This window comes from Gilliamella sp. B2889 (genome assembly GCF_026536885.1).
GTDB lineage: Bacteria > Pseudomonadota > Gammaproteobacteria > Enterobacterales > Orbaceae > Gilliamella > Gilliamella apicola_E.
Genome location: NZ_JAFNNF010000002.1, coordinates 403,701 through 461,371, shown reverse-complemented (window position 1 = coordinate 461,371; position 57,671 = coordinate 403,701). Strand labels below are relative to the sequence as shown.

Annotated in this window: 52 protein-coding genes and 1 riboswitch (1 of these 53 only partly in view); of the genes, 17 read left to right on the top strand and 35 right to left on the bottom strand. The window is 33.3% G+C overall.

The features are described from left to right. The first annotated feature begins 14 nt into the window (after window positions 1-14). The 4 genes from yeiP (at window position 15) to J3U09_RS04940 (ending at window position 3,796) form a co-directional block, all read left to right on the top strand. Window positions 15-587, top strand: coding sequence for an elongation factor P-like protein YeiP (gene yeiP / locus J3U09_RS04955; protein WP_065562605.1), 573 nt, complete (start codon window positions 15-17; stop codon window positions 585-587). 14 nt (window positions 588-601) lie between these two features. After that, on the top strand, window positions 602-1,498 hold the full coding sequence (ttcA, locus tag J3U09_RS04950; RefSeq protein WP_267331651.1) for a tRNA 2-thiocytidine(32) synthetase TtcA: 897 nt from the start codon (window positions 602-604) through the stop codon (window positions 1,496-1,498). A gap of 230 nt (window positions 1,499-1,728) precedes the next feature. Then, window positions 1,729-2,556, top strand: a complete 828-nt coding sequence (locus J3U09_RS04945) for an MBL fold metallo-hydrolase (RefSeq protein WP_267357344.1) — start codon at window positions 1,729-1,731, stop codon at window positions 2,554-2,556. 13 nt (window positions 2,557-2,569) lie between these two features. Next, complete coding sequence (locus J3U09_RS04940) at window positions 2,570-3,796, top strand: MFS transporter (RefSeq protein WP_065562608.1); 1,227 nt, start codon at window positions 2,570-2,572, stop codon at window positions 3,794-3,796. 31 nt (window positions 3,797-3,827) lie between these two features. Here J3U09_RS04940 and J3U09_RS04935 read toward each other — a convergent pair whose 3' ends face one another. From J3U09_RS04935 to rplM, 8 genes are all read right to left on the bottom strand, one after another. Further along, complete coding sequence (locus tag J3U09_RS04935; protein ID WP_267357342.1) at window positions 3,828-5,996, bottom strand: extracellular solute-binding protein; 2,169 nt, start codon at window positions 5,994-5,996, stop codon at window positions 3,828-3,830. A 75-nt stretch (window positions 5,997-6,071) separates the two neighbouring features. After that, the gene (glnE, locus tag J3U09_RS04930; protein ID WP_267357340.1) at window positions 6,072-8,912 is read right to left on the bottom strand and encodes a bifunctional [glutamate--ammonia ligase]-adenylyl-L-tyrosine phosphorylase/[glutamate--ammonia-ligase] adenylyltransferase; all 2,841 of its coding nucleotides are present in this window, start codon (window positions 8,910-8,912) and stop codon (window positions 6,072-6,074) included. A 254-nt stretch (window positions 8,913-9,166) separates the two neighbouring features. Further along, complete coding sequence (locus J3U09_RS04925) at window positions 9,167-11,623, bottom strand: autotransporter outer membrane beta-barrel domain-containing protein (RefSeq protein WP_267357339.1); 2,457 nt, start codon at window positions 11,621-11,623, stop codon at window positions 9,167-9,169. Between the two features lie 1,359 nt (window positions 11,624-12,982). Then, on the bottom strand, window positions 12,983-13,900 hold the full coding sequence (locus J3U09_RS04920) for an inorganic triphosphatase (protein WP_267357337.1): 918 nt from the start codon (window positions 13,898-13,900) through the stop codon (window positions 12,983-12,985). Window positions 13,901-14,271: 371 nt separating this feature from the next. Further along, window positions 14,272-14,676, bottom strand: a complete 405-nt coding sequence (locus tag J3U09_RS04915; RefSeq protein ID WP_081299489.1) for a ClpXP protease specificity-enhancing factor — start codon at window positions 14,674-14,676, stop codon at window positions 14,272-14,274. Between the two features lie 48 nt (window positions 14,677-14,724). Continuing rightward, window positions 14,725-15,357, bottom strand: coding sequence for a glutathione S-transferase N-terminal domain-containing protein (locus J3U09_RS04910; RefSeq protein WP_065562614.1), 633 nt, complete (start codon window positions 15,355-15,357; stop codon window positions 14,725-14,727). A 301-nt stretch (window positions 15,358-15,658) separates the two neighbouring features. Then, entirely contained in the window at window positions 15,659-16,051 is a 393-nt protein-coding gene (gene rpsI / locus J3U09_RS04905) for a 30S ribosomal protein S9 (RefSeq protein ID WP_065561853.1), read from the bottom strand. 11 nt (window positions 16,052-16,062) lie between these two features. Beyond that, window positions 16,063-16,491 carry a 50S ribosomal protein L13 gene (gene rplM / locus J3U09_RS04900; RefSeq protein WP_034901369.1) on the bottom strand — a complete coding sequence of 143 codons (429 nt, stop codon included), beginning with the start codon at window positions 16,489-16,491 and terminating at the stop codon, window positions 16,063-16,065. Window positions 16,492-16,766: 275 nt separating this feature from the next. Here rplM and J3U09_RS04895 point away from each other — a divergent pair, with 275 nt between their 5' ends. Then, window positions 16,767-17,387, top strand: a complete 621-nt coding sequence (locus J3U09_RS04895) for a YrbL family protein (RefSeq protein ID WP_267357335.1) — start codon at window positions 16,767-16,769, stop codon at window positions 17,385-17,387. Here J3U09_RS04895 and pmrB read toward each other — a convergent pair. The 6 genes from pmrB to J3U09_RS04865 form a co-directional block, all read right to left on the bottom strand. Further along, the gene (gene pmrB, locus J3U09_RS04890; protein ID WP_065733864.1) at window positions 17,359-18,456 is read right to left on the bottom strand and encodes a two-component system sensor histidine kinase PmrB; all 1,098 of its coding nucleotides are present in this window, start codon (window positions 18,454-18,456) and stop codon (window positions 17,359-17,361) included. The genes J3U09_RS04895 and pmrB overlap by 29 nt on opposite strands. A 33-nt stretch (window positions 18,457-18,489) precedes the next feature. Next, entirely contained in the window at window positions 18,490-19,152 is a 663-nt protein-coding gene (gene pmrA / locus J3U09_RS04885; RefSeq protein WP_267357333.1) for a two-component system response regulator PmrA, read from the bottom strand. Window positions 19,153-19,274: 122 nt separating this feature from the next. After that, window positions 19,275-19,799, bottom strand: a complete 525-nt coding sequence (locus J3U09_RS04880) for a phosphatase PAP2 family protein (protein WP_267357331.1) — start codon at window positions 19,797-19,799, stop codon at window positions 19,275-19,277. Between the two features lie 105 nt (window positions 19,800-19,904). Then, complete coding sequence (locus J3U09_RS04875; protein WP_267357329.1) at window positions 19,905-20,597, bottom strand: amino acid ABC transporter permease; 693 nt, start codon at window positions 20,595-20,597, stop codon at window positions 19,905-19,907. 6 nt (window positions 20,598-20,603) lie between these two features. After that, the gene (locus J3U09_RS04870; RefSeq protein ID WP_065733860.1) at window positions 20,604-21,323 is read right to left on the bottom strand and encodes an amino acid ABC transporter permease; all 720 of its coding nucleotides are present in this window, start codon (window positions 21,321-21,323) and stop codon (window positions 20,604-20,606) included. A 3-nt stretch (window positions 21,324-21,326) separates the two neighbouring features. Further along, window positions 21,327-22,154: an ABC transporter substrate-binding protein gene (locus J3U09_RS04865; protein ID WP_065561860.1), complete on the bottom strand. Its 828-nt coding sequence runs from the start codon at window positions 22,152-22,154 to the stop codon at window positions 21,327-21,329. Between the two features lie 533 nt (window positions 22,155-22,687). Between J3U09_RS04865 and J3U09_RS04860 the strand changes: the two genes are divergently transcribed. Continuing rightward, window positions 22,688-23,278 (top strand): imm11 family protein, encoded by a 591-nt coding sequence (locus J3U09_RS04860; protein ID WP_065563112.1) that lies wholly within the window; start codon window positions 22,688-22,690, stop codon window positions 23,276-23,278. Between the two features lie 284 nt (window positions 23,279-23,562). Then, complete coding sequence (locus J3U09_RS04855) at window positions 23,563-24,108, top strand: imm11 family protein (protein ID WP_065563113.1); 546 nt, start codon at window positions 23,563-23,565, stop codon at window positions 24,106-24,108. A 378-nt stretch (window positions 24,109-24,486) separates the two neighbouring features. Here J3U09_RS04855 and pbpC read toward each other — a convergent pair whose 3' ends face one another. From pbpC to coaA, 7 genes are all read right to left on the bottom strand, one after another. Continuing rightward, window positions 24,487-26,784, bottom strand: coding sequence for a penicillin-binding protein 1C (pbpC, locus tag J3U09_RS04850; RefSeq protein WP_416380033.1), 2,298 nt, complete (start codon window positions 26,782-26,784; stop codon window positions 24,487-24,489). Between the two features lie 94 nt (window positions 26,785-26,878). Continuing rightward, on the bottom strand, window positions 26,879-31,969 hold the full coding sequence (locus J3U09_RS04845; protein WP_267331669.1) for an alpha-2-macroglobulin family protein: 5,091 nt from the start codon (window positions 31,967-31,969) through the stop codon (window positions 26,879-26,881). A 261-nt stretch (window positions 31,970-32,230) separates the two neighbouring features. Further along, on the bottom strand, window positions 32,231-32,902 hold the full coding sequence (locus J3U09_RS04840; protein ID WP_267357324.1) for a 7-cyano-7-deazaguanine/7-aminomethyl-7-deazaguanine transporter: 672 nt from the start codon (window positions 32,900-32,902) through the stop codon (window positions 32,231-32,233). Between the two features lie 38 nt (window positions 32,903-32,940). Further along, window positions 32,941-33,618, bottom strand: a complete 678-nt coding sequence (gene queC / locus J3U09_RS04835; protein WP_267357367.1) for a 7-cyano-7-deazaguanine synthase QueC — start codon at window positions 33,616-33,618, stop codon at window positions 32,941-32,943. A gap of 16 nt (window positions 33,619-33,634) precedes the next feature. Further along, the gene (gene queF / locus J3U09_RS04830) at window positions 33,635-34,108 is read right to left on the bottom strand and encodes a preQ(1) synthase (RefSeq protein WP_065563118.1); all 474 of its coding nucleotides are present in this window, start codon (window positions 34,106-34,108) and stop codon (window positions 33,635-33,637) included. A 4-nt stretch (window positions 34,109-34,112) separates the two neighbouring features. Further along, window positions 34,113-34,157, bottom strand: a riboswitch (PreQ1 riboswitch). A 146-nt stretch (window positions 34,158-34,303) separates the two neighbouring features. Further along, window positions 34,304-34,762, bottom strand: a complete 459-nt coding sequence (locus J3U09_RS04825; protein WP_267357322.1) for a DUF1090 domain-containing protein — start codon at window positions 34,760-34,762, stop codon at window positions 34,304-34,306. Window positions 34,763-34,778: 16 nt separating this feature from the next. Next, a complete protein-coding gene (gene coaA, locus J3U09_RS04820) occupies window positions 34,779-35,714 on the bottom strand; it encodes a type I pantothenate kinase (protein WP_065563120.1) in 936 nt (311 codons plus the stop codon). A 162-nt stretch (window positions 35,715-35,876) separates the two neighbouring features. Here coaA and yihI point away from each other — a divergent pair, with 162 nt between their 5' ends. Then, window positions 35,877-36,341, top strand: a complete 465-nt coding sequence (gene yihI, locus J3U09_RS04815) for a Der GTPase-activating protein YihI (RefSeq protein WP_267357320.1) — start codon at window positions 35,877-35,879, stop codon at window positions 36,339-36,341. Between the two features lie 243 nt (window positions 36,342-36,584). After that, the gene (gene hemN, locus J3U09_RS04810) at window positions 36,585-37,952 is read left to right on the top strand and encodes an oxygen-independent coproporphyrinogen III oxidase (protein ID WP_416380042.1); all 1,368 of its coding nucleotides are present in this window, start codon (window positions 36,585-36,587) and stop codon (window positions 37,950-37,952) included. Between the two features lie 41 nt (window positions 37,953-37,993). Here hemN and rsmC read toward each other — a convergent pair whose 3' ends face one another. Beyond that, window positions 37,994-39,028: a 16S rRNA (guanine(1207)-N(2))-methyltransferase RsmC gene (rsmC, locus tag J3U09_RS04805; protein WP_065563177.1), complete on the bottom strand. Its 1,035-nt coding sequence runs from the start codon at window positions 39,026-39,028 to the stop codon at window positions 37,994-37,996. A gap of 93 nt (window positions 39,029-39,121) precedes the next feature. Between rsmC and J3U09_RS04800 the strand changes: the two genes are divergently transcribed. The 6 genes from J3U09_RS04800 to cyaY all read left to right on the top strand — a co-directional run bounded on the left by J3U09_RS04800 (window position 39,122) and on the right by cyaY (window position 42,358). Beyond that, a complete protein-coding gene (locus J3U09_RS04800; protein ID WP_065563122.1) occupies window positions 39,122-39,523 on the top strand; it encodes a DNA polymerase III subunit psi in 402 nt (133 codons plus the stop codon). Continuing rightward, window positions 39,498-39,953 (top strand): ribosomal protein S18-alanine N-acetyltransferase, encoded by a 456-nt coding sequence (gene rimI, locus J3U09_RS04795; RefSeq protein WP_065563123.1) that lies wholly within the window; start codon window positions 39,498-39,500, stop codon window positions 39,951-39,953. Before J3U09_RS04800 ends, rimI begins: the two co-directional genes overlap by 26 nt. Before the next feature lie 21 nt (window positions 39,954-39,974). Next, entirely contained in the window at window positions 39,975-40,589 is a 615-nt protein-coding gene (locus J3U09_RS04790) for a thiamine diphosphokinase (protein WP_065563124.1), read from the top strand. A 79-nt stretch (window positions 40,590-40,668) separates the two neighbouring features. Next, entirely contained in the window at window positions 40,669-41,439 is a 771-nt protein-coding gene (locus J3U09_RS04785) for a hypothetical protein (RefSeq protein WP_065563125.1), read from the top strand. Next, the gene (locus J3U09_RS04780; protein WP_065563126.1) at window positions 41,440-41,958 is read left to right on the top strand and encodes a surface-adhesin E family protein; all 519 of its coding nucleotides are present in this window, start codon (window positions 41,440-41,442) and stop codon (window positions 41,956-41,958) included. Between the two features lie 91 nt (window positions 41,959-42,049). Next, window positions 42,050-42,358 carry an iron donor protein CyaY gene (gene cyaY / locus J3U09_RS04775; RefSeq protein ID WP_065563127.1) on the top strand — a complete coding sequence of 103 codons (309 nt, stop codon included), beginning with the start codon at window positions 42,050-42,052 and terminating at the stop codon, window positions 42,356-42,358. Between the two features lie 60 nt (window positions 42,359-42,418). Here cyaY and uvrD read toward each other — a convergent pair whose 3' ends face one another. From uvrD to J3U09_RS04720, 12 genes are all read right to left on the bottom strand, one after another. Further along, window positions 42,419-44,647, bottom strand: coding sequence for a DNA helicase II (uvrD, locus tag J3U09_RS04770; protein ID WP_065563128.1), 2,229 nt, complete (start codon window positions 44,645-44,647; stop codon window positions 42,419-42,421). A gap of 180 nt (window positions 44,648-44,827) precedes the next feature. Next, entirely contained in the window at window positions 44,828-45,541 is a 714-nt protein-coding gene (gene yigB / locus J3U09_RS04765; protein ID WP_065563129.1) for a 5-amino-6-(5-phospho-D-ribitylamino)uracil phosphatase YigB, read from the bottom strand. Continuing rightward, window positions 45,541-46,464 carry a tyrosine recombinase XerC gene (xerC, locus tag J3U09_RS04760; RefSeq protein WP_065563130.1) on the bottom strand — a complete coding sequence of 308 codons (924 nt, stop codon included), beginning with the start codon at window positions 46,462-46,464 and terminating at the stop codon, window positions 45,541-45,543. Before xerC ends, yigB begins: the two co-directional genes overlap by 1 nt. Before the next feature lie 9 nt (window positions 46,465-46,473). Beyond that, window positions 46,474-47,208: a DUF484 family protein gene (locus J3U09_RS04755; protein ID WP_065563131.1), complete on the bottom strand. Its 735-nt coding sequence runs from the start codon at window positions 47,206-47,208 to the stop codon at window positions 46,474-46,476. A gap of 48 nt (window positions 47,209-47,256) precedes the next feature. Further along, window positions 47,257-48,081, bottom strand: coding sequence for a diaminopimelate epimerase (gene dapF / locus J3U09_RS04750; protein ID WP_065563132.1), 825 nt, complete (start codon window positions 48,079-48,081; stop codon window positions 47,257-47,259). A gap of 106 nt (window positions 48,082-48,187) precedes the next feature. Continuing rightward, entirely contained in the window at window positions 48,188-49,441 is a 1,254-nt protein-coding gene (gene lysA / locus J3U09_RS04745; protein WP_065563133.1) for a diaminopimelate decarboxylase, read from the bottom strand. A gap of 12 nt (window positions 49,442-49,453) precedes the next feature. Next, on the bottom strand, window positions 49,454-49,585 hold the full coding sequence (gene lptM / locus J3U09_RS10990) for an LPS translocon maturation chaperone LptM (protein ID WP_370632603.1): 132 nt from the start codon (window positions 49,583-49,585) through the stop codon (window positions 49,454-49,456). A 256-nt stretch (window positions 49,586-49,841) separates the two neighbouring features. Beyond that, window positions 49,842-50,732 (bottom strand): L-ribulose-5-phosphate 3-epimerase, encoded by an 891-nt coding sequence (locus J3U09_RS04740; protein ID WP_267357312.1) that lies wholly within the window; start codon window positions 50,730-50,732, stop codon window positions 49,842-49,844. Window positions 50,733-50,797: 65 nt separating this feature from the next. Next, on the bottom strand, window positions 50,798-51,442 hold the full coding sequence (locus J3U09_RS04735) for a 3-keto-L-gulonate-6-phosphate decarboxylase UlaD (protein ID WP_065563135.1): 645 nt from the start codon (window positions 51,440-51,442) through the stop codon (window positions 50,798-50,800). 20 nt (window positions 51,443-51,462) lie between these two features. Beyond that, window positions 51,463-52,155: an L-ribulose-5-phosphate 4-epimerase gene (locus J3U09_RS04730; protein ID WP_065563136.1), complete on the bottom strand. Its 693-nt coding sequence runs from the start codon at window positions 52,153-52,155 to the stop codon at window positions 51,463-51,465. Between the two features lie 3 nt (window positions 52,156-52,158). Continuing rightward, window positions 52,159-52,632, bottom strand: a complete 474-nt coding sequence (locus tag J3U09_RS04725) for a PTS sugar transporter subunit IIA (RefSeq protein WP_065563137.1) — start codon at window positions 52,630-52,632, stop codon at window positions 52,159-52,161. Window positions 52,633-52,667: 35 nt separating this feature from the next. Continuing rightward, window positions 52,668-54,434, bottom strand: a complete 1,767-nt coding sequence (locus J3U09_RS04720) for a PTS ascorbate-specific subunit IIBC (protein ID WP_065733832.1) — start codon at window positions 54,432-54,434, stop codon at window positions 52,668-52,670. Window positions 54,435-54,873: 439 nt separating this feature from the next. Between J3U09_RS04720 and ulaR the strand changes: the two genes are divergently transcribed. Both ulaR and ulaG read left to right on the top strand, forming a co-directional pair. Then, window positions 54,874-55,635 carry an HTH-type transcriptional regulator UlaR gene (ulaR, locus tag J3U09_RS04715; protein ID WP_065563139.1) on the top strand — a complete coding sequence of 254 codons (762 nt, stop codon included), beginning with the start codon at window positions 54,874-54,876 and terminating at the stop codon, window positions 55,633-55,635. A gap of 27 nt (window positions 55,636-55,662) precedes the next feature. Then, window positions 55,663-56,730 (top strand): L-ascorbate 6-phosphate lactonase, encoded by a 1,068-nt coding sequence (gene ulaG, locus J3U09_RS04710; RefSeq protein ID WP_065733831.1) that lies wholly within the window; start codon window positions 55,663-55,665, stop codon window positions 56,728-56,730. A gap of 126 nt (window positions 56,731-56,856) precedes the next feature. On the opposite strand, the gene recG is transcribed toward ulaG, so the two are convergent. Next, on the bottom strand, window positions 56,857-57,671 hold the final stretch of the coding sequence (gene recG / locus J3U09_RS04705) for an ATP-dependent DNA helicase RecG (RefSeq protein WP_267337421.1). The gene runs 1,279 nt beyond the window's last position; only the last 815 of its 2,094 coding nucleotides appear in the window; the start codon falls outside the window, past its right edge; it ends in the stop codon at window positions 56,857-56,859.

Sequence of the window (57,671 nt, the reverse complement as noted above, 5' to 3'; positions counted from 1 at the left end):
ATGAAGAATCTATTATGGCTAAAGCTAATGAAATTAAACGTGGTGATGCTGTCACCTATAACGGTAAGTTGTTACTTGTAAAAGAAATTGATGTACAAAGCCCTAGTGCTCGTGGCGCAAGTACACTTTATAAAATGCGTTTTACTGATGTTAAATCTGGAGGTAAAGTTGAAGAACGTTTTAAGGGTGATGATGTTTTAGACACTATCGAACTATTTCGACGTCCTGTAAGCTTTTCTTATATTGATGGGGATGAATATGTATTCATGGATAATGAAGACTATACTCCGTTTATTTTTAAGAAAGATCAAATTGAAGAAGAACTTCTTTTTATCCCAGAAGGCGGTATGGATGGAATTCAAGTTTTGATGGCTGAAAATGAAGTTGTCGCTCTAGAATTACCACAAACAGTTGAACTTGAAATTATTGAAACCTCGCCAAGTATAAAAGGTGCTTCGGCAAGCGCACGTACTAAACCTGCAACATTGTCTACTGGCCTTGTTATTCAAGTACCTGAATATATTGATAACCACGAAAAAGTTAAAATTCATATTGCTGAACGCCGATATATGAGCCGAGCGGAATAATCTATTAAATCGTGATGAATACATACAATCAAAATAAATTACATAAACGATTGCGTCGCCTAACAGGCGAAGCAATCGCTGATTTCAATATGATTGAAGAAGGCGATCGTATAATGGTCTGTCTATCTGGCGGTAAAGATAGTTATACATTGCTAGACATTTTAATTAATTTAAAAATCAGTGCACCAGTGCAATTTGAATTAGTTGCAGTCAATTTAGATCAAAAGCAGCCAGGATTTCCTGAACATGTTTTACCTGAGTACCTCGAATCTTTAGGTATTGAGTATAAAATTGTTCAAGAAAATACCTATGGTATTGTTAAAGAAAAGATCCCTGAAGGCAAGACCACGTGTTCACTCTGCTCTAGGCTTCGACGAGGTATTTTATATCGCACAGCAACTGAGCTCGGCGCGACAAAAATTGCGCTTGGGCATCATCGTGATGATATTTTGGAAACATTATTTTTAAATATGTTTTATGGCGGAAAACTTAAAGCGATGCCTCCAAAATTAATGAATGATTCAGGTGAACATATTATTATTCGACCGCTTGCGTACTGCAAAGAAAAGGATATTGCAAAATATGCTGAAATTAAGCAATTCCCTATCATTCCATGTAATCTTTGTGGTTCACAACCTAATTTACAACGTCAAGTGATCAAAGAGATGTTAAATGATTGGGATAAGAAGTTTCCTGGTCGTATAGAAACTATGTTCAGAGCCACGCAGAATATTACCCTTTCTCATTTATGTGATACCAATTTATATGATTTCAAAGGTATTAAGAAAGGTGATATTGATGTTAATGGTGGTGATTTGGCATTTGATCATGAAGAGTTACCAGCTATGGTCGGATTTGATACATCGGAACTAGATGATAAAAATCTGATTCTTTGGAAAGAAGCCAACTAAAAAAACCCTTCAATTTAATTTCTTTTTTTATCGGCGATAATCTATATCGTCGATAATCCTTTCTGATATTAAAACAATAATCGATTGTATATAAACTTTGATCTAGCTCACGAATTGACAAAAAAAAATCCATTTTTATTGTGGTTCTAATGACATTAAAATAAAATTGAAACGTTCCAATTTTCATAAAATAACGATATATGAAAAATAAATAAACATAGGAGAACAATGTGAAAATACATTTTTTGGGTACTGCTGCATCAGAAGGTATCCCAAATCCTTTTTGTAAATGTCAGATTTGTGAAAAATCTCGTATTCAAAAAGGTAAAAATATAAGAACTCGAAGTTCGATTCTTATTGATGATATTGTGCAAATCGATTTTGCTCCGGAATATAGCTATCAAGCAATGAGAGAAAACATTGATGTTACTAAAATAAAGGACTTATTATTTACTCATACTCATCCTGACCATTTTAATGTGGGCGATCTATTTAGCCGTATGGTGGATTATGGTTTTAATATCGACCACCCTCTTTACGTTTATGGAAATGATATTGCCATAAATGGTTGTTTGAATGTAGTACCTGATTATAGTCCTGAACGTTTTGTATTTAATTTATTAGTTCCATTTCAAACTGTTGTAACCTCAGCTGGTTATACCGTTACAGCTTTGTTAGCTAATCATGCTAAATGGGAATTTTGCTTTATTTACTTGATTGAGAAAGATGGAAAAACGTTTCTACACGGACATGACTCTGGCTATTTTCCTGAACTCACATGGCAATGGCTAAAAGATAGTGGCAAAAAAATTGATATGGCTATTTTTGAGTGTACTTATGGATATAAACAAAATGATAAGACCAATAATCATATGAGTATTGAAACTGTTATCGCTACTCAAAAGCGCATGTTGGATGATGGTATTTTTAGCTCAAGCACTCAACTTATCACGTCTCACCACTCTCATAGCAGTGGTTTTATGCATGATGAATTAGTTGAAATATTCAAACCTTACAATATTGAAGTAGCCTATGATGGCTTGACGAAGACGATTTAATACGGAGCTTTATATGTTTAAAATACCACGTTTATTGGTAATGATGTTTTTACAATATTTTGTGCAAGGTGCATGGAATATGGTTATTGGGGCAGTACTTGCTGCTTATGGATTGAAAGAAATTGTTGGTTCGACTTATTCAGTTTTAGGAATCGCAACTATTATCTCTCCACTTTTCATTGGAATGATCGCTGATAGGTTCATTGCATCACAAAAAGTGATGGGCATATTACATATTCTCAATGCAGTTGTTTTATTTATCATTCCTAATTTTGTTGAAAGTGGCAATATTGCTGGCTTTTTAATCATGATTTTTATCGTTGGTTTATTATTTTATCCAACAACAGCATTAGCTAATAGCGTTAGTTTTAGGCATATAGATGGTGTGCGCTGGTTCCCAATTATTCGTGTATTTGGCACCATTGGTTTTATGATTGTAGGATTAATTCTTGGTTATACTGGTTTTTCTAGCTCCATTAACTCATTTTTACTTGCTTCTGGTGCATCTGTGGTTTATGGGATTTATTGTTTTACTTTACCTAACACACCACCTACAAGTCGAAATAAGAAATTCTCAATCCGTGATGCAATGTGTTTAGATGCATTATCACTTTTCAAAGATAAGTATTTCACTATTTTTATGCTATCTACTTTTGTCCTAATGATAACTAAAACTGCATATAGTGCTTATTTACCAGTATATTTACCTGTATTAGATTTAGAGCCTGCTTCAATGATGCAAATTGCTATCGCTACAGAAGTGTTATTTATGTTCCTTCTATCTTTCTTATTAGGTCGTTTTGGTTTCAAAAAAATCATTTTATTCGGCGCAATTTGTTGGGTAATTCGTAGCATGATGTTATCACTGGCCGCAACATCAGAAGATAATATGTTCTTCTATATTATTGGTACGCTATTGTTACAAGGTATTTGTTGGGACTTCTTCTTTACTGCTGGTGATATCTATGTTGATAAGAAAGCAGGTCCAGAAATTAAAGCGCAAGCTCAAGGGTTACGTTTTATTGTTTCTAATGGCTTTGGTGTATTTATGGCTGCGTCAGTATGTGGCTTTATCAATAACCGCGTTGTTACAGAGAAGACATTACCTAATGCTGGTCCACAATGGCAAGAGTTCTGGATCTATCCTGCGGTAGTTGCTGCAATTGTTGCTGTAGGTTTCTGGTATTTCTTTAAAGATAAAGATGTCATCATGGCACCTAAAAAAGTAGAATCAGATTAATTTTTTACTCTTACTTTAATATGGCTAATAATTATTTATTAGCCATACTTTTTTCTATCTCACTATTAATCATCTCTATGACTTGTTTTGAACTATATTGGTTAGTTATCCACTGTGTTAAATACTTTCCAATAATATTTTCAATCAGTCTTAAATTAATAGCACTACCTGTCATGCTATTTTCTCGAATGCCATTGGCATATTGTTGTTGCGCCACTGGTAACCATGGATAACTATTTATAATTCGATGATTTTGAAAAATAGTGTTTTGTGCGGTTGCTCCACCAAGTAATGCTATTTGTTCGCTGATTTCGTTGGAGTAAAGCCAATTAAAAAAGGTTTTTACTTGTTCATTTTTTTGACTATATTTTGACATACCAAGGGAACCTCCACCAAATAGTGATTTTTTTCCCGGTACTTTAGCGTATCCAACCAAAGGCAATATATTACGATGATTAATATAGCCAAATAAATTCATATAAACAATTAACATAGCTAGCTTGCCTTGTTCAAATAAATTTACTGATTCTTGCCACCAAGCTGATTGTATATTTTTGGCAACGCTAATGTATGATTGCAAATGATTTAAAGTAGTTCTAGCAATTGTGGTATTTAAACCAAATTTATTGCCATTAATTAGTTTTCCTCCTTGAGAATAATAGCGAACTAAAAATTCAGATGCGATAAGTTCATAATTACCGAGCGTAATACAACTACCGAACTCTACTGGGGATTCCGTATTTTGCTGTTGATTAAAAAAGGTCGCAATTTGATCGAACTCTTTGAAGTTTTTAGGGACATTAAGATGTTGTCGATATGCTTCAAAATAAGCACGCTTAATTAATGGATCATTAAATAAGTCTTTGCGATAAAAGAGCATTTGAACACTAGGATCAAAAGGAATAGCATAAGCAGAATTATCTACATAGCTAAAGCGTTCTACAATTTCTTGTGGATATTTTGCAAACAGTTGATTCAAGTTAATATTTAATTCTGATAAAGGTTTGAATATCGATGGTGCAAACCAAGGTAATCCAGCCATATCAATTCGTATAATATCAATTTGCTGATGTTGTTCAAATTGATTAAGAATATGATATATTTCGTCGAAAGGTTTTATAATTAAATTTACATCAATACCGCTCGTCTTTTGGAAATGTGGTAATAGTTTTTTTACCGCCTGCGTTGATGGGCTGGGTAAGATTAAAAAGTTAATAGTTTCTGAAGATTTAGTTATGTTTTCTGAATTCAAATCAGGCAATAATGAAAAACCTTTATTATCAAGATTGGTTGTGTTTTTGCCTTCTACTAGTTTGATAATTTGTTCACTTAATATGCCATAGTTCATATGGTATTGATAAATGTTATCTTCATAAAAAAAACTGTTATTGGTTAATGTATAAATGGGTGGGCAAGATTTTAAACTTCCAAAATAATTAGCATTACGAATAAAATGTGCTCGCTCCATATCCATGGTAATTAGCGCATCATAATTAACCTGTTCATCTTCAAAAAAACTAAAAGCTAAATTGTAGGTACCATTAGAAGGTTTAGATGCAATACTATTCAATGTCACATCATAATGATGCTTTTTGAACGTGCTAAGTAAACCTTTTTTGAAGTTTTTAGTATGAGTGTGATGCTCTGAATTACTAAATAAGCCAATTCTTCGATACGTTTTTTTGATTAATTCATTAGCAATATCTCGTCCAGCTTTCTCATAATCAAGAGATATGAATTGCAATGCTGAGATAGGCTTTCGATAGACAAAGATAATTTTTTCTTTTGGTAATTTAATTTTTTGGTAATAGGAGTTAGCATCTGATAATGAACTAACAACGATAACTGCATGATCACGTTTTACAGCTACCTTTTGGATTAATTGTAATTCCAGTTCTTTAGAGTCATAAGTTAAATAAAGCGAAAGCTCATAACCAAGTCGGTTGGCTTGACTAAACAGGCCATCATATAAATTAGTATATTGTTCGGAAGTGATATTTGGTAGTATAACCGAAATAGACTTATTTGAACCTTCTTTTAAAATTTTGGCAGATAAATTGATTTGATAACCTAATTGTTGAATCGCTTGTTCAACTAATTTGATTTTTTTTAAACTGACATTACCACGATCATTGAGTACATTTGAGACAGTACCATGAGATACACCAGCAAGTTTTGCTATGTCTTTGATCGTCGCCATTTGGTATTACACTCCATAAATTTTCACTTCAATCAAATCAACTTTATTAAACAATTATAAGTATATTAGAACTAATTAGTCTTTAAGCCATTTTAGCCAGCTTTGATTCACGATCTCTTTTTCTGATTTGAAACATGAGTCATCAACAATGCTCGGTAAGAGTTGCAACGATAATTGATGGATTTCATTTCGCATATCAATATAAGCTTTAGTGAGTTGCTGGGCTTCTAGGTTGTCCATAATTTGATAGTTAGCTGCAAGCTCCAAGATCCGTACGTTGTCACTCCATGTGGTCATTTTAGGATATTGATGTGCATAGTTTAGTACTAGATATTGTGATAAGAATTCAATATCACCAATACCTCCTGCATCTATTTTTAAATTAAATTGATGTGGCGCTGTTGTGCCTAAATGTGCCCGCATCTTTTCACGCATCTCTCGAACTTCAGTTTTTAATACTCTTTCTTCACGGTTTTTACATAAAACAGTATGCCTAATTTCGTTAAAGCGTTTAATAAGTTCAATCTCACCATAAACGGCTCTTGCTCTAACTAATGCTTGATGTTCCCAAGTCCATGCCTCATTCATTTGGTAGTCATAAAATGCACTCAAACTACAAGCTAATAGTCCTGCATCCCCTTGTGGACGTAAGCGAACATCAACTTCATAAAGAATACCAAAGCTAGTACGTACATTGAATAAATGAATTATTCGTTGTACCAGTCGTAAATAAAACTGGCGGCTATCAATTTGTTTATCACCATCGGTTATACTATCAACAGGGCAGTCATGAAGAAATACGAGATCTAAATCTGAACCATATCCCAATTCCCAACCACCTAATTTACCATAAGCAATAATAACTAACCCTTTTTGATTATCGGTTAAATGTGCCGGCTTTCCATAACGAGCAATCATCTGATTCCACGCCATTTGAACTACAAAATCGAGAAGCGATTCTGCAACATATGTTAAATGATCACTTACTTTCATGGTATTTAATACATGTTCAACATCAGCAGCGGCTATATGTAGGAGTTGCATTTGTTTGAATTGTCTTAATGCCTCAAGTTGTTGTTCTTCATCATCAACCTGAATTCGAAGTAAGTATTGATAAAGTTCACTTTTATATTCATTAGGGGCAACAGTTTGATAAAGTGAGTGAATATCAATAAGCTCATCTAATAAGATTGGATAATGTGCAAGTTGCTCACTAATCATTGGTGAGGCACTACATAATCGAATTAGTTGTTTTAATGCCGTTGGGTATTCAAGCAGTAACTCTAAATAAGTTGTTCGGCTAACAATATTGACTAGTAACGGTAAAATTCGTGATAGTATTATTAATGCATGCTCATCATTACAAATTAATTCTAATAATTTTGGCATTAGCTGATCGAGTATTTCACGCCCTCTAACACCAATGGTCCGTTTACTGATATCATCACGAAATTGACAAAGCATTTGATAAAGCTGTTTGGCATCATCAGGTGAATAGTTCAATAGTACTGAAGTAACATCACTTAATTGTAAATCAGGCACCCAAAGGTCATTATAGTGATCGTTGTTCGTATTTTGTGTTGATTCAGTTGATTCATCACCAATAAGTTGATTAAATATTTGCCGAGTAAATTGCATTCTTTTAGTAAGTTCAGATACAAATTCATTCCAGCTTCTAAAATTCATGCCTATTGCTATACGTATTTGGTCTAATTCATCTTCTGGTAGTGTTTGTGTTTGTTCATCATGTATAGCCTGTAATAGGTTCTCACAACGACGTAGGAAGAAGTAATTTTCACGTAGAGCATCTACTTCATTAGCATTAAGTAGGGATTCTTGTTCTATTACTTGTAAAGCAGTCAATAAGGAACGTGTTTGTAGGCCAATCACACGTCCACCACGTATAAGTTGAAATACTTGTACGATGAATTCTATTTCTCGAATACCACCTGCACCAAGTTTAATATTGTTGGTTAGACCTCGACGACGAACTTCACGTTCAATCATGCCTTTCATGTTTCGCAATGATTGTAAGACACTAAAATCAATATAACGGCGGTATACAAATGGTTTTAACATTTGGTAAAGCTCTTTAGTGTATAAATCTTGTTGATCACCGAGTATTTTCGCTTTTACCATGGCGTAACGTTCCCAGTCTCTTCCTTGCTCTTGGTAGTAGTCTTCCATCGCTGAAAAACTTAAAACAAGTGGACCGCCATCACCTAGAGGACGTAAACGCATGTCAACTCGGTAGACAAAACCATCTTCAGTAATTTGATCTAAAGCTTTAATTAAACGCTGTCCTAAACGTGTGAAAAAGACGGCATTATCTAATTCGCGACGACCACCTTGTGTTTGCCCATGTTCAGGATAAGTAAAAATAAGGTCAATATCAGATGAAAAATTAAGTTCTCCTCCACCGAGTTTCCCCATCCCTAGAATAAGTAAAGGTTGCGCCTCTCCTTGCAAATTACAAGGGGTTCCCCACTCTTTACAACTAAGCTCATATAGCCAATCTCGTGCAGTGACAATAATCACCTCAGCTAGCTCAGTAAGTTGTAATAAAATTTGTTCATCGCTACTTGTTTGCGTTAATTGTGACCATTCAAGCCTTACTAAAATGTAGCGTCTGAATAATCTTAAAGTTTTCATTAGTTCCAACTCATCAAATACCGATGCTAACTTTTCATTTAACCATTGTTGATAGTAACTTCTTTCATCAGCTTGAGGAGGATTGTTAATAATGTCTGTCAACCAATCTGGAAACCGATAAAAAGCATCAACAATAAAATCACTTTGTACCAAAATATCAAGATTATTTTGTACTGCAATTGAATCACATTGTGATAATTGCGATGTGATTTTCTGTTTTTGCTCTGCAATTAATGGTGAAACTAGCGATATAGGCTGAGACATAATAAGCACTCACTTAAACTTGTTGATAAAATCACCTAATTAACTATTATAAATGACTTTTTAACTTCACATATCTTTTTATTAAACAAATTGTAAAAAAGAATATTGATATCATTTCAATAGTTGGTTAGCTGATAATTAATGAAAACGATTTGAAAGACGAGTTGAGACTTGTTTATTGAATAAAGTGACTACGCAGGGTAGTCACTTTAAGTTAATGTCTATTTTTTAAATAAATAGATAGTCTCTAATTATTAGAAACTATAACGGTAACCTAAGTTAACTTGTTTTTGGTCAAATTTATTACCGAATGAATAAACAACATCTGTATAGATATGGTGTTGTTTGTTAAACTGTACATCTACACCAATACCGTTATCCCACCAATTGCCACCGAAATCATATTTTTCTTTTGCAACATGGTTAAAGACATAAGATGTTTCACCATCAAACTCTTTCACATAACCAGTTTTTAGGTATACATCAACTATATTATCATCTTGGGTAAAGCTGTTGCCTAGGACAACACTTGCTCTACCGAGTAATGAATTATAACTGTCCAATTTAGTTCTTAATCCATTGGTTGCATTGATGACTGCACTTCCTTGATGAGAATAAGTTAATTGAGCTTGAGGTTCAAAATACCAACCTTGATTTGGTAATGAATTGAAATAGAATCGTTGACCTAGTTCAGTCCCTATTGAAAAACCATTAGTATTACCATCACCTTTTACGAAATAACCCCCACCGGTACGAGTATTAAATTTATTCGACATTCTCATATATTTAATTAAACCGTCGATATAAAACCCTGATTGGTTTAGGTATGTGCCGTAAAGTGCTGCATAGTAGCCTTTAGTGTTTCCATCACCTACATGATGATCTATATTTCCTCGGCTTAAACCACCCATGATACCATAATAGATATCACCATTTGTATTTTCAACTTTTCGATCCACACCAAGTTGTAAGCCATAATAATCCATATCAAAATTCGATAAACGTTTATCGTTGAATGAACTTAATTTACCACCATAAATACGACCCCAAGCATCACCATCAGATGTTTCGCCTTGACGAAGTTTACCCATTCTTTGCATTAAAGTTTGTGTTTCAATGTAACTAATCAAGTAACTGGAGTTTAGAATATTTGCCGCATTTTGAGCTGTATTGGTTAAATTAGGCTTAGTTGGATTTACTGTTTTCTTTTGAGCTGATAATACCCAATCTTCTGAACCACTATTACGTTCATCAGTGACTTTAGTTAGAGTATTAAATTGGTATGCACCAATATCAACTGATGGTGAAGTCAAATTAAAAGTAGCACCACCACCTTCAGTTTCAACTAAAGTAAATTTTTCATTACCTGTAACTGTTGCTGAACCATTATTGTCATCTCTAATTGAGATATTGTGATTACCAGTTGCTTGTGAAGAGCCAGTAATTTTAAGTAAATCATTAGCAAAACCACTACCGATGGAAGTGCGCAATTCAAATAGCCCATTTCCAGATAATGAATTTGCCTTTAAAATCATGTTATTTGAACCATCAAGAATCGTATTTGATGTCGCATAATCATGACCAAAACTTACTTTGGCATAATTAGTTAACGTAAGGGAATCAACAGATGAACTATTAGTCATATTCCATTGGCTTTGACTACCATCTATCTTAACATTGATAGTACCTTTATTCGCAGATGAAGATGTATTATCAATTGAAGTTAATAATGTCGAGCCATCAGTTAAATCAAGATTAATCTGTCCTGAACTGGCTGCATAAATATCACCCTTAATATTCGATTTACCATTAACAGCTATTTCACCAGCAGTCGACTGTATTGCGTTATAATTGTTATAACTAGTTGAAACAATGTTATTAACATTTGAGCCACTATTAATGAATAATTTTCCTGCTTTTTGGTCCATGTAGACAGCGGTTCCATTAGCCGTTGTTACATCTAATCCATTATTAAATTTAATAACACTGTCTGCATTTGGGTTAGCACCAGCATATTCCTGGAACGCAACACCAGTCGAATTATTGCCACTCATATTAATCGTTACTTTTTCGTTAAAGTTTAGATTTATACCAAGTGAATCTGGTGCGTTATTCAGTAAGGATAAAATACCATAACTACCATTTCCTACTGACTGTATGTTAACTTCACCATTGAAGTTGCCTTCAGTTTTTGATGAATTTGAACCGTTATAAGCTCGAATTCCAATGAAACTGCCATTTGATGTACCGGTCCCTATTATAGTTACCTTTTTATCAAAATCAGCTTTCCCCCTATTAGCAAAATAAATACCGGTACCATCTTTAACATTTAGGCGAATGTCACTTAAAGCATTGACTTTCCCATTTGAAAGAACATGGATGTTACTTATTTTATTATAATTACCTGTTGCATTAGTTTGAATTACAAATTCATCCGTTCCGGTATCAATGGTTAAAGTTTTACCATTATATCCTGATTTAATACCGTAATCTTGGTTGCTAGTAATGTTGATATGAGGCGCAGCAACACCTGTTATATTTTGAATAATGATATCATCGGTTGAAGAAACGGCAATACCGCTATTAGTATGAGTTCCAATATTAGATGCATCAATAATAGTTAAAGCACTTGCAAGATGAGGTGTAACTAGACAAGTACCTAGTGTTAATTTGATCAAGAGATCAATTTTATTTAAATTACTTTTGAACACATAAACTCCATTTATTTGGTATTTACTAATCATTACATTGATTAACTTAAATCTTAACAAACCTAACAAAGGTTAACTTATTGTTATTATTTATAAAATTTACCTAAAATAACAAAGTATCAAAAAAAATAGTTAATGTCTATATCGGTTATTTAATGATTTAACTAAATGTTCTTTTATTGTCTGACAATAAAAATTGTCGAATATAAATTTTGATAAAGTGTTAGTTTTTTTACTTTGAAATGAGGAGTTTTTGATTTGAGTTTGAAAGGCATAGATCTTGAGTAAGTTTTCAAGATGATTATGTATTGGAAGCTAATTTATAAATCGCTTTACCAATACATATATACAACTTGTACTATTGTGTGATATTGATTCTATTTTTTTCTGAATAAAATAGCAGTTTGGTCATAATTCTAACCATTATAGAGCTTAGAATAAACACGATTCCTATAATGGTCCATGTATAACACAATGAAAAATTATTGGATAATCTATAATATATTTCTAAATATTCATGAAGAGAAACTGATACCATAATAATTATTGTTACCAATATGCAGTTGAAGATGAATATACTTATCGTACTAAATATAAGCTTTTTTGTGTTTAAAACTTCTGTTACACCTGTAAAACATTTTCTTAACAAAAAATAGCCGATCAAATTAGTAATTAATAAAAATATAGCTAATCCAACTATATTAATAATAATACCTGTGAAACTGAAATGTACACCATCAAACAAAATAATGGGAAAAAACAGGCTGTTAAAATAACAATTATAAAGCGAAATGAATACTCCAAGATGTAACCGCTGACTCTCTGATTGAGTTAATTCGTGATTGTCATGAATAAAATATCTATTCAACAATCTAATACTAAAATAAGTCCATAGTGTTACAAAAATATAAATAGTTATTATCTTAATAAAATTAATAAGCTCATTATGTAGAGAAAAATAACTATCCATGAAAAGGTAATTAATTTTAGATTCAACCCATGAATTAATACTGTTGTAAAGAAACCATCGCCCTGCAATATCCATTGATGTAATTAATATAGCAACAAGTAACGTATTAGTAATATTTCTCGAATTGACCTGATTAATTGAATATTTATAAAATAATACTATGGAAAATACAAATACAACAATTGAGCTTGGTATTTGGTAATAGAAGTTGATTAATACTTGCTTAGTTAAATTTTTAATAAGTTGATTACTTGTCATATTTGACAGTAAAAAATAATCATCAAATCCAGTAAAATAGACAACAATATATAAAATATTAAATAACCAATAAAATAAAACTAATAATAGTGGTAATTTAAAAAAAGTCCTTTCCAATTTCATTTTTATACCTATATTTTATTTATTTCTGAAATTAGCCTAAGTTTGAATTTTGTGTTTACCTCGCTATAAGCAAAATTTTTAATCGAGTTAATAAGCTGCATTGCCATTTGCCACTGCTGAAATTCTGGCTCAATTTCAAAATTCTTATTTATTAATATTTCATTTATTTGAATAAGTAGCTGTTTATAATAAGTTAAATCGTTATTTTCTAAAGCATATTCTTCATTTTGTTGCCAAAAGTTTAGTAGGCTTGGCAAATCCTGCTCTATTTGTGAAGAATAAACGCTAGGAGTAAGAGGTACATTGAGAAATAAGCGATATCCTCGCGAAGCCTTACTCTGAGAAAACAGATGTAAGCTAAAGCGACTTAATTCAATCGCAAAGTTAATCAAATCTTGTTTATTACCCTGTTTTATCTCGAGCTCAACTTCTTGTATTGGTTTAGATTGTCTGTTTGAGGTAATGCTGCCTATATCTAAAGCAACTTCTATTTCACTATTGGCAAATGATATCAACCAAGTTTGACGTTTAAAATTAGTCGTAAAAAGTGGATTTAACTGGATTAAACCATCAGGTAATGCCTCTTTGGGCAGCACACTTAAATCTAATTTGTCATTAGGTAAAGGCCGATTAATTTCAATTCGTTCGTGTAAGCCACTCACAGAATTACCCTTTGATTTCACGGTAATTTCATAACACTTATTTTGACCATCTTCAGTACTTCGAATACGCAAACCACAACCATTTTGTCTCAATAAATGATCTTCGGTATCATAATAAGTATTAGTTAATTTTAGTTGATTGGTTAAATTTTTTTGTAATGAAAATTCTGCTTCATCACAATAAACCCATTGATTTAAATAACTTTGTAAGTGTTCTATATCACTTTGATTGATTTGAAACTTTAATTCAATTTCGTTACTCATTTGTCTGTTTTCATTATTTATTTTGCCATATGATATACCGATTAGGCTAACAAATATAGGCTATCATCAACTATAATATGATTAAAGCTATAGCGACATTCAGGATGATAAATAAACAAGATAAAATAATTAATACTTTATAGGTAAAAGTGTATAGAAAAAGCGGTAGAAAAGTGAAATTATATAAGTTAATTAACTAAACACTTTTTTATAAAATTCATTTTTAATTTTGAACATTATAAGATAACAATCTTGTTTAAATTGTGTGATTTAGGTTAGCTAGTTTTAGCATGGGTATTCCAATAGGTAGTAAAATATCCTATTTATTAGTTAAATTTTAAATAGGATAATAAAAAAATAATTAAGGATAGCTATTTAACAACCCTAAAAGGATTTGCAGGTTTAACATTTTCGGATTGCTTAGTTGCACTTTGTCTTAAGGCTTTGTAGTGTGGTTCATCTTCAAACCCCATCCCTACTCCGTTTTCACGAGCATAAATAGCTTCAATAGCAGCCATTGGCACAACAATATGTTGAGGAACACCAGAAAATCTAGCATTGAATTCGATTTGATCATTATTGGCCAAATACTGTCCTACTGATTGGGGTGCAATATTGAGTACTATCTGATTATCCTTCACAAACTCTTGTGGAACTAATACACCATCAATAGACGTATTCACCACAACATAAGGAGTTAAATCATTATCTAAAATCCAGTCATAAAATGCCCTAAATATATAAGGGCGTCGAGGAGTCATGTCATCAAGTTCCATAACGGCTACCTTGTTTAATTGCTAATCTGTCATTAGATAAAATAAATTTTAAGCTCTAATCTTTCTTTCATCTTCAGTTAAAGAATTTATAAAAGCAGGTCGTTCAAATACACGTGCCATATAAGAAAGATAGTTTTTCTCTGCAACTTTTGGCAATTCAATACCAATCAATGGTAAACGCCATAGTAAAGGAGCAAAATAGCAATCACACAAAGTAAAATCATCACTCATAAAGTAATCTTTTTCTTTGAACATGACAGAAATAGAAACTAAGTCATCAAGTAAGTTTTTACGAGCCTCTTTAGCTTTACTACTATCAGGATCTTTTAAGATCGTTTCGTAGGCGCTATACCATTCTTTTTTAATGCGATACATTGTTAAGCGGGAATTAGCTCTAACAATTGGGTATACCGGCATTAATGGTGGGTGAGGAAAACGTTCATCTAAATACTCTAATGCAATATGTGTTTCATAAAGAGTTAGATCACGATCGATTAAGGTAGGAATTGAACCATACGGATTAAGATCCAATAATTCTTGAGGTAAAGTATTTGATGTAACAAACTCGATCTCAGCTGTTACCCCTTTTTCTGCCAGCACAAAACGAATCTGATGGCCGTAAATGTCAGTTGTATCACAAAATAATGTCATCACAGAACGTTTATTAACAGCAACAACCATGTTCACTCCAAATATGCGAAATTTCAATTAAGTTTAAATATGGTTACTATTCTAGCAAATTGGATAACAAATTTGTTAAAAAAATATATTTTCTTTTTGTTTTTTCGGCGAATAATCATTTTTGAACGTAAATTAATTTCAATAAAGTAAGAGAAAGATAACAAAGATTATTATTATCTATTTGAATAAATTATAATTTAATAAAAATAGAATAAATATTATTGCAGTTAGTTTAGAATTATATAGCGATAAAAAAAACCCAGCATAGGCTGGGTTTCGAAACAAATTTGTAACGTTGCAATTAACGTTTGCTGAATTGTGGACGACGACGTGCTTTGCGTAGACCCACTTTTTTACGTTCAACTTGACGTGCATCACGAGTAACAAAGCCCGCTTGACGTAATGAAGAGCGTAAAGTTTCATCATATTCCATTAATGCACGAGTAATACCGTGACGAATCGCACCCGCTTGACCTGAAATACCACCACCTTTAACTGTGATGTAAAGATCAAGTTTGTCAGTCATTTCAACTAACTCTAAAGGTTGCATAACAACCATACGAGCAGTATCACGACCAAAGTATTGCTCTAATGAACGTTTGTTAATAATGATATTTCCACTACCTGGTTTAATAAACACACGAGCAGCAGAACTTTTGCGGCGACCTGTACCGTAATATTGATTATCAGCCATCTTCTATCCCCTTAAATATCTAATACTTGCGGTTGTTGTGCCGCATGATTGTGCTCACTACCAGCATAAACTTTTAGTTTACGGTACATTGCACGACCAAGAGGACCTTTCGGTAACATGCCTTTTACAGCAATTTCGATGACTTGTTCAGGATGACGTTCAATCATTTCTTTAAAAGTCGCTTCTTTAAGTCCACCGATGTAACCAGTATGACGATAATAGATTTTATCAGTGCGTTTTTTGCCTGTTACAGCAACTTTTTCTGCATTGATAACGATAATATAGTCACCTGTATCAACATGTGGTGTATATTCTGCTTTGTGTTTACCACGCAAACGGCTTGCGATTTCAGTAGCTAAACGACCTAACGTTTTACCTGCTGCATCTACAACATACCAGTCGCGTTTAACTGTTTCTGGTTTAGCTGAAAAAGTACTCATTTGTATTTATCCAAATTTTAATTAATCTCACGTTAATAAATCATTTGATTTATTTACACTTTTTGATTGCAACTATTAACTAACTAACCCCTTCGAGTCGTTATACTAATACTGACAACCGAAAACAGCGTTGGGAAAAACACTGTTGTAACGTGGGTGGCAATATTATACAGAAATATTAAAAAAGCGCTAGGATTTATGATAAAAAAAGCGTAGCGAGAAAAAACAGTAACTGCTACACTTTTAACTAATATTAAATAACACGATAAAAATTGATGGAAAACTTAATTCAACTTGCTGAAAAAGATTATATAAGTAAAGGTTTACACCGCAAATGCTATCATCACCCCGATGATCCTAATAAATGTATCAAAGTCAATTATAATGAAGGAGCAGAAGAGGAAACAAACCGTGAAATTGCCTATTATAAGCACCTTATAAATCGCAATATCTCATGGGATGTGCTAGCAAAATATTATGGTCCTGTAATGACTAATTTTGGTCAAGGTCATGTTTTTGAACTTATTCGTGACTATGATGGAAAAATTTCTATTCCATTAGAAAAATATCTGTTCGACGAACAAGCAACTAATCAAAATTATGATGCGTTAGTTGTATCACTCAAAGCATTAAAAACAGCCTTGCTGAAAGATAGAATCATTACTATGACAATCAAGAGTAAAAATATTTTATTTCAGCATTTGTCACCAGAGGAAAATCACTTAATTATTATTGATAACATTGGTAATTCGACATTTATTCCTATCGCTAACTATGTAGGATTTTTTGCAAAAGCCAAAATTGAACGCACATGGCAACGATTTTTATTATCACTAATTCGAGAAAATAAGCATAATTCATTAATCACTAAGTTAATTGATGATGTGAATCATTAAGTCTGACTTCGGCAATCGTACCCTTTTGGTCTTGCCGATTTCTTAATGTAAATTGGCCATGATGTAATTTAGTAATACGATTAACTATACTCAAACCGAGCCCTATTCCATCATGTTTACGATCCATTCTGAAAAAAGCTTGGGTTAACTTTTCTGTTTTTGACTCATCAATACCGCTTCCTTCATCTTTAACGGCTATCACAATTTCTTCAGCATCTTTATAAAAACTAATAGTAATTTTACTTTCATTTGGACTATACCGATAACTGTTTTCAACCAAATTACGAATCAGTAAACGAATCAAAGTCGCATCACCATTAAAAATTATATTATTACCCGTAATTTCCCAATCAATACTTTGTTGTTTCTGTACTGTTAACTCTGTCAATTCATCAAAAAGGGGAATTTGAATATCATCTAGAAAATTAATTTTTTGATACTGACCTAGAGTAAATTTTTGACTTGCTCGAGCAAGCATCAACAGTTGTTCTACGGTATTTACTAAACGATCTATTCGTTCAATTAACTCATGGCAATCTATTTTATCTTTACTTTCTAATAATTCTAGATGTAATCGAATACCTGCTAAAGGTGTTCTCATCTCGTGAGCTACATCTGCTGTAAATAAACGTTCTTGAGATAATGTATTATTAAGCCTTTCAAATAAATTATTTAATACCGTAGTAATTGACTTAATTTCACGCATATTACTGATTGGTTTTATTGGCTTAAGATTATCTTCAGTTCTTTTATTTAAATCTTTTTCTAGTATCTCAAGGGGTTTAGTAATCCATTTAATCGCCTTATAGGCCAAAAATAAAGTTACAACCATCATGGAAAATGCTGAGCAAAATAATGCAAAAATTGCTTCTAATTCTTCATGTTCAACCACTTCATCTATTTTATTTTGACTTAACGTTAAGTTAACTAAAACATCAATTTGCTCTTTACTCTCATGCCATAACCAAAATACCGTAATAATTTGGCAAATTAACATTATTGCACCCAAAGTAAAAAATAGATTCCAACGGATACTATGTCGAATATTATTCAAAGACTGTTCAATCATAAATTTGCCATTCAATTAATTTTAAAATAATAACTAATTATTAATATTGAGTTGATAGCCATACCCACGCACAGTCTTAATTAAATCTTTTCCTAATTTATTCCTTAAGGCGTGAATATAAACTTCAAGCACATTTGAACTTGGATCACTCTGCCAATCATATAGATCATTTTGTAATAAACTTCGATGCACTTTTTCACCGGCTTTCAACATCAATCTAGATAGTAAAATAAATTCTTTTGCCGTCAATATCACTTCTTGATTATTTAAAGTAACTTTTTGAAGTTTAATATCTATTGAAATAGGACCATAGTTAACAATATTATCGGCAGTTCCTTGATTTCGACGAATTAACGCTCTTATTCTGGCTAGCAATTCGGTTAAGGCGAAGGGTTTTATTAAATAATCATCTGCACCAAGATCTAAACCTTCAACTCTATCTTCGATAGTATCGCGAGCGGTTAAAATTAGTACAGGAATATCGATATTTTTTTTGCGCCATCGGGTGAGTAACTCTAAGCCATCACAATCAGGCAAACCTAAATCAAGAATAATTAAACTAAACTGTGCAAACTCAATAAGATCCTCAGCTTGCTTACCATTAGATGCGACTTCACAAACATAGCCATTAGACGTTATCGCGTCATATAAACCTTTTTGTAATAAACTATCATCTTCTACTATAAGAATTTTCATTATAGTGTTACCTAATTTTGATTTAAGAAATGTAACATTTACAACTATTATACGCTTTACTATTTATTTCCCAATGCTTTAAAAATTTAAGTTCATTTTGATAGTTATAATTTAGCGAATAATTATTTAAAACTTTTTGAGCGTATAAACCATATCTTTTTGACTAAATAAACAGAGATAAAACTTAACAACATACCCACCAGAATATCCAATGGCCAATGAACACCTAAGTAGATTCGACTCCAACAAACAAGTAATGCAACAATCGTACATAGATAAGTTAATGCTTTAAATTGCTTTTTATAATTTAGATAAAGTGAGAAGCAAATAGTCCAAATAAAAACAGCGTGCTGACTAGGAAGAGAACTCGTTTTATCGTGATTCAAATAGTTCGTACCAATATTAAGAACAAATGGTCGTGGAGAATAAAATAGATGTCGAATAACAAAGGTTACAAACAAGGCTACAGCCAAACCTAAAGCAATTTTTATGATTAATTGTCTATAAACAGGTTTGAGTAAAAAACATATTCCCAATATGACTATAGGAACAAAGATTAAATAATTTGCACAAAATATGGCAAAAAGAATAAATAATTTGGAGGCTTGTTCTTGAGCATTAATTAATAAAAAAAGATGAGTGTTCATATCAAGCAACATACAACGACCTATAAAAACAATATTTAGTTGTAATTTAATCAATAAAGCTTAAAAGAACCTTAAAAAGGATTTTGAACATTTAATAAATGATATTTATCGTTTATTTTTTCGAGTAATCAAATGGTATTTCGGCAATAAAGTGACGGTAAAATCAAGTGCAGCGCAAATGATAAAATAAACAACAATCACAAACAAAAAGATTTCAGTAGGATAAACCATACTACGATTATTAATTTGGGTAGCAATGAATGTAAATTCCGCAACACCCACTATATAAGCTAAAGACGTATCTTTAATTAATGATACCCATTGATTAACAAATGAAGGCAGCATCATTTTTAATGCTTGAGGAAGAATAACAAAAATGATGACTTGTCTTTTATTTAAACCTAACGAAAAAGCAGCTTGCCACTGTTCTTTAGTAATAGCTACCATTCCCGCATAGACAGAATGACCAATATATGCGCCACCAATTAAAGATAAAGCAAAAATAACTGTTGTAATAGCTGGCACATCAACATTCAATAGCACTGGCAACAAAAAATAAGTCCAAAATATCAGCATAATAACGGGAATCGCTCTTAAAAATCCTAATACGACAACTAAAAGTTGACGTAAAAATCCTTTGCAAACAGTTAGACCAATACCAGCGAAAATACCAAAAATAGACGAAAAGATAATAGCAGCTAAGCTCATCAAAAGAGTCAACACAATACCGCCTGGGAAATTACCCCACATTAGGTAATCTAAATTATTCCAAATTACTTCAAAACCTTTAAAATCCATAAAAAATTAGACCCTGTTTAATCGCTTTGATTGATAAATATTGCCTAGTGTCCCAACAATAACAATGGCTAAAATATATAAAAATGTTGCTATCGCAAAATCCTGAAATGTTTTCAGCGATTCGGTTTCAACTTGACGTGAAACATAAGATAGTTCCAACACCCCAATAGCCATCGTTAGGGAGGAATTTTTGATGATATTCATATATTGACCAATTAATGGAGGAAATGCGATACGAATGCTTTGAGGTAAAATAATAAACCGCATACTTTGCCAACGAGTAAGACCTAAAGCTAATGATGCTTGTTCTTGACCGTTGCTTATTCCCAAAATTCCTGCTCGAAACTCTTCAGCGATAAAAGCGCTGGAGTAACATGTTAATCCAATTAAACCAATAATAAACTCAAAAGAAGGCATTTTTAAAGAGAAAAAAAACAGCTGGATTTGCGGTTCATCAAATAGCCACATTTTAAATTCTACTGGTAACAAATTACCTATACCAAAATACCAGAAAAAAAGCTGCGGTAACAATGGAGAATAACGAAAAATAGCGTTATAACTAATTACAACGCCTTTAATAATTTTGATATGACTTTGTTGAGCAATAACTAGTAAAAAACCAAATATTGTAGAGAGAATGATTGTTAAAACTGAAATAGCGATAGTGACTAAAAAACCATCCCACAACCACCATAAATAACGGGGTTCCAGTAATTGCTCATACATTATTTATTGACCTTTACCTATTTTGAAATCACCACGAGGCATGGCTGAATTTGTATCAGGTCCAAACCAACGGTTATAGATAGTTAACGCTTCACCATCATTTTCAAGCTTTAATAATATTTGGTCAACTTTTTCTTTCAAGCGGGTTTCCCCTTTTGGAATACCTACAGCTTGATATTCTTGAGTTATACTAAATGGAGATATTTCAAAAGCAGCTCGTTGTTCTTCTGGAACATTAGCAAGTAAACCTATTAACTTTGCGTCATCTTGAGTAATAGCTTGTACAACACCATTGCGTAATGCTGCAAAAGCAAAAGGTGTATCATCATATGAGATTACTTTAGCAGTTGGGTACTTCTCACGTAGAGTAATTTCCATCACTGTACCTTTATCGGCACCTATACGAAGATTTTTAAGATCTTCTGCTGTTTTTAGGAATCCTTTTTTAGCCACAAACTTCTGACCAGTAGCAAAATAAGGCAAACTAAAATCGACTGTTTTAGCTCGTTCATCAGTCACCGTAAAGTTTGCTACAATCAGATCTGCTTTTTGTGAGGTTAGCAAAGGAATACGGTTGGCTGGATTAGTTGGAACAAGTTCGACTTTTACATTCAATGCTTTAGCAATTTCATTAGCATAATCAACATCAAGCCCAGCAATTTTATTAGTTTTTTCATCAATAAATCCAAACGGAGGATTACTGTCAAATACCGCTATTTTGATCTGTCCGCGTTTTTCAATATCATCTAAGCGATCGGCGTAGGCTGAACTCGCAACGAATATTGAGCTGATTAAGGCAACCACCGTCAGTGATTTAGTTAAAAATTTCATTGTTATTATCCTCCATTGGACTTTGTATAGGGGTTAAGTCTATCAATAAAATATTCGGAGTAATAAATAACAATTATTTAGGTGCTTATAACTTAAAGTTATATTTAAAATAACCTGTAATTTATAAAGAGTATAGAATTGTAATATTAGCAATAAAATAACACGTGTTTTAGCATTTAATACCTGTACACATCATAAAATTAAGCTGAGTGTCTTTGCACTTTTGTGCCAGCTGGATTGTAGAAAGGTACCAGTCGAAGAATAATAAAAGGGATATACGTGTAAAATAGATAGTAAGCTAAAAATCATCTGAATTGATAAAAGCTCTCTCTTTACACTCACCACTAATGGATTTGATATTCAAAAAAATAAATAGGGTTATTGAGATCCAAATTCTCTGCCAACTAAAAGATTTAAAAGAAACTATTGAGTTAATTTAAAACTATAAAAAAATATGATATTGATTGAAAATTAGAATAAATTCAACAATAATCAATAGAATCCAATAACATTAAATAAAATGAATAAGAAACATGAATAGCACAAATGACGAGTTTGAATATTACATTATTGACCGAGCAGGAGATAAAGCCTATCCTTTAATTATGTGTGATCCTGATTCGGAACATACGGAAGAATATCTATATGATTACGAAAATGAAAAAATTCTCAAACCGAAAGTGATGGAATTTACATTTAGTGAACCCTATTTTGCCAGCCCAGTCATTGGTGATTATTTTTCCCAACCTGAATCAGTAATCTCAGATAAGTTAAAAAAAATATTGTCTTCACTCAATATATTTGGAATTCAACTAATTCCAGCTATGATTACAAGTAATAAAGGTGATATTTTTAAGGATTACTTTTATATACATATTTATAATATTATTAATGCAATGGATAAACTAAACTCTAAATTCGACGAAGGGGATGATTGCTATTTTATCGATAAATTTAAGCTTGATGAAAATATTTTAAAAAATATTCCGTTAGAAGAAAGATTAATTTTTAAATTAGGAGAAGATCACACAATAATGCTTTATCACCGATCTATAGTTGAAGCATTAATGACTGTTAAACCAACTGGTTTAAAATTTATTAAAGTAGAAGATTGGCATATTTAAGCCATTACTGAGCCAAATATTAGCCTATCATTTAGCGCAATTTAAACAGTTATATGACTAACAAATAGCGTTCATGAATATATCAACAGAGAGCATTTAGAAGGAGAATAAATCCAATCTTCTATCTATTTTGTTATTCAAAGCTTTGGAAAACATAATAGATAGGTAAAATAATTACAAAAATAAACGCTTCAGAAAACATACTTCATGCTACTATTTAACCAACAATCAGCAAATCTATTATATCCCCCCAAAAAATACAACCCTTTGAAGAGAAATAAAACATGGAAAATTATTATTTTATACAGAGAAAATCAGGCCAAGCCTATCCATTGATTCGAATAACCAATCGTGATGATCACTTAAACCCCACTTTAATAAATTTGGAATTTAATGGAACAATACCCTCTCAGCCCGTTATGTCTGATTTTTTGTCTGGCCCTGAGATTTTTATTACCGATAAAATTGCCAATGTCATTAAAAGCTTTAAGCCTAAAGGGATTAAAATTATTGACACTGAATTAACAACCCCACAAGGTAAACTCATTAAAGACTATTTTTGTCTACTTTCTGACAATATAATCGAGGCTTTAGATAAAGATAAATCCGATTATGAAAAGCCTAGAAGAACATATTTTATAAAAAAACTCATTTTGGACAGAAAAATTTTAAATGAAATTCCTTTAGAACAAAGATTAGTTTTTTTATTGAGAGAATCGCTTCATATCGTTTTTCATGAAACATTAGCCAAAGCCATAATGGCGGTAAACCCTACCGGTATGGAATTTATTAATATTGAAACCGATGGAAAACCGTTAGAAGTAAATTAATATTATTGACCATGGCTATATTTAAACTAAGTATTTAAAACATCCTTCCTAGATTTGAAAAAAGTGGGGTAAAACCCCGCTTTTTATCTATTTAGTTATTCTAGCATACTGAAAAAAACAATTATCTACTTGAATTAATACCAGAAAATACATTTAGAAGATGCATAATATTCTACTATTATAGTTAACAAACGGTGAAACGATTATATACTTTTGTTAAACCTATCTTTCAATCACATTGACGCTGACATATTGTATAAATGCTAATAGTTTCTGCCACGTTAGATATTTCTGTTAATCCCGATTAAAATAAACCTCAGATAGCAATCCATTACATATTTAATGGGTAATAAATTAACCACTGAGTTTGTTACTTAATTAATCTGACATAAACTTTAATCGAAATATTTGTCCGCTTTCATCTAATAATAGCAAACGATGAACACCTTTTTTAGCAATAGTTAAGGCCACTTTTTCATTATCTTTAGAATTAGCAACTAAGTTTCCATCTAAAAACCACCATTTTTCCCCATATCCACCCTCTGGAGTTAAATCAACTGTGACTTGATGACTTCCTGGTAATGCTCTAATCAATTGTTTATCACGTAAACCTACGATATTGAGTGAAGCAAAAACATCTTGTCCCATTACAGGGCAACTTGTATCAATTGGTGGTAATAGAGTCCGCCTTTTCTCTTTTGTTAACAGAAAGTTTTCTAATGATACTGGCCATAGGGCAAGTTGTTTTTTTTGTGCTCCGGGACAATCAGCAGCAACACGTTCACCTCGTTCATTTACCCAAATCGTTATCCACCCAGAACGATAGATATTATTTTTTAGTTCACCATAGGTACTTAGTGTTGGCGGTGTCATATTATTTAAAACCCATGCGGTCTTTTGACGGTGACAATTTACATCAGATTCCGGAAGAGGTTGCCCTAATGGCCAACAAATTTTCATAGAAGATACTGATGCTGGTTTTTCATAAGTAGTGAGTGGACGATTTAAACGATTTTCTCTATTTAATAAAATTGAATTAACATGTTGTAAAATTGGCATGGCAGACATTGAACCATATTGCCCAACAACGGGAGTGCCATCAGGACGCCCTACCCAAACACCAATTAAATATCTTGGATTGATACCAACTGCCCAAGCATCCCGATAGCCATAACTGGTTCCTGTTTTATAAGCTAATAGATTACTATTAATTAACATTTGTCTTGTTATCCAAGCACTACCATCTGAAATAAAGGGTTTATTAATCAATGGCTCTTTTTGAGTAAAGCGCAATGGACTCACTTCGCCATGCCTAGCAAATGCACTATATGCACTAACAAGATTATCCATCCTTAATGAAGCGCCACCTAATATATAGGAGATATTAGGCTCGTTGCCTATCGAAGATAAAGGTAACCCAATACCAGCCAATTTACCTGCAAATCGTTTGGGGCCATATAACTCAATTAATTGAACCGCAGGTAAATTTAATGATTTACTTAATGCGTCAGATACACTAACCGGCCCATAGAAACCATCATCGAAATTGGTTGGACGATAATCGGTAGTAATACGAGGAACATCTTGCAATAGCGATTCAGAATGAATCATACCTTCATCAAGAGCAAGAGCATAAATAAAAGGTTTTAGTGTAGAGCCAGGAGAACGTAACGCACTAATCATATCAACTTGGCCAAAGCGTTCATTGTCATTAAAATCAGCTGAACCGACATAGCCTTTTACTGTCATATCAGTATGATCGACTACTAAAATAGCCAATGATGTTTTAGGCGGTAGTTGTTTCACACGATTGATGGCTAAATCTTCTAAATTATATTGAATTGAAACATCAATAGTGGAATGAATAATATCCTCATTAGGGTATTTATTTTTTAAACGATAAGCCAGTAAGGGAGCCACTTGTGGTGCTTTTCGTGGATATACCCAAACCTCATCGCGTCGAACGGTTTCGATTAAATCATTTGACCATACTTTATATTCTGCCAATCGGTCTAATACTTTATCACGAGCTTGTTTGGCTCTTTCAGGAAATCGGTCGGGTCGTAACCGGCTTGGAGCTTGAGGTAACACAGCTAATAATACTGCCTCACTTCTTGTTAACTCTTTAGGCTGTTTACCAAAATAAGACCAACTTGCCGCCCCAATACCTTCTATTGTGCCGCCATAGGGTGCGTGGTTAATATATAAAGTTAAGATCTCATCTTTACTATAATGTAATTCAAGCTGGAGGGTTCGAAAGATCTGTTTTAGCTTACCCGTTAGCGTTCGATCGTGTGGATATAATAATCTTGCCACTTGCATAGATATAGTACTACCACCGGAAACGATTTTATCATTTGATATATTTTGCCAAGCTGCACGAAATAAAGAAATCGGATTAATACCAATATGTTCATAAAAATAGCGATCTTCATAATTTAATAAAACTTCAAGATAATAGTCTGGCACTTCATCAAGACTGACCGAATAACGCCAAACACCATTTTGATCAGCAAATCGCCATAATGGAGTTTCATCTGCTGCAACAACGGTTTGGGTAGTTTTATTTTGTGAGATAGATAAAGGAAAAAGAGAGTCAGCAATAAAAAAACTACTGCTCAATAAAACTAATAATATCAAAAAAAATTTAAATATTTTATAAAAGCATTTTTTCATTATCTTTATTATGTGACCCAGCCAAATGTATTTATAAATAAAAATTCCGCCAAATATATTGGCGGAATAATTAGTAACGTATATTAATATCTAATTAATTTTCTTCCTGCTTAGGATTTGAAATAGTCATGAAATCAGGTGATTGTCCTATAGCAAAACGGTCTGGACGATACATAGATTCTACATAAGGATAAGGAATCATGTAATCGCCAGTAGTTACTGCTCTAACTAAATACACTAAACGTTTTCGATATTTATTATTGCGCCCCACATAATTATTAATATTAACAGCGGCAACATATCTATCATCTCTATATTCTTGATATTTAATATTACTAGCATCATCATCTCCCATTAATTTAGCTATACTAGGAATTGATGATAAATTCACACTACTATTAGAAAGGTTTTGATTTTCAAGCTCTAGACCAGCTGGTAAGAAATCAACAACCAACGCATCATGAACTTGTTCTTTAGCTATTACATCTAAAACCACAACCATCATAGAACCTACATCTAAATCTGCTGGTGATATTTTATTACCCTGCAAATCATAATACGTACGACTGATGTTAAAGAAACCATCAGCTGAGGTTGGCGCTGGAGGTGTTTTAGAATAACCTGTTACAGAGAACTTAACATATAGTGGCTCATCTGATTCTGAATTATCAATCGATAACCCTTGGGTTAATTTATCAAAATCATATGAATGTGAAAATACTGAATCAACTTCATTAACTTTTCCATTCACTGATACCTTAAATTTATTACCACTTTTATGCTGTTCTAATGACCAACCAGCAATAAACAATGAATTTAATTCTTGTGTTGAGAAATATCGTTTACTGTTTAATAAATCTGATAAATTATACAGATAAGTACCTTGTTTATTCTGAGCTATTTTGTTTTCTATTAATAAAGATAGAATTAATGCTTCATCACGTATTTCACTACCGTAATTACCAAACCAGTGATTATTGTATTGATACGAAGTGCTAAAAACTAAAGGTAATAATTTTTCATAAACATTTTGATTACCATTTAATTTAGCAGCAACCGCTAGTTGAGCTATAGGTAATGGCGAATAGATAAATGACTTATCATTACTTATCTTGTCTGATAAATAATTTATCTCGTTACGCATTGCTGAGGTAACTTTATTTTGTTTAGTTAAAACCATTAATGCATAGGCTTTAATTGACAACTTAGAAAACTCAAAACTACGTGAATCTCCATAATAATCAAGATTATTATATGCAGACGTATCATAGATATATTGACCTAGGCGTGTCATTGCTGAATCAAGCGCTTTATCACTAACTTGATAACCTCGTTCTTTAGCTTGCAACAAGAAATCTGTTGCATAAACTGTCAACCAATGCTCTTCTTCACTATGACTATTCCATAGCCCAAAGCTACCATTATTTCGTTGCATTGATAAGATACGTGAAATACCTAATTGCACTTTTTTACGACGCATCTCATCTGAATCAGTTTTAATACCTAGTTCTGCGAGTTGTTTACTATTGGCATATAATGATGGGAATAAACCACTCGTTGTTTGTTCCAAGCAACCGTAAGGATATGCAAATAAATCTTTGATATATTGAGCAATATTTAACGGCGGCTGATTAGAAATGACCAATTGCCCTTCAACAGTGTTATCAATTAATCCTGTTAATGCATCGTTTGGTAATTCCCAATTATCATTGGCATCTAGTGCTAACACATAAGATCTCGTTGTTCCGGCATATGCAGGCCTTACGCCAATTGACCATGATCTTTCAATTTTAGTGTCAGAATTATCTTCAAGTAAAATACCTTTGACCGCTATTGTTACCGAACCAGTACCATAACCATAATCTGCAATAACAGGGATTTGAATGATATCTTTTTGTTTACTATCAAGTTTGACTGATATCGTTTTGGCTTCATTTTGATGAATCAAACCATTAGTCGATACTTCAACTTTCATATTTTGTGTTTTATCTGTCAAATTATGAAGATCTAACGCTAATACAGCGCGATCACCACCAGATAAGAATCGAGGAGTTGATAATTCAGCTATAACCGGAGCTGAAACTTTCATTTTTTTATCAGCTTTACCAAAACGATTATCATCCCATGCTTGAGCCATTATACGTAGCTCACCATTAAAATTAGGTAAAGGTAAATTAATAACACCTTCGCCATTGTCATCTAATTGAATGGTTTTGAGTTGTTGTGCAACAATTAGAACTTCATTTGACGGTTTTTTACCGCCAGCGCCCATCGCATCACCACCAAAGCTCATATTTACATTACGACCAGTAGCTTCAATTAAGCTGCCATAGACATCGTTAATATCTACATTAAAACGTTTACGTCCTAAAAACCAAGCATAAGGATCTGGTGTGACATAATCAGTGATATTTAAAACACCTGAATCAACAGCTGAAACCAATACAGTCACTTTTTTATCTTTTTGGACAGATGGCTTATCCATTTTAATTTTAATTGGCACAACAGTTTCAGGTTCTACTTGTACCGGTGTATCAATTGTCACATTTAATTGACGATTAGACGTATCAATTGGTAAATAAAGTAAACCAATTGCTCGTTTAACTGTTTGCACGGAAGCATCAGTCGAAGGGCGAATAATCATAGCACTAATATAGACATCATGTCGCCCCCATTTTTCAATAGGAATTTCGACATCTAAACCTTCTTCACCCACCGTAATTGCTTTTTTCCAAATCGTCCCATCATTGGTTTCGAGAGAAATATAACCAGAACCCGCTACCGGTGCTTGAACATTAACTTTAGCGACATCGCCAGGATTATAAGATGGTTTATCAATACTTAACTTAACTTGGTCTGGACGTACTGATTTAGTACCATGAGTATTATCTTCCCAATCATAACCAACCCAGAATCTGAGACTTGATACGACTTTACTGTTTGTATCTACCACTTCAATTCGGTAAGCACCATAATCAGTAGGTTGATAGGTTATTTTTGTGGTACTGCCTGCCTCAATAGATAACTGATCTTCAGAAACCACAAATTCCTTCGAGTTGGAACTTTGACGCCAACCATCTTCCTCAGACCAAACCCAATAGTAATCATTACGCTCACGAACTAGTCTAGCTTTTAATGATTTTGTACCTAATTTTTCCCCATCCAAATCAACATAAGCGATTTCGAATTCAGCATTACTATTTATGTCTACAGTTGGACGCTCAAAATAATTATCGCTATTCCAATCATAATATTCTGAGTTTTCAAATAATGCTCGGATTGCCGGCAATTTAGGTGCAGGCCAAATAGTTTGTGTTGCATAACGCGTAACTGGTCTACCACCAGAATCTAGCAAACTAGCTTGTAAAACGACTTTTAGAGGTGATGAGCTTCCTGACCAATAATTATTCTCAATATTAATTTCAGTTAAACCATCGCTATCTAACTTTAACTCTAAAGAATCAAGTTCGCGATATGGATTTTCTTCAGTAGCTGATCCAATTTTGAAGTCATCTAATCCTGCAATGGTATCAACTTTCTTTAAATAAAGATTAGCATCTAAGCGATTACCAGATGCTGGCGCACCATATAAATACCAACCTTTTATATCAAAAGAAACATCTTCACTCTTAAGAATTGGACCATCAGATGAACTGTGTATTTCCATCGCCATACGTTCTGGCAAAAATTCTTCAACTTTGAAATTCCACTGGCGATAGTTATCATCACCTAAATTGAAACGAATTAACCAATTACCTGTTGCTGCATCAGCAGGGATAACAAATTGTTGTTGATATAAACCATTGGTATTCACACTGCTTTTTAGTTGATAAGTTTTGACAACTCGACCATTAGAAGAAAACACTTCAGCGACGATTGGTTGATCAGGTAATGGCTGTCCATCTGCATCACGTAATAGTGCATTAAAATAGACGGTTTCGTTCGGTCGATAAAGGTCACGAGGGCCAAAAACAAATAATTGTTTTTGGTAGAAAGGTTTGCCCGATAAATTGAAATCAGTTAAATTAAGCGCAGCACGATTAACCATCAAAAATGAAGTTTGCTCGCCATCGGTTGCAGTCAATACGCTATATGCCTTGTTGTTGCCATCGATTTCAACATAGCCATCTTTATCTGTCGTTGCCTTAATATTCTTACACTGCTTATTATTAGATTCGCATAATAATGTTAAATTAATATTAGCTAGTGGCTTACCGTTATCTAACGCATGAGTCGTTACCGCTAATTTACCATTATCATAACGATGATATGAAACCCCGATATTACTTATTGAAAATATTGTTGCAGGATTTGATTCATTATAAGTACCCGCTTCATTCATTACCGCAATATAAACACCTTCTTGATTAAGTTCAGAAACTGTAGAAAGGTTAACGATAATGGTTTCTTGAGCATTCGGTCTAGGATTAAGATCAAATCTTGAAGAATAAACTAAATCAGTATATTCACTCATACTTTGCGAACGCCAAATTGACAACATATCAATAAAACCATAATTATCAAGTAAAATAGGTAATTTTTCTGGCTTAATTTTGAAAAAGTTTATATCAACTTTATCAACATTGAGCGTATTAATCGGCAATCCACTCATGGATTTACTTGGTAATAAAAATCCAGTACTAGCAAAACCAACCATAGGTTGGCGATCTTGGGTGGTTATTTGAGCTTCATAAACAGATGACAAATGGCTATCATTAATCGCTGATAACATCTTATCAATAGTTAAAACCAATTTACGATTTGGCTGAAGGTAGCGAAGTTTTAATTCAAGGCCATTATCAGACAACTCCCACGCGCCATCAACCACACCACTCTCTTTGTCAACCAATCTTAATAAATTTGAAAAATTCAATTTCGGATTGAGAGGAACGGAAAATGTCACGACTAATGTGCTTGAACCATCAATGATTAATTCTGAACTATCGAGAACTTTTAGATTTTTACCTTTATATTTTTCGATTAATTCAGGCGTTGGATTAAATGGGTTATGAGATTGCGAATTTGTACTCGAATCATGCGTTGTATTACTGGTATTACTGGTATTATTTGTAGTTAACTCGGTTTTATTATTACTTACTGAATCTGTCGATTTATCTTTTTGATTATCACAAGCGCATAACGTCAAAAACAAACCCAACACAGCTAAGTGTTTTATCAATCTCATTGTTTCACCTAATCCTTTCTATTCCTGATAAAAATACTACTTATTTTTTTGTTCATATTATGCACTTTCACAAAAACTTTAGCAAAGAATCTTTATTAAGATTTTTAATTTATTTTGAGATAATTAAATTTTTTAAATTGGTAAAAAAAAGTTGAGGAACGGGGTTTTTGAGAGGGGTTTTGGCATTTAGAACTTATCATAACGCTGATAAGCTCTAAATATTAACGATTATTCTGAATAATTAAGTGATTGATCAGTTAGTTACAGTGGCTTTACAAGCAGTTTTTTTAAAATAAAATTCAAAATAATGCCATAAAGCGGTAAGAAGAATAATCCACAAATCAAAATTTTAAAACTATAGTCAATTGCGGCAATCTCGATCCAATGATTGGCCATAAATTCGTCACTACTTTGATAAAAGGCAATGGCAAAAAAGACAATAGTATCAATACCATTACCTAACACCGCTGACGCCGAAGGCGCAACCCACCATGCTTTATTCTTACGTAAATAATTAAACACAGTGATATCCATCAATTGCCCAACTAAATAAGCGGCAAAACTGGCTAAAGCAATACGGAAAACAAAACTGTTAAAATCAGATAAAGCTGAAAATCCCAGCCAATGCCCTTCAAAAAACACAACCGAAATGGAATAAGAGAACAGTAATGCCGGTATCATAACGACAAAGATAATTTTTCTGGCAAGACTAGCACCAAATACCCGAATGGTTAAATCGGTGGTTAAAAAGATAAATGGAAAGGTAAATGCTCCCCATGTGGTATGAAAACCGAAGATATCAAATGGGATTTGTACCAGATAATTGCTTGAAGCAATAACTAAAATATGAAAAAACGAAAGCCAGCCAAGAGCCTTCATTTGTTGAGTATGAGTAAATTTGCTCGTTTGTTCTGAATTAGTGTTCAGATACATAAGTTTTTCCTTTTTTAATGGGGTGAGTGAACCCAGTGTTAATTTGATTGATTAAGGTATTGAGTTAAACCTTTATCTCGAAGGATACAGCTTGGACATTTACCACATCCCCCCTCTACCCCATAATAACAAGTGTGAGTGTGTTGCCGGATATAATCAAGATAACCGAGTTTATCAGCCATTTCCCATGTTTGCGCTTTAGTCAGATACATTAATGGGGTGATGATGTTAAACGTGTAATCCAAGGCTAAATTCATCGAAACATTCATGGATTTAATAAAGATATCTCGACAATCCGGATAACCACTAAAATCGGTTTCACATACGCCAATAATGATATCTTGAATAGCATGTTGTTTTGCATAACACCCCGCTAACAATAAAAATAGCATATTACGCCCGTCAACAAAGGTATTCGGATAATTCCCTTCTTGAGCGGCTTTGATTTCTTGTGAGTCATCAATCAAGGCATTATTGGTCGTTTGTTTGATCACTGAAGTATCAATGAGGGTTTGCTTTACACCAAGATCGTCAGCAATCCATTTGGCTTTTTCAAGCTCAATGGCATGTCGTTGACCATATTGAAAGCTGATTGTTTCAACGTTTTCACGCCCATAATCAGCAATGGCTTGCAGTAAACAGGTAGTAGAATCTTGCCCACCAGAAAATATCACTAGAGCTTTACGATTTTGCATTTTTAACGGTTCCGATTTAATTTGTGTACGAAAAAAATTAACGATTATCGACTTTTTCAGGATAAAGATCGTGATTAGCTAAACGATTAAGCGCAATTTGTTCCCAGTTAGTACCAGGTTTACCGTAATTAGCATAAGGGTCGATAGAGATACCACCACGTGGTGTAAATTTCCCCCAGACCTCAATATATTTAGGATCCATTAATTTAATCAGATCTTTCATAATGATATTAATGCAATCTTCATGATAATCACCGTGATTACGAAAGCTAAATAAATAGAGTTTGAGCGATTTACTTTCCACCATCTTTATATTGGGGACATACGAAATATAAATCGTGGCAAAATCAGGTTGACCAGTGATAGGACAAAGGCTGGTAAATTCCGGGCAATTAAATTTAACAAAATAATCATTACCGGGGTGTTTATTATCAAAGGTTTCTAAAATATTAGGACAATAGTCAGTTGGATAGCGAACAGATTGGTCGCCAAGTAGTGTAATGTTGCTCATTAAATTTTCCTTAGTTTTTTAGCGTGGGAGGTTCACGAACCACGTAATAAGGCGCACACCTTACTCTTTTTAGGCAGAAAAGTCTAGTTTAAGCACATTATCTTTTATCAATAAAAAAGCACCATTAACACTCGATTAATGGTGCTTATCTAACAAAAAAGTTGAGGAAGGCACTTTTTTGCGTTTAACTTTACTCTATTTGTTGCTAGTCATTTGTTTGTAATAATCAGCAAGTTTATCTTTAGCATCAGATAACTCTTTTTCAGCATCATTTAATTTAGCTTTTAATGCATCAATTTTATCTTGATTTGCATTGAGTTTGTCTTTTGCATATTCTTTAGTCTTTTCTGCTAATTCTTTAGTTTTATCAGTAACATCTTTAGTTTTTTCAACCACTAATCTTTTATATTTTTCTTCTAATGTTTCATCTTTACAATTGGTATTAACTTCTTGAAGTGCTTTTTCAAGACCTGCAACTTCATTAGTATTATTGGCATTCTTAGCTTGATCTATTTTAGTTTGGATTGCTTGTTTTTTTCCGTCACAATTTAACCCTTGGTATTCATCATTATTTGTTGCATAACTGTTTACAGAAAATGCAGTAACTAAAGTGATAATGCTTAACTTACTTAATAACCTAATTGCTGATTTCATATTGATTCCCCTAAGTTTATTTTCTTAATTGAACACAATCTACTTTATGATCTTTACCTTTGGTTAAAATCAAACTTGCTCGTTCCCGTGTTGGCAGGATATTTTCGATCAAATTCAATTCATTAATTTCTCGCCAAAGGCGGTTAGCAATATTCACAGCCTCTTCCTCGGGAAGCTTAGAATAGTGGTTAAAGTAAGAGTTAGGATCACTAAATGCCCCAGCTCTAAATTTTAAAAATCGATTCACATACCAATCGTGTAATAAGGGTAATTGTGCATCGACATATATTGAAAAGTCTACATAATCGGAAACAAACACTCGATTGTTAGCCTGTGTATAATTTATGGTGCCTTGTAAAACATTTAATCCTTCAAGAATTAAAATATCTGGACTGTCGATAGTAATCTGTTCGTCTTCAACAATATCGTAAACCAAATGAGAATAAACGGGTGCTTTAACTTCTGACTGACCTGACTTTACATCAGCAACAAAATTAATTAACTTTTTGATATCATAAGATTGAGGAAATCCTTTCTTATTCATGATACCACGTTCTTCAAGATAACGATTGGGATATAAAAAGCCATCGGTCGTTACTAACGCAACTTTGCGATGTTCCGGCCAACGAGTTAATAATGCTTGTAAGACACGAGCTGTGGTGCTTTTACCAACAGCAACACTACCAGCAATACCGATAACATAAGGTATTTTCTGACTTTTACCTAGAAACTTTGATAAGACTGCCTGACGGCTAAAACTATTACTTATATAATAATTGAGTAATCGAGATAAAGGCAAGTAAATTTCACTTACTTCATCCATAGACAAATCTTCATTAATTCCTTGTAACGAGGTTAATTCTTCAGCAGTTAAAGTCATCGGTACCGCATTACGCAAGCCAGCCCACTCTTGTCGGGTAAATTGCATATAAGGGCTCAAATGATTTTTCATGTTTTATTTGCTCAATATTTAAAAATTATTTGGCTCAGATTATACTAAATCTATTTTTTTACAATCATAAATTCGCATTAACTTCTGCTCATAGCTATATTAATGACTTGCTGGTAAAATATGTTTAAGTAAATTTATAACCAGATATTAAATTGAGATTGTATGTTAAAAAATAAATCGAAAAAAAACCGTCAAGAGATTAATGAAGAGTCTCGAGAACTTAAGCGCAAACGTAAACATAAAGGTTTACCTAGTGGTTCTCGTTTTAACGGCAAACAAAACAATAAAAAAACGTTAAATATCATTAAAGATCCGCGAATTGGTAGTAAAAAACCAATTTCATTAGTGCAAACGGATGATCCAATTATAAAAGTTAATCAACCTAAAAAGGTCAAATTAACACCAGAACAAGAATTAGACCAGCTTGAAAATGATACTAAACTTGACCATTTACTTGATTTAGTTGAGCAAGGCAAAACATTGACTAATGAACAACAATCTTATCTTGATAATAAACTAGATCGCATTGATCAACTGATGAAACAATTAGGTTATGAAGATAATGATTTTGATGACGAGTTAGAAGAGCCTAAAGAAGATATTGTCAGCTTACTTAAACGTAATTAAGTTAGATTTATTTAATATGAACTAGAAATTAATGATTTCATTTTCCAAATAATGTCAATAAAGAGTCATTAACCATGCCAATATTTATTATGCTCGGTTTATATTTGGGATTATTTATCTGCACATTATTGTATTTGAAAAAAATCAATCGTATTAAAATGAAAGCGCAAATCAAAAAGCGTAGTAAAGCAAAATGTGATGGAAACAACAATGTCAAAAGCAGGATTAAATAAACACAATATGATTCAATCTCAGCTATGGGACCAAGCGTTAATAGAAAAGTATAACTATTCCGGCCCAAGATATACTTCATATCCAACTGCGCTTGAATTTAATGAGCTGTTCACTGAACAAAACTTTCTTTCAGCTGCCACACGTTATCCTGAACGTTCATTATCACTATATGTCCATATTCCGTTTTGCCATAAACTTTGTTACTTTTGCGGTTGTAATAAACTTATTACCCGGCAAACCCATAAAGTTACCCAGTATCTCGATATATTAGATATTGAAATTGCTAAACGGTCAGAGTTGTTCAAAAATCGTATTGTAAGCCAAATGCATTGGGGCGGAGGCACGCCTACTTTTTTGACTGATGATGAAATGACCCGACTAATCACATCAATCAGGCAACACTTTAACTTTACACAAAATGCTGAATTATCAATCGAAATAGACCCCAGAGAAATCAGTACACAAACAATCGATCATCTTGCTGAACTAGGCTTTAATCGCTTAAGTATGGGAATTCAAGATTTCAATCATGAAATTCAGAATCTAATTAACCGAGAACAAGATGAAAATTTAATCCGCTCGTTGATTGCTCAAGCGCGAAAAAATAATTTTCGATCAATTAGCCTTGATTTAATTTATGGATTACCCAAACAGACCGTTGAAAGTTTTACCGAAACTTTAAATAAAGTGATTGATATTTCACCTGATAGATTAAGCGTTTTTAATTATGCCCACTTACCTAGTCGTTTTGCCGCGCAACGTAAAATCAAAGATCATGATTTACCTAACGCTAATCAAAAATTAAAGATCTTGCAAACTAGTATAGAAAAATTAACACAAGCCGGTTATCAATTTATTGGTATGGATCATTTTGCCAAACCAACCGATGAATTGGCTATTGCTCAACAAGAAAATAAATTGCATCGTAACTTTCAAGGATACACAACTAAAGGCGATTCAGATTTATTGGGTCTTGGTGTGTCAGCAATAAGTATGTTGGGAGATAGTTATGCACAGAACCATAAAGATCTAAAAAATTATCAAACTTTAGTTAAACAACAAGGTAATGGTTTATGGAAGGGGTTTACCTTAAATCAAGATGACAAAATAAGAAGAGACATCATTAAGCAACTTATTTGCCATTTTTACCTTGATAAAAAACAAATTGAACAACTTTATGCGATTAAATTTGATGACTATTTTTCTGAAGATTTAAAACTATTAGCACCATTGGAACAAGATGGTTTAGTCCTAGTTGATAAAGATAGCATCGTTGTCCAACCTAAAGGTCATTTGCTTATTCGAAATATTTGTATGTGTTTTGATATTTATATGCGACGATTGGTTCGACAACATCAATTTTCACGCGTGATCTAGTTCACTCTACTCACGCATGAATATTTGATTATCATTTACTATTAATGACTGGCTAAATAGACTTTAAATTTTGTTGTTTGAGCAATAATTTCAACACTTTTAAAGGTTTCATCCAAAATCGATTGATAAGGCAAAAATGAATTTGCCACAATACAAAGATAACCATTTAATTTTAAGTGTTTTTTAGCCTCTTTAATCAGTTTGTTTACTGCTGTATAACTTGTCTCTTTACCATCATGAAAAGGTGGATTAGAGATGATTAAGTGAAATTTATCGTTGATATCTGAAAATACATCACTAGCAATAACATTTGCAGAAAGATTATTACAAGCTAAGGTAGCTTTGCTTGACTCTAACGCCATACTACTGACATCGGTTAATGTTAAACTTATATCTTGATATAACTTACCTAAAACTGTTGTTAATATGCCTGAGCCACAGCCTACATCTAGGATATTACCTTTAATAATATCACTCTGTTCCATCAATGCATTTAACAGAAGCTCACTACCCGCATCTAATCCTTTTTGGCTAAATACACCTGGTAAGCTTTTAATTTCGATATCTTGGTTTTCAATGGTTAAATGATAACTTAGCCACCACTCTTTTAGTTCAAAAGCTAAACGACTATCAGCACGAAAATGATACAGACCACATCGCCTTGCACTATCTATTTTTTGTATAGAGCCAAAATCAGCCAATAATCCTTCAACACTTTTTACACCAGTCCGATTTTCACCAATAATAAAAATATCACTCTCTTTAGGCATATTATTTAATAAAAATGATAACTGAAATTGCGCTTCACTCTTAGTTTTAGGCCAATAATATATGAGTGTATTAACATTGTTATAAAAAGACTCGTCAGGATAGAGCGAAAAATTGGAGCTTTCAGCTCGTTTCGAGTGTTTAAAATTTAAAAATGTGTGATACTGCGAGCAGTGAATCTTAACCAAATTAGCTGATATAACAGCTGGGTAATTATCTTGGATATCACCTGCAATAAGAATATTTTTATCATCAAAAAAGGATTGATGACGTTCAAGTACTTGGCTAGCAGGAGTAAATGCGGATATTGCCATAATGCCTCAATGAAAAACCTTTATAAATTGAAGCGAAGATTATACAATTAACTTTCTTTAATCCCTAATAAAAACAGTAATCCGACAATGACAGCAACTGATTGGTATCTAAAGCAATGTGATATTACCCAATATGTTTTACGCAATTCTGCCGTTTTTCAAGGTGAACTTGCTACACATATCGACGATAAAATTCGTTTAATCGTCGTTGCTAAAAAGCAACCAACACAAAAAATTTATTATGATATTTTAAAAGCTATTGATTTAACTGAAGAGCAAGTTTTATTTCTTACGCCTTCGCAATTAATAATACCGGCTAATGAAGTAAAAGTTGTAACTTGGTTTATTGACATAAACAGCCATGAACAATGGCAAAATAAATTAACGATTAAAACCAGCGATTTAGTTTCGCTAGCCAAAGATCCACAACAAAAGCGACAGCTTTGGCTACAATTATGTGAATATGAAAACGATTTCCATCCTAAATGAAAATGATCTAGCAGAAGCCTATGAGTTAGAGCGATTATGCTACCCTATTCCTTGGTCTAAAGAGACTTTCTTTTCAAATCAAGGAGAACGTTATTTAAACCTTAAAATAACCGTTGATAATAAAATTGTAGGCTTTTGTATTTGCCAACAAGTAGCTGATGAAGCAAGTTTATTTAATATTGCCATACATCCTAAATACCGGAATCAAGGGTTAGCAAAAACATTATTAAACCAGTTGATTAATGATTTAATGGCAATGCCAAGTAAAATTTCGACAATCTGGTTAGAAGTAAGAAAATCAAATTCGCCAGCACTTGAGTTATATCACTCAATAGGGTTCAATCAAATAACTATTAGAAAAAATTATTACCCAACCACCGATGGTAATAAAGAAGATGCAATTATTATGGCTTATACTTTAGCGTTATAAAATGTTTTAATGGGAGTAATAATGTTCACAGCACTGTTATTTGTAAATGGCGAACCACCTAAAAATCTACCTTCCCATTTAGGTAATTATAATTATATCGCATGTACTGACGGTGCATATCATAGTTATCTATCTAAATCTTCAATTAAACCAGATTTTATAATCGGTGATTTAGATAGCATTAACTCCAATATGACGATTCCCGATAAAACCCAAATCATTCATACACCAGATCAATCTAAAACTGACTTTGAAAAAGCGTTGTTGTTTTTAAATAGTAAAGGAGTCACATCATTTACCATATATGGTGCATCAGGACGAGCCAGTGACCACTTTCTAGGTAACTTATCGGTTGCTATGCAATATCATCAACAATTAAAAATGCTGTTTTATGATGATTATTGTCACTTTTTCTTCGCAACTAATCATCAAATTATCCGTCATGTTAAATACCATATTATTTCATTAATGCCTCTATCCAAAGTTACAGGGTTAACTATAACCGGTTTTGAATACCCATTACATAATCAAACTTTATCTTTAGGTAGTTTTACTAGTCTACGTAATAAAGCTATTAATGACACTGTCAAAATTTCTTTTAATGCTGGTCATTTATTGATTTTTGTTCAAAATTAAAACTGTTTAGATTGACATCAACTTACATTGCTTTACAATATTGTGACGTTTTATTAGCGATTTTTTAAAGGAACAGCCCATGCTTTTCAAAAAACTTACTGTTATTGCTTGTTCTTCGCTCATGTCTTGCATGGCTTTTGCTCAAGACAATAAAGCAAGTGTAACAGATAAGATAGTCGATACTTTTCTTGCATGTGATAATCAATTTTTCCAAAATCTAGCTGAAAATAAAAAAACATTTAGCGAGTATGTTGATTTAACCACAAAAGATAACGTGACATTTATTCCTGTAGAATCAATTTATCAACAAGATAAAAATAAAGTTATTTTTAAAAAACCACTTAAATATCGTGGGTTAACTATTACGGGATATCAAGACATATATATTCCAACAAATTTATCTGGAAAATATTATTATTGGGGTTTTATTTTTGATAATAGCCAAGAAGAAATTATCAATGCATTAAAAAATATAAAATGGTCAAATTATAATGAAAATGTTTATATTGCTAATGCTAAAATTTATGATCGCAATGCTAAATCCCCTGAATGGGAAGAGAACCTTTATGCAATTGATGGCGTAGTGCCAAGACTTGGGACAATTGAAAAATCTCTATACTTAGAGAACATAGACAACAACTATAATCGCGTTCTTTGCTCTATTCAGGGCGATTTAAAGAAAGATATTCTTTATAAAGATCGTCCAGATATAAAGCCATTTGATGAACAGATAAAAAAAGAACAGCAAGAAAAGATCGAAGCTTATAAATTAAAAAAAGAACAAGAAAAAAATAATGCAACACAAGAATCAAGTGAAGGCAAGAGCTCAAAAGAGGGAGATAACATTTAAATGAAAAAATTATGCTTAGTCTTAATTCTTTTTTCTTTTGCAACTATAAGCTATGCAACAGATGAAAAGCGGCCACTTACTGAAGAAGAGAAAGCTACTCAAGCAAAAGAAGTTAAGGAAATGTTGAGCAATCCTAAAATCGGTGAGCAATTTACACCTATTTCAAAAAATGATGAAGATAATAAGGTTGGTTACTCATTCCTTGATAAAAAATCGATAAAGTTACACCCGTTCAATCCTCGAATTCGTGTCTTTAAAGAAGTGATCAATTATACTCCTGCATTAGTACAAAACATAGATAATGTGAAAACACCCTATCGCACTATTGTCGTTAACTATTATGCTAATTGTGACAAAAAAGAAATTGCTAAAGGACAACTTGATTTAGTTGAAAAAAACTTCGCAGAGGGTAAATTAATTAATAATATCAATATTCCAAATCGTTGGATGCGAGCCGAAAAAAATGATGAAAATTATAAATTATTAATAATGGTTTGTTCATTACCTCTCAATCAGTAACACTGAATTTACCTTCGCCACCTAGCTGTGGCGGAGTCTCTCTATTTATGCTACTATTCCTATATTAATTGCTCAATATAATCACACCAATATGAACGTCACTCAATTTCATACTCTAACAGATCAACTTTTCAATCAAATTGAATCATACCTTGATGATTATGTTGATGAGCATGATATCGATTTAGATTACGAAACTAATGGTAATGTTATTAATATCAGCTTTCCAAATAACAGTAAAATTATCATTAATACACAAGAACCTTTATTTCAAGTTTGGTTAGCAACAAGAAAACAAGGCTATCACTTTGACTTTATTAACAACAAATGGATTTGTAATCGATCAGATCAAACATTTGAAGATATTTTCACCCAAGCTGTAGAAGAACAAGCTGAATAATTTTCATAAAAAAGGCGGTAAATTAATATTTAGCGCCAATTTTATTAAAATAGATGGCATTTATAATAATGTCAGATTTGCTAATTTTATTACTAACCATTTAATACCAACATCAACGAAAGCGATTTGAACTCGCCTATGATCACCTTCACCATCAAGATTGATAATTGAGCCCTCACCAAAACGGTTATGTTTAACCTTTCTACCTAATGTATAACCATCATCTTCCTTTTTCTTTTTAGAATAAGATTTTTTACGTTCTTGATAAAACTCATCATCTTTATTTTGGTAACCAGATCGCCCTCCAAATGAAGAGAAACTACCTTGGTAATAAGTTTCATTTAAGTTTTCAACTGGCAACTCATCTAAAAAACGCGAAGGTAAATTTCGTTCTTCTCGCCCATAGAGTCGTCTTTGTTCTGCCAATGAAAGTGTTAAGTTTTTTCTTGCTCGCGTTATACCAACATAAGCTAAACGTCTTTCTTCTTCCATTTTATCGACTTCTTGAATAGAACGTTGTGTAGGGAAGATACTCTCTTCCCAGCCTACAATAAAGACATTGTCAAATTCTAATCCTTTTGCTGAATGTAGCGTCATCAATTGGACAGAATCTTGGTTAGTACCCACATCACGGCTTTCAAGCGATGTAACCGATAAGAATGATTCTAAAATTGTTAAAGGTTTACCTGTTTCAGCATCTTCAATCACAGTATTTTGATTGACACGGTAAAATTGCTCAGCTGCAGAAACAAGTTCTTCAAGGTTTTCTAACCTTGCCTGACCTTTTATACCCGGCTCTTGTTCATACATTCGCAAGACACCTGATAATGTAATAATCTTCTCTAATTGTTTATAAAAAGGTAAGTCATTAACTTCAGCGTGAATCGATTGCATTAAATGGATAAATCGACTTATGTCTGTAAGTTGTCTATCAGAAAGTCCCTTCTTTTCAATTAACGTTAAGCAAGCATCCCATAACGACATAGCTTTATGTTTAGCAAAATGTCTAATTTTATCTAAAGTAACTTGGCCTATACCACGAGTTGGCGTATTTATAGTTGCTTCAAATGCCATATCATTGTTATGGTCATGTAATAGACGTAAATAAGCAAGAGCCAATTTAACCTCTTGCCTTTCATAGAATCTAATCGAACCATAAATTTGGAAAGGTATGCCATTTTGCATTAATGTATCTTCAAAAATCCGAGATTGAATATTATTACGATACAAAATCGCACAACTAGAGTAATTTTGACCTTGCTCATGGAATTTTTTTATTTGGCCAACAACAAATCTTGCCTCATCGGCATCATTAAAACCTCTGTAAAGCAAGATTTTTTCACCATCGCCACTATCGGTCCATAAATTTTTACCTAACCGATTCTTATTGTTAGCAATCAATTTATTTGCAGAATCTAAAATCAACCCTGTGGATCGATAATTTTGCTCTAAGCGAACAATTTCAGTGTCGGGGTAATCATTGATAAATAATTGAAGATTATCGGCATTAGCTCCACGCCAACTATAAATTGACTGGTCATCATCACCAACAATCATGATATTGGCTGTACTACCCGCTAATTTTTGTACAAATCGATATTGAATTCTATTAGTATCTTGAAACTCATCAATGAGAATATTTGAAAAACGATTACGGCAATAATCTAAAACATTCTCATCACTACAAAGTAATTCATAAGCTCTCAGAATTAACTCAGAAAAATCAACATAGCCAACTTTATCGCAAATTGCCTGATAATCACGATAGATTACTTGCCACATAACTTGTTTTGGATCTTCTGGTACCAAGTCTTTAGCGCGAAATCCTTTCTCTTTTTGCGCAGAAATATAATTAGCACACTCTTTTGCTGACCATTGCTTTTCATCTACTTGAAGTTCTCGGAAAATTCGCTTGATAAGTCGAATCTGATCTTCTGTATCAATAAGCTGAAAATTATCTGGAAGGTTAGCTTGTTGAGGAAACATGCGTAATAAGCGATGAGTCAAACCGTGGAAGGTACCTACCCACATTCCATTTAAATATCTTTCACCAACTAACGATTCAATTCGCTCTTGCATTTCAGCAGCAGCTTTATTGGTAAAAGTAACCGCAAAAATCGAACCGGACGAATAATTCTTCTCAACACAGAGCCAAGCAATTCGATGGACAAGTACACGAGTCTTACCACTTCCGGCACCAGCAAGTACAATAGTATATTGATTATCTGTAACTACTGCAGTTTGTTGTTCTGTGTTAAGGTCTTCTAATAATGATTGCTTAATGTTCATTATGTGTTAATCCATTCCGATTACATAAACCACTATTAATTATTGATACATTGAATCTTTTTAAAATTGCCATTTTCTTTATAATATTTTTGGTGAGTCTATTAAAAAAATAAAGACAGGTAGTAAATGCAAACTTATTTACATCTAACTGTACTGTCTTTTTATACACATATGCGATAATTATAACAGATTATCTAATTCTATCAATCGGCTTATCTCAATATGAGGTAAGCACCTTGCATCAGTAAGATGATAAATATCTTGCTCAAAGATATTTATCCAACACGATAAATAATCATTATTGATGGCGCCATTAACATCAGTCTCTAAATTGTCGCCGACATGTAATATATATTTATTGGGTATGGATAATTTTTTTGCAGCCAAATCAAAAATTTCTGGAAATGGTTTTGAACGTCCATCCGGTCCACCACGTAAAGAAAATTGGAAATAGTCTCCCAATCCGATTTTATTTACATCGACATTACCATTAGTAATTACAGCTAGTGGATATTTTTTTGCTAGTTTAGTTAATAAAGTATGTGTTGATTGAGGAATAACCATCTTATGCCGCCAAACATTGAAACAATCTACAGCATCATCAATTATCTGAGGATGTTGAGACACGGGTATACTAGTTCTATTCAATAATGATTTTATAGTATCTATCCGCCAAACTATCACATCATGATAAACTTCCGGATTGATTGAGAGCACCAAACTTTTTTCTTGGAAATATAAATCTAACGTTAAATTTTGAAACTGTTCATATTTCTGTAAATTTTTTATCATTTCCTCTTCAGCTTTATCTACAATCATACTATTATCATATAGAGTATCATCTAGATCGAAAGTGATCGCTTTAATGCAGTCAATTGAACGATAAAAATGCATTACTTTTTCCCTCTTTTAGCTCGTGGATGAGCAGAATCATAAACTTCCGATAAATGTGAAAAATCCAGATGAGTATAAACTTGTGTAGTGGATAAATCAGCATGACCTAGTAATTCTTGTACTGCTCGCAAATCACCACTCGATTCAAGCATATGTGTTGCAAATGAATGGCGTAGTTTATGTGGGTGAACATGTGAACTTAATCCTTGTTTGATACCCCATTGAGCAAATCGTTTCTCCACATTACGAGGAGAAATTCGTTTCCCCAATTTAGAAATAAATAGTGCATCATCCTGAGGTTTTAATTCATTTCGCATGGTTAACCAATATTCAATCCATTTTACAGATTCTCGCCCTAAAGGTAATTTCCGTTCTTTATTACCTTTTCCCATTACCCGGACTTCCCCTTCCCTTAAATTTAGCTCTCGACAATTAATGTTAACTAATTCAGAAAGACGTAATCCAGAACCATACATAACTTCGAGCATAGCTCTATCGCGCACAGATAATGGATCGTTATATTCAATATCTAGTAATTGATTAACCTCATCAATATCGATATTTTTAGGAAGATGCTGGCCTAATTTAGGGTTAACTACACCTCGAGCAGGATTGACGGAAATCATTTCATTCTTCACCATCCAATCGAAAAAACTTCGCAGTGCAGACAATCGTAAGGAGAGACTTCTTGCTTGTAAACCGGTTTGCCGACTTCTGCTAATTAATAATCGTACAGCTGACGAATCAATAGCTTGCCATTTTTCAATATCCAGATCCTTGGTTAAATCGATAATGGCATAAAGTTGACGGCGATAATTAACTTGTGTGTTTAGGCTAAGTTGTTTTTCTGATTTTAGATAGTTTAAGAAATGCTCAACCGGCTCAGCTAATAAAGTGGAATAATTTGGATTAGTTTTAGCCATCATCGTTCCTTACTTTCTTCGCATAATCCATTTTTCAATCAAAATAGGTAATATCTCACTAACTTTCTCTAATAACAAAGTTCCTTGCCCAACTTGATAATGTTGTGGATCTGGGCTAGTAAACATCAAAAGACCGAGGTCCCCAAATTGACCAAATAATGATAATGCAACTGATCCGACATAACCATGCTGCGGTAATAAAAAATCTAATTCAGTTGTGTTTAATTGACCTAAATAAAATTGACTATACTGTAGATGACGAACACGAATAAAATCAAATTGTAATGAATTTAAGGCTAAATGATGATAGCTAGATGGCGCACTAAGTAACCATTTATCATCGAAAAGATATAAATAAGCACCATTGAGCCCTAAATCTTTAGCCCAATTTTTTAAAGATACAATTAATTCATTAATATCTTTTGCTTTAATTAAGTCGAATTGCAATTTCATTAACTGATTAAAAAGCAGTTCATTAGCACTAGCATGCTCCATTAGCATGGTAATTTCAGACTCTAACTGATTAATTTTATTACGCTGTCTAGCCATGTGCCATTCAGGTAACGAAATAATTCCGCGAACTGGATGTGGTACACGCATTCGTTCAATCTGAGCAGCATTACGAATGAAGAAATCAGGATTATCAATGATATACTGACTGACCATTTCATCATTCAATTTGACAAAGTTTTTTTGTCGACGATGAGGCTTATATTTAACTGTCTGTGCTTTTTTTATGACCATAATTTATTTCTATCGTACTCAGTATCAAATCCTAAATTACATCAGTTATTAAATTGAAATATAACCATCATATACATGTGTTGCTGGTCCAGTCATATAAAGGGGTTGCTGATTGCCTTTCCATTCGATAATTAATTTGCCACCAGGTAAATTAACATTTACTCGTGGATTTAAGAGTCCTTGATTAATACCAACTGCGACAGCCGCACAAGCACCAGTACCACAAGCCTGTGTTTCACCAACACCTCGTTCAAATACGCGCAAATTAATATTATTTCGATCGATAATATGCATAAAACCAATATTTGCTTTTTCAGGAAAACGTTCATGTTGCTCTAACAGTGGACCAAGCGTTGATACTTGAGCTGTTAATATATCATCAACCTGAATAACACAATGCGGATTACCCATTGAAGCAACGCCACACAGAACTGTTTGTTCTTGTGCACGAATAATATAAGTTTTTTCTTCTTTAATGGCTTTGAAAGGAATTTTACTCGGCTCAAAAATAGGGGTTCCCATATTAACACGTACGGTTTCATCATCATTAACCGTCAATACAATATTACCTTTCATAGTACTTACTTTTAAAACACGTTTTTTCGTCAACCCTTTCAAACGAACAAAACGAGCAAAACAACGTGCACCATTACCACATTGTTCTACTTCTGAACCATCTGCATTAAATATGCGATAGTGGAAATCGCTTTCTGGCGAATAAGGTGGTTCAACAACAAGTAACTGATCAAAGCCAATACCGGTATAGCGATCTGACATGCGCTTAATCAATTCGCTCGAAAGATGAACATTTTGCGTTAGTGCATCAATAACCATAAAATCATTACCTAATCCATGCATTTTAGAAAAGTTCATCTTTGCTTACCTTTTTTTAATTACCTATTACTCTAATTAAGTTTAATTAATAAAGCGCTTTATTTGCCAAGCGAATGAGTCCATCGCATCACACACTCTTAAAAGATTATAATACTAATTCACCACGCCATAAATCATCAAACGTCTCACGTTTTCGAATTAACTTATATTGTTTTCCTCCTTCAAGCAAAACTTCAGCTGGACGTGGGTGACTATTATAATTTGACGCCATACTAAAACCATAGGCACCAGCACTACAAATAACCAATAGATCACTTTGTTCAACGGACAACTCTCGTTGATAAGCTAACACATCGCTAGATTCGCAGATTGGTCCAACGATATTGTAACATTCTTTTTTATCAGAACTTTTTGGTTCTCTGACTGGCAAAACTCGCATCCAAGCTTTATAAAGAGCTGGTCGAATTAAATCATTCATTCCCGCATCAACAATAGCAAAATGGTTACCATCTTGATGTTTAGTGTATTCAACTTTAGTAATTAATAAACCAGCATTAGCCACAATTGAGCGGCCTGGTTCAAAAATAATTTCAAGATCAGCATAATTGGTTAATTTCGCGAGTAACTCTGAAACAAGTGTAGATGCAGAAATAGGTGTTTCATTATCATAACAGACCCCTAATCCACCACCTAAATCAATATGTTCAAGGTGAATATTTTCTGCTTTGAGTTTATCAACCAATATTAAAATCCTATCAGCAGCATCTAAAAATGGCGATAATTCTGTTAATTGAGAACCAATATGGCAATCAATACCAACTATCTTAATATGGTTTAAACTAGCCGCTTTGCGGTATACATCAAGGGCTAATTGATAACTTATGCCGAATTTATTTTCACGCAATCCTGTTGAGATATAGGGATGGGTTTTGGCATCCACATCAGGATTAATTCTTAATGAAATTGTTGCAATTTTACCTAATTGTTGAGCAATTTCGTTGATACGATATAATTCCGCCTCCGACTCAACGTTGAAACATTTAATACCAACTTCAAGCGCACGTTTGATTTCTTCAATAGATTTTGCGACACCAGAAAAAACTATCTTTCTAGGTTCGGCACCTGCTTTTAGCACCCTTTCTAATTCACCCTGCGAGACAATATCAAAACCAGCACCAAGTTTTGCCAACAAATTTAAAACCGATAAATTACTGTTAGCCTTAACTGCATAACAAATTAGATGTTTCTTATCTTGAAGAATTTGCTGATAAGCAAGAAATTGTTTTGTCATATGAGCAGCAGAATAGACATATAACGGAGTTCCATATTGCTTTGCTAGATCAGAGATAGCGACTTCATCTGCCAATAACTGACCATTACAATAATGTAAAAATTTCATTGAATTATTCCTTTAAGCTATGTTACTCACATCATTAGATTGAACAAATGTGCTTGACTGCTCATTAGGATAATATAATGGGCCTTTTAAACCGCAACCAACTAATGTCAAGATGGCTAATAATATGGAGAATAATTTGATCATTGATTTCATATAATATTCGCAATTCTTTCATTTTGTTATAATGACCATTATATTACACGATAGGCCAATTAGTGGAAAGAATAAATAAAAATCTCTTAATATTAATATGTTGCTATAAAAGAGTTTAATAAGATCTTAAGGTTAAAAATAACATGTCATTCTGATGCGTTCTGATGACTATTTTTTTATTCGACTGAATAGATAAAGCCCAAATAAGACATTAATTGAGCTTTATATCATTTTTATTACATGTAAATTAGGAGAATAGTGCATATCCTGCTTGGGATGCCATAGCATTTAGGCTTTGTTGAGCAGTAATAATATTTTGCTTCCAATTATCATCTTTAGCCCACATTTCAATCACAAAAGGAGCACAATAATCCATTAATTTTAATGTATTAAAAATGGCCGGAAAATCAACTTCGCCTTCACCGATAACTAAATCTCGAAATTGCCCAGAATAATTAGATTTAACTTTTTTGGTATCTTTAAGATGAATTTGCACAATATGATCACGACTTAATAATAGTTCGGTGCACACATCATAATTCCAACCAGAAATATTACCAACATCCGGATAAGCCATAAAGTATGAAGACGGTATTTCCCTTTTCAGAATCTCGAATTTACTTAGTGAATTAAGATAGTCAGTATCCATTATTTCTACAGCTAACATAATACCTGCTTTTTCTGCTTGTTTAGCACTCCACTTCATACCTTCAATAAAGCGTTGATGGGTTTGATTACTTGCTGGTTCATAATAGACATCATATCCTGCAAGCTGAATGACTCTGACACCTAATTTATAAGCAAGTACTATTGCCTTGTTCATTATGTTTTTTGCTTGTGCGCGAATATGTTCATCATTGGAACCGAATGGATATTTTCGATGAGCACTTAAACAAATAGAGTGCAATGCTATGCCCATTTGTTCTGACAAATGACGTAATGAATAAATTTCATCATCAGACCAATCCAGCCTTGCTCGACGTTCGTCTGACTCATCAATGGATAATTCAATAAAATCGAATCCTAATGCTTTTGCTTCATTAAATTTTTGTTGCCACGTTAAATCATTTGGTAATGCTTTTTCATAAATACCAATACGAGGCGTGTTTTTTTTGATATTTATTGCTCTTTTTGTCATAATCTAAACCTAATAAAAATGGAACAATATGCATTGCAGTTGAATTGACAACTGCAATATACCAATTACCAATATTTAGCTATCTGCTCTCTTAAAGCTTGTGCAGTTTGTTGACCATTTTGGTTAGCAAGAGCACGACCAGCAATAAAGGCTTTCGTTTTTATTCCTGCAAAAAGATGAATATCTTCAGGTACAATACCGCCCGTGATAGAGAGCTCAAGGCCTAAGTCGGAAAGTTGACGCATTTTAACTAAGTCTTCTTCACCCCATCCAAATCCAGCTAATTCTGCATCACGAGAACGATGATAAATAGCTTGCTTTATACCTAACTTTCGCCAGGCTTTGGCATCATCTAGAGTCCAATGACCATATAACTCTATTTGAATTTCTCCATTAAATTCATCAGCAACTTTTTTACAGGCTTCAATAGTTGCAATATGTGCAGCCGCTGAAACAGTTAACCAATTAGCACCTGCAGAAAAAGCCATTTTGGCTAAAATCGCGCCACCGTCGGTAGTTTTTAAATCACAAACCAAGATATGGTTAGGGTATTTTTCTCTTAACGTTTTAACGCCACCAATACCTGCACCAAAAGCAAGAATTGTTCCCACTTCGATAATATCCACAAAACCAGCAACATTTTTTGCAACTTCTAAAGCTGGTTGTAATTCTGTTTGATCTAATGCGATTTGTAGTTTAGGTTTTGTCATTTTATTTGCCCTCTTGCATTCTATTTTTGACCATAATAAGCATTCGCACCATGTTTACGAAAATAGTGCTTATCCGATAAAGCTTGTTGAATTTTTATTGTTTGATTAAGTTGACGTGTAGAAATAGCCATCATTGCGACTTCTTCCAATACGACTGCATTATGCACAGCATCTAAAGCATTTTTACCCCAACAAAATGGAGCATGACCAGAAATAACTGCACCCGGCATCGCTTTAGGATCGAGCCCGCGTCGTTTAAACTCTTCAATAATCACAAGTCCGGTATTTTTTTCATAATCATTTGCTATTTCGCTATCGGTTAATCGACGCGTACATGGCACATCACCATAAAAATAGTCAGCATGGGTTGTTCCTAAGGCAGGTACATCGAGCTCTGCTTGTGCCCAAATAGTCGCATAACGAGAATGCGTATGAACAATACCACCAATATCTTTAAATGCTTTATAAAGCTCAAGATGAGTAGCGGTATCACTTGATGGATTTAGATGACCTTCGATAATGTCACCATTTAGTGCAACCACTACAATATCATCAACTTTCATCTTGTCATACTCGACACCTGATGGCTTAATAGCAATAACACCTTTATCACGATCAATCTCGGACACATTGCCCCATGTAAATGTCACCAAATGATATTGAGGCAATGTTAAATTAGCTGCTAATACTCTTTCTTTTAATGCTTGATACATAAATTAGCCTCCATTTAATGCCTTATCGATGACCGCATAAACATCTTCTTTGTTTTTGCAAGCTCTTAACTTATCAAGATTGACTCCAGTTTCACTGGTTTCATCATCTAACACCTGGGTAACCTCCATTAATCCTTCCATGTGTTGATCTGATGTACTTCCTGCTAAAGTAACAAGCACATCAACAGGTTCTTCTTCGCCATCGAAATAAACTGGTTGATTAAGGGTTACTAAAGCAAAAGCAGTACGATTGACTCCATCTTCTGGTCTGGCATGAGGCATGGCAAAATTAGGTGCAATAATAATATAAGGCCCCATTGTTTTAACGCAGTGGATAATTGCGTCATAATAAGAAGGTTTAATTGCATTTGAAGCGACTAACATATCGGTACCTAATTTGACAGCTTCTTGCCAATTAGCAGCATTTGCTTTTAATAATATTGAATTATTTTCAATTAATGATTCTTTCAAAGCCATCGTTGTACTCCTTTCTTCTCTTTATATTTAATCGATTATTGAGCAAGTACTTTTTTAATAATCTCAATAAGCTCATCACCGAATGTGTTTGGATTAAGCATATTTTGTACACCTAAAGCATGTTGTCCTTCATTAACTTCGATTTCGTGAATCAAGTGTTTTGAAGCCACAATAATGTCAACATTGGGTAAACGTGATTTGTAATCAGTTACCGCGCATGAATCCATCACATTTGCAATACCTTTCTTATCTAGATAATTAGCTATTTTCATTTTCATCATCATTGAAGAACCTTGCCCACTTCCACATACCGCAAGGATACGTATCGGACGACCTTCAGCCACGGCTACTTCATCCATTTTATCTACCACAGCTTCATTAACATCTTGTTGATTATCGTTAAATTCTGGATGATCTTTTTGCATTGCTTCTTCTTGTTTAAGCTGTTTTGCAGCAAAAAACATATAAACTAAAGCTAATGCAATTAATAAATAGATGAATAAATGAGAGAATGATAAGCCTTGTAAAATTGGTGGGAATAAAATTGCCCAATCAGCCATACCCATCCAAGCGTCAATAGGAGTACCATTTTGAGCAAAAATGTGAATTACCCAAGCTGAACCAAATACTTCAATCATGCCCATAACAAAACAGAGTTTCATCACCGCTTTCCAACCACCAAAATGGTTTGCAAAAACACCAATTGTCGCATTAGAGAAAAACATTGGAATAAAACCAGGAATAATCATAATCGGTGATTTGAAAATAAGTAATAAAGCAATCGCTAAAAATTGTCCTAATGCCCCCCAAATAAAACCAAATACCATAGCATTAGGTGAGAATGCATAAATCGCAGCACAATCTATTGCTAATACTGCATTAGGGATCAATTTTTCCGAAATACCTTTAAATGCCTCAGATAATTCAGCTACAAACATTCTTACCCCACCAACGATAACTTGTATGGCAACAGCAAATTTCAATCCTGTTTCAAGAATATAAATAGTCCAATGAGTAGAGCCAGCCATAGTTTGCAAATTATCCAAACCAAAAGAAAGCAAAATAATGCCAAAAAAGAATGTCATAACAATTGCTGTAGCAGCGATACTGTCATGAAAGATATGTAACCATTTAGGTAATTTAAGGTTATCAACAGAATTGGCTTTATCGCCTAATTTTGGTGCCAATTTAACAGCAATCCAAGAACCAAGTTGTTGCTGGTGTCCAATTGAAAAACCAGCACCACCAGTCACTGCTTCGGTAGGCTTAAACATCATATTGGAAAATATTCCCCAATATAACGCTGTAATGATTGCTGAATAGATTATTGTTTCCCACATGCCATAACCGAAAAGGAAATAGAATAAAGTAATCAACCCTACTTGTTGGAACATGATATGGCCTGTTAACATTATGGTACGAATACCGGTAATACGACGAAAAATGACTAAAACAATATTAATTGCTAGTGCTAATAAAACCGCATATCCTACCCACGAATACTGATCACCCATACCGTTTTCAACAGCAACCATTGATGCATAAGTGTCAATGATAGATCCTTTAATACCATGATATTCAGCTAATTTGGCAATAACCGGCTTAAAGGTCGAAACCAACACATTTGAACCCACTTGTAACAACATAAACCCAACAATGGTTTTAATTGTTCCTTTTAAAATTGTGGTTATGTCTTTGCGTAAAAGACAATAACCAAGCATTGTCACCAAGCCTAGTAACAAAGGTGCTTTCGTCATGACTTGACTATAAAAAATGTAGAAAATGTTATAGATTACTTCCATATGCCCCTCTCATTGGTTATTGGACACTGTTTGCATTACAAATCCTTATTAACTTTTCAATGCAGGATAATTAACGCTATCCAGATGCCACTTATATGGTTGTTTAGTGTGAGGTTAGTTTTTTCTTAAAACTTAACTCAGTTAATCAATCGTGATTCATTAACTGATATTCATCTTCCATAATCATAATTAATCATTCAATGATTATTTATGATTATTTTGACGTAGATCACTTTTCTATAACAATCAACTGTAAAACTGTGATGGATATCACATTATCGCTAAAAAAAACACCATGCAAATCAAATTATAGTTATATTAATCAATACATTAAATTATTTTATCTTTAATGAGACATGATCAGCGATTGACAATAAATCCAATGATAATTATTATCACAAATAATCAAATTAGCTCATGATGTTATAAGAGGTTATCAATGAATGAAATTGTGCGACACAACGAAATTGTTGCTTTAGTCAATGAAAAAGGTGAGTTAAAAGTCACCGAATTAATTGAAATTTTCTCCATTTCTCCGGCTACAGCTAGAAGAGATATAACTAAACTTGCTTTAGATGGCCGAGTGCGAAAAGTACGTAATGGTATTTTACGGTTAGAAGAACAAAAACCTATTTGGGCACCAATAGATATCAATAACACCGATCACTATCATGAAAAAGCGCGCATCGCGATACGTGCAGCTAAACTATGCGAAAGTGATGAAAACGTTGTGATTAATTGCGGTTCAACAGCATTTTTATTAGGGCGTGAATTGTGTGGTAAAAATGTCTCAATTATTACCAATTACTTTCCATTAGCCTGTTATTTAATTGAACACGATCATGAAAACGTCATCATTATGGGAGGGTTATATAACAAAACACAAAATATCATACTCAACCCTATTGCCAGCTTTACTGATTCTTATGCAGCAAAATGGATGTTTACTAGTGGCAAAACATTAACACCAACTGGTCTTTATAAAAATGAGATCTTAGGTGCAGTTGCAGAACAACAAATTTTAGAAAAAGCTGAAAAATTAGTTGTGGTGGTAGATAGCTCCAAAATCGATACTAAAGCCAACTCCGGCATGCTTTTTTGTCCTGTAAATAAAATCGATATTTTAATTACAGGTAAACAAGCGAATAAAGAGGTAATCGATTGCATAAAAGAGCAAGGCGTAGAAGTAATATTAGTTTAACTATTAAATGAAGAAAAGGAACATAGTATGAGTAAAGTGAATGAAATTACCCGTGACTCTTGGATTTTAAACACTTTTCCTGAGTGGGGAACTTGGCTTAATGAAGAGATAGAAAATACGGAAGTTAAACCTAATACGTTTACCATGTGGTGGCTTGCTTGTACGGGAATTTGGTTGAAATCAGCTGGTAACACCAATATTTCTGTCGATTTCTGGTGTGGTACAGGTAAAAAAACCCACGCCAATCCTTTAATGAACAAACAACACCAGATGATGCGCATGGGAGGTGTACGTGAATTACAACCTAATTTAAGAACCAGCCCATTTGTTTTAGATCCATTTGCTATTAAACAAATTGATGCCGTCATGGCAACACATGATCATGCGGACCATATTGATGTCAATGTTGCAGCTGCAGTTATTCAAAATTGCTCACCAGAAGTAAAATTTATTGGTCCTAAAGCTTGTGTCGAATTATGGAAAAGTTGGGGTGTACCGGAAGAACGCTGTATTGTTGCAAAAGTAGGTGAAACCTTACATGTTGGTGATATTACGATTCATGTTTTAGATTCATTTGATAGAACATCACTTGTAACTTTACCTAAAGGTGTTTCATCAACAGATAAATCCATTTTAGATGGGATGAATGATCGTGCAGTCAATTATTTATTCGAAACAACCGGTGGTTCACTCTACCATTCAGGGGATTCTCACTATTCAAACTATTACGCAAAACACGGTAATGATTATAAAATTGATGTTGCTCTTTTATCTTATGGCGAAAATCCACGTGGTGTAACCGATAAAATGACTTCGTCAGATATTTTACGCGCAGCAGAATCTCTCAACACTAAAGTGGTCATTCCATTCCACCATGATATTTGGTCTAATTTCCAAAGTGATCCTCGTGAAATAGAAGTATTATGGGATATGAAAAAAGACCGCCTAGAATATCAATTTAGACCATTTTTCTGGCAAGTTGGTGGTAAATATACATATCCTACTGATAAAAATAAAATGCATTATCAGCACTATCGAGGATTCAGAGATATCTTTACCGATGAGCCGGAATTACCATACCGTTCATTCTTATAAATAAAATTAACACTAATATTTATGGACTTATAGATATCGCTATAAGTCCTTTTTTATGAATAACGCTTTGCTTTTATTGAATATTATATGGAAAAAGCTATTACAGTTCTCAACTACTATCATAATTTAAGCATTAATGTACTTTTCTCGATCAGGTAGCCAACATTCAATTAGCTGATTAGCACTTTCGGGATAATTCTTCTGTAAATAATAAGAGGCTTTTTGCACTTCATTAATTAGATGTTGATCACGGATTAAATCAACTACTTTGAAGTTAGCTACCCCTATTTGCCTTGTACCTAGAATTTCGCCACTACCACGAATCTCTAAATCTTTTTGGGCAATAACAAAACCGTCATTACTTTCTCGCATCACCTTCATACGTGCTTGAGCTATTTTACTTAAAGGTGCTTGATACATAAGAACACAATGAGATATTGCAGTACCTCTCCCTACTCGCCCACGTAATTGGTGCAGTTGTGCTAAGCCTAAACGTTCAGCATTTTCAATAATCATCAAGCTAGCATTAGGCACATCGACACCGACTTCAATAACCGTTGTGGCAACTAATAATTGAATTTTACCGTCTTTAAAATCCTGCATGACAGATTGTTTTTGATCTGATTTCATTTTGCCATGCACTAAAGCAATAATAAGATGCGGTAAGCGTTCTTGTAATTCTGCAACTAACATTTCTGCAGCTTGAGCATCAAGCGTTTCAGATTCTTCAACTAAAGTACAAACCCAATAGACTTGGCGATTATCAATACAAGCTTGATTGACACGTTGAATAATTTCATCACGACGAGAATTTGGTATCACTATCGTCGATATTGGCGTTCGTCCTGGAGGTAATTCATCTATGATTGATACATCTAAATCTGCATAAACTGTCATCGCTAGGGTTCTTGGAATTGGCGTTGCTGTCATTATTAATTGAT

Excerpts from the sequence above, each read along its gene's own strand:
- yeiP (WP_065562605.1), top strand. The coding sequence starts at position 15 with ATGGCTAAAGCTAATGAAATTAAACGTGGTGATGCTGTCACCTATAAC.
- ttcA (WP_267331651.1), top strand. The coding sequence starts at position 602 with ATGAATACATACAATCAAAATAAATTACATAAACGATTGCGTCGCCTA.
- J3U09_RS04940 (WP_065562608.1), top strand. The coding sequence starts at position 2,570 with ATGTTTAAAATACCACGTTTATTGGTAATGATGTTTTTACAATATTTT.
- J3U09_RS04935 (WP_267357342.1), bottom strand. The coding sequence starts at position 5,996 with ATGGCGACGATCAAAGACATAGCAAAACTTGCTGGTGTATCTCATGGT.
- glnE (WP_267357340.1), bottom strand. The coding sequence starts at position 8,912 with ATGTCTCAGCCTATATCGCTAGTTTCACCATTAATTGCAGAGCAAAAA.
- J3U09_RS04920 (WP_267357337.1), bottom strand. The coding sequence starts at position 13,900 with ATGAGTAACGAAATTGAATTAAAGTTTCAAATCAATCAAAGTGATATA.
- J3U09_RS04915 (WP_081299489.1), bottom strand. The coding sequence starts at position 14,676 with ATGGAACTTGATGACATGACTCCTCGACGCCCTTATATATTTAGGGCA.
- J3U09_RS04910 (WP_065562614.1), bottom strand. The coding sequence starts at position 15,357 with ATGGTTGTTGCTGTTAATAAACGTTCTGTGATGACATTATTTTGTGAT.
- rpsI (WP_065561853.1), bottom strand. The coding sequence starts at position 16,051 with ATGGCTGATAATCAATATTACGGTACAGGTCGCCGCAAAAGTTCTGCT.
- rplM (WP_034901369.1), bottom strand. The coding sequence starts at position 16,491 with ATGAGTACTTTTTCAGCTAAACCAGAAACAGTTAAACGCGACTGGTAT.
- J3U09_RS04895 (WP_267357335.1), top strand. The coding sequence starts at position 16,767 with ATGGAAAACTTAATTCAACTTGCTGAAAAAGATTATATAAGTAAAGGT.
- pmrB (WP_065733864.1), bottom strand. The coding sequence starts at position 18,456 with ATGATTGAACAGTCTTTGAATAATATTCGACATAGTATCCGTTGGAAT.
- pmrA (WP_267357333.1), bottom strand. The coding sequence starts at position 19,152 with ATGAAAATTCTTATAGTAGAAGATGATAGTTTATTACAAAAAGGTTTA.
- J3U09_RS04880 (WP_267357331.1), bottom strand. The coding sequence starts at position 19,799 with ATGAACACTCATCTTTTTTTATTAATTAATGCTCAAGAACAAGCCTCC.
- J3U09_RS04875 (WP_267357329.1), bottom strand. The coding sequence starts at position 20,597 with ATGGATTTTAAAGGTTTTGAAGTAATTTGGAATAATTTAGATTACCTA.
- J3U09_RS04870 (WP_065733860.1), bottom strand. The coding sequence starts at position 21,323 with ATGTATGAGCAATTACTGGAACCCCGTTATTTATGGTGGTTGTGGGAT.
- J3U09_RS04865 (WP_065561860.1), bottom strand. The coding sequence starts at position 22,154 with ATGAAATTTTTAACTAAATCACTGACGGTGGTTGCCTTAATCAGCTCA.
- J3U09_RS04860 (WP_065563112.1), top strand. The coding sequence starts at position 22,688 with ATGAATAGCACAAATGACGAGTTTGAATATTACATTATTGACCGAGCA.
- J3U09_RS04855 (WP_065563113.1), top strand. The coding sequence starts at position 23,563 with ATGGAAAATTATTATTTTATACAGAGAAAATCAGGCCAAGCCTATCCA.
- pbpC (WP_416380033.1), bottom strand. The coding sequence starts at position 26,784 with ATGAAAAAATGCTTTTATAAAATATTTAAATTTTTTTTGATATTATTA.
- J3U09_RS04845 (WP_267331669.1), bottom strand. The coding sequence starts at position 31,969 with ATGAGATTGATAAAACACTTAGCTGTGTTGGGTTTGTTTTTGACGTTA.
- J3U09_RS04840 (WP_267357324.1), bottom strand. The coding sequence starts at position 32,902 with ATGTATCTGAACACTAATTCAGAACAAACGAGCAAATTTACTCATACT.
- queF (WP_065563118.1), bottom strand. The coding sequence starts at position 34,108 with ATGAGCAACATTACACTACTTGGCGACCAATCTGTTCGCTATCCAACT.
- J3U09_RS04825 (WP_267357322.1), bottom strand. The coding sequence starts at position 34,762 with ATGAAATCAGCAATTAGGTTATTAAGTAAGTTAAGCATTATCACTTTA.
- coaA (WP_065563120.1), bottom strand. The coding sequence starts at position 35,714 with ATGAAAAATCATTTGAGCCCTTATATGCAATTTACCCGACAAGAGTGG.
- yihI (WP_267357320.1), top strand. The coding sequence starts at position 35,877 with ATGTTAAAAAATAAATCGAAAAAAAACCGTCAAGAGATTAATGAAGAG.
- J3U09_RS04800 (WP_065563122.1), top strand. The coding sequence starts at position 39,122 with ATGACAGCAACTGATTGGTATCTAAAGCAATGTGATATTACCCAATAT.
- rimI (WP_065563123.1), top strand. The coding sequence starts at position 39,498 with ATGAAAACGATTTCCATCCTAAATGAAAATGATCTAGCAGAAGCCTAT.
- J3U09_RS04790 (WP_065563124.1), top strand. The coding sequence starts at position 39,975 with ATGTTCACAGCACTGTTATTTGTAAATGGCGAACCACCTAAAAATCTA.
- J3U09_RS04785 (WP_065563125.1), top strand. The coding sequence starts at position 40,669 with ATGCTTTTCAAAAAACTTACTGTTATTGCTTGTTCTTCGCTCATGTCT.
- J3U09_RS04780 (WP_065563126.1), top strand. The coding sequence starts at position 41,440 with ATGAAAAAATTATGCTTAGTCTTAATTCTTTTTTCTTTTGCAACTATA.
- cyaY (WP_065563127.1), top strand. The coding sequence starts at position 42,050 with ATGAACGTCACTCAATTTCATACTCTAACAGATCAACTTTTCAATCAA.
- uvrD (WP_065563128.1), bottom strand. The coding sequence starts at position 44,647 with ATGAACATTAAGCAATCATTATTAGAAGACCTTAACACAGAACAACAA.
- yigB (WP_065563129.1), bottom strand. The coding sequence starts at position 45,541 with ATGCATTTTTATCGTTCAATTGACTGCATTAAAGCGATCACTTTCGAT.
- xerC (WP_065563130.1), bottom strand. The coding sequence starts at position 46,464 with ATGGCTAAAACTAATCCAAATTATTCCACTTTATTAGCTGAGCCGGTT.
- J3U09_RS04755 (WP_065563131.1), bottom strand. The coding sequence starts at position 47,208 with ATGGTCATAAAAAAAGCACAGACAGTTAAATATAAGCCTCATCGTCGA.
- dapF (WP_065563132.1), bottom strand. The coding sequence starts at position 48,081 with ATGAACTTTTCTAAAATGCATGGATTAGGTAATGATTTTATGGTTATT.
- lysA (WP_065563133.1), bottom strand. The coding sequence starts at position 49,441 with ATGAAATTTTTACATTATTGTAATGGTCAGTTATTGGCAGATGAAGTC.
- lptM (WP_370632603.1), bottom strand. The coding sequence starts at position 49,585 with ATGATCAAATTATTCTCCATATTATTAGCCATCTTGACATTAGTTGGT.
- J3U09_RS04740 (WP_267357312.1), bottom strand. The coding sequence starts at position 50,732 with ATGACAAAAAGAGCAATAAATATCAAAAAAAACACGCCTCGTATTGGT.
- J3U09_RS04735 (WP_065563135.1), bottom strand. The coding sequence starts at position 51,442 with ATGACAAAACCTAAACTACAAATCGCATTAGATCAAACAGAATTACAA.
- J3U09_RS04730 (WP_065563136.1), bottom strand. The coding sequence starts at position 52,155 with ATGTATCAAGCATTAAAAGAAAGAGTATTAGCAGCTAATTTAACATTG.
- J3U09_RS04725 (WP_065563137.1), bottom strand. The coding sequence starts at position 52,632 with ATGGCTTTGAAAGAATCATTAATTGAAAATAATTCAATATTATTAAAA.
- J3U09_RS04720 (WP_065733832.1), bottom strand. The coding sequence starts at position 54,434 with ATGGAAGTAATCTATAACATTTTCTACATTTTTTATAGTCAAGTCATG.
- ulaR (WP_065563139.1), top strand. The coding sequence starts at position 54,874 with ATGAATGAAATTGTGCGACACAACGAAATTGTTGCTTTAGTCAATGAA.
- ulaG (WP_065733831.1), top strand. The coding sequence starts at position 55,663 with ATGAGTAAAGTGAATGAAATTACCCGTGACTCTTGGATTTTAAACACT.